General features: G+C 44.7%; 51 protein-coding genes and 1 pseudogene (1 of these 52 running past the window's edge). 36 read left to right on the top strand and 16 right to left on the bottom strand.

Going from position 1 to position 57671, the window contains the following annotated elements; genetic code table 11:
• Nucleotides 1-150: 150 nt before the first annotated feature.
• The 3 genes from AK965_RS14025 to AK965_RS14035 all read right to left on the bottom strand — a co-directional run bounded on the left by AK965_RS14025 (nt 151) and on the right by AK965_RS14035 (nt 4340).
• Nucleotides 151-1029, bottom strand: coding sequence for a U32 family peptidase (locus AK965_RS14025; protein ID WP_172438157.1), 879 nt, complete (start codon nt 1027-1029; stop codon nt 151-153).
• Nucleotides 1030-1049: 20 nt separating this feature from the next.
• Nucleotides 1050-2063: a peptidase U32 family protein gene (locus tag AK965_RS14030; RefSeq protein WP_099080191.1), complete on the bottom strand. Its 1014-nt coding sequence runs from the start codon at nt 2061-2063 to the stop codon at nt 1050-1052.
• A 237-nt stretch (nt 2064-2300) separates the two neighbouring features.
• Complete coding sequence (locus AK965_RS14035) at nt 2301-4340, bottom strand: bifunctional diguanylate cyclase/phosphodiesterase (RefSeq protein WP_099080192.1); 2040 nt, start codon at nt 4338-4340, stop codon at nt 2301-2303.
• Between the two features lie 417 nt (nt 4341-4757).
• On the opposite strand from AK965_RS14035, the gene AK965_RS14040 reads away from it, so the two are divergent.
• Together AK965_RS14040 and AK965_RS14045 are read left to right on the top strand one after the other, a co-directional pair.
• On the top strand, nt 4758-5285 hold the full coding sequence (locus AK965_RS14040) for an SCP2 domain-containing protein (RefSeq protein WP_172438153.1): 528 nt from the start codon (nt 4758-4760) through the stop codon (nt 5283-5285).
• The gene (locus AK965_RS14045) at nt 5269-5772 is read left to right on the top strand and encodes a GNAT family N-acetyltransferase (RefSeq protein WP_099080194.1); all 504 of its coding nucleotides are present in this window, start codon (nt 5269-5271) and stop codon (nt 5770-5772) included. Before AK965_RS14040 ends, AK965_RS14045 begins: the two co-directional genes overlap by 17 nt.
• Nucleotides 5773-5845: 73 nt before the next feature.
• Here the strand turns inward: AK965_RS14045 and AK965_RS20705 are convergent.
• Nucleotides 5846-6302: pseudogene (locus AK965_RS20705) on the bottom strand (hypothetical protein).
• A 63-nt stretch (nt 6303-6365) separates the two neighbouring features.
• On the opposite strand from AK965_RS20705, the gene AK965_RS14055 reads away from it, so the two are divergent.
• From AK965_RS14055 to deoD, 10 genes are all read left to right on the top strand, one after another.
• Entirely contained in the window at nt 6366-6764 is a 399-nt protein-coding gene (locus AK965_RS14055; RefSeq protein WP_099080195.1) for a DNA polymerase III subunit psi, read from the top strand.
• Nucleotides 6765-6776: 12 nt separating this feature from the next.
• Complete coding sequence (gene rimI, locus AK965_RS14060; protein ID WP_099080196.1) at nt 6777-7232, top strand: ribosomal protein S18-alanine N-acetyltransferase; 456 nt, start codon at nt 6777-6779, stop codon at nt 7230-7232.
• Between the two features lie 129 nt (nt 7233-7361).
• A complete protein-coding gene (prfC, locus tag AK965_RS14065) occupies nt 7362-8951 on the top strand; it encodes a peptide chain release factor 3 (RefSeq protein WP_099080197.1) in 1590 nt (529 codons plus the stop codon).
• Between the two features lie 102 nt (nt 8952-9053).
• Nucleotides 9054-9218, top strand: a complete 165-nt coding sequence (locus tag AK965_RS20465; RefSeq protein ID WP_172438154.1) for a DUF5363 family protein — start codon at nt 9054-9056, stop codon at nt 9216-9218.
• The gene (locus tag AK965_RS14070; RefSeq protein ID WP_099080198.1) at nt 9205-9978 is read left to right on the top strand and encodes a TatD family hydrolase; all 774 of its coding nucleotides are present in this window, start codon (nt 9205-9207) and stop codon (nt 9976-9978) included. The genes AK965_RS20465 and AK965_RS14070 overlap by 14 nt, the downstream gene beginning before the upstream one ends.
• 204 nt (nt 9979-10182) lie before the next feature.
• The gene (locus tag AK965_RS14075) at nt 10183-11466 is read left to right on the top strand and encodes a NupC/NupG family nucleoside CNT transporter (protein WP_099080199.1); all 1284 of its coding nucleotides are present in this window, start codon (nt 10183-10185) and stop codon (nt 11464-11466) included.
• A 580-nt stretch (nt 11467-12046) separates the two neighbouring features.
• Entirely contained in the window at nt 12047-12823 is a 777-nt protein-coding gene (deoC, locus tag AK965_RS14080; RefSeq protein ID WP_099080200.1) for a deoxyribose-phosphate aldolase, read from the top strand.
• A gap of 98 nt (nt 12824-12921) precedes the next feature.
• Nucleotides 12922-14250 (top strand): thymidine phosphorylase, encoded by a 1329-nt coding sequence (deoA, locus tag AK965_RS14085; RefSeq protein WP_099080201.1) that lies wholly within the window; start codon nt 12922-12924, stop codon nt 14248-14250.
• 68 nt (nt 14251-14318) lie between these two features.
• Nucleotides 14319-15539 carry a phosphopentomutase gene (locus AK965_RS14090; protein ID WP_099080202.1) on the top strand — a complete coding sequence of 407 codons (1221 nt, stop codon included), beginning with the start codon at nt 14319-14321 and terminating at the stop codon, nt 15537-15539.
• A gap of 187 nt (nt 15540-15726) precedes the next feature.
• Nucleotides 15727-16446, top strand: a complete 720-nt coding sequence (gene deoD, locus AK965_RS14095) for a purine-nucleoside phosphorylase (protein WP_099080203.1) — start codon at nt 15727-15729, stop codon at nt 16444-16446.
• A 110-nt stretch (nt 16447-16556) separates the two neighbouring features.
• Here the strand turns inward: deoD and AK965_RS14100 are convergent, their stop codons facing one another.
• On the bottom strand, nt 16557-17162 hold the full coding sequence (locus tag AK965_RS14100; protein ID WP_099080204.1) for a YtjB family periplasmic protein: 606 nt from the start codon (nt 17160-17162) through the stop codon (nt 16557-16559).
• 91 nt (nt 17163-17253) lie between these two features.
• Between AK965_RS14100 and serB the strand changes: the two genes are divergently transcribed.
• Nucleotides 17254-18234, top strand: coding sequence for a phosphoserine phosphatase (serB, locus tag AK965_RS14105; RefSeq protein ID WP_099080205.1), 981 nt, complete (start codon nt 17254-17256; stop codon nt 18232-18234).
• Between the two features lie 49 nt (nt 18235-18283).
• Here serB and AK965_RS14110 read toward each other — a convergent pair whose 3' ends face one another.
• Nucleotides 18284-20632: a PilZ domain-containing protein gene (locus AK965_RS14110; protein ID WP_099080206.1), complete on the bottom strand. Its 2349-nt coding sequence runs from the start codon at nt 20630-20632 to the stop codon at nt 18284-18286.
• A gap of 150 nt (nt 20633-20782) precedes the next feature.
• On the opposite strand from AK965_RS14110, the gene radA reads away from it, so the two are divergent.
• A complete protein-coding gene (gene radA, locus AK965_RS14115; RefSeq protein ID WP_099080207.1) occupies nt 20783-22162 on the top strand; it encodes a DNA repair protein RadA in 1380 nt (459 codons plus the stop codon).
• Nucleotides 22163-22364: 202 nt separating this feature from the next.
• Nucleotides 22365-24452: an elongation factor G gene (fusA, locus tag AK965_RS14120; RefSeq protein ID WP_099080208.1), complete on the top strand. Its 2088-nt coding sequence runs from the start codon at nt 22365-22367 to the stop codon at nt 24450-24452.
• 214 nt (nt 24453-24666) lie between these two features.
• Here the strand turns inward: fusA and AK965_RS14125 are convergent, their stop codons facing one another.
• Together AK965_RS14125 and AK965_RS14130 are read right to left on the bottom strand one after the other, a co-directional pair.
• Nucleotides 24667-26358: an AMP-binding protein gene (locus AK965_RS14125; RefSeq protein WP_172438155.1), complete on the bottom strand. Its 1692-nt coding sequence runs from the start codon at nt 26356-26358 to the stop codon at nt 24667-24669.
• Nucleotides 26359-26509: 151 nt separating this feature from the next.
• Nucleotides 26510-27244: an AraC family transcriptional regulator gene (locus AK965_RS14130; protein WP_099080210.1), complete on the bottom strand. Its 735-nt coding sequence runs from the start codon at nt 27242-27244 to the stop codon at nt 26510-26512.
• A gap of 360 nt (nt 27245-27604) precedes the next feature.
• On the opposite strand from AK965_RS14130, the gene AK965_RS20470 reads away from it, so the two are divergent.
• The 14 genes from AK965_RS20470 (at nt 27605) to AK965_RS14200 (ending at nt 40101) form a co-directional block, all read left to right on the top strand.
• A complete protein-coding gene (locus AK965_RS20470) occupies nt 27605-27772 on the top strand; it encodes a Flp family type IVb pilin (RefSeq protein WP_099080211.1) in 168 nt (55 codons plus the stop codon).
• 25 nt (nt 27773-27797) lie between these two features.
• Complete coding sequence (locus tag AK965_RS14140) at nt 27798-28280, top strand: prepilin peptidase (protein ID WP_099080212.1); 483 nt, start codon at nt 27798-27800, stop codon at nt 28278-28280.
• A gap of 69 nt (nt 28281-28349) precedes the next feature.
• Nucleotides 28350-29657 (top strand): AAA family ATPase, encoded by a 1308-nt coding sequence (locus AK965_RS14145; protein WP_099080213.1) that lies wholly within the window; start codon nt 28350-28352, stop codon nt 29655-29657.
• A 12-nt stretch (nt 29658-29669) separates the two neighbouring features.
• On the top strand, nt 29670-30404 hold the full coding sequence (cpaB, locus tag AK965_RS14150) for a Flp pilus assembly protein CpaB (RefSeq protein ID WP_099080214.1): 735 nt from the start codon (nt 29670-29672) through the stop codon (nt 30402-30404).
• A 7-nt stretch (nt 30405-30411) separates the two neighbouring features.
• Nucleotides 30412-31887, top strand: coding sequence for a type II and III secretion system protein family protein (locus AK965_RS14155; protein WP_099080215.1), 1476 nt, complete (start codon nt 30412-30414; stop codon nt 31885-31887).
• Nucleotides 31888-31899: 12 nt separating this feature from the next.
• On the top strand, nt 31900-32121 hold the full coding sequence (locus AK965_RS14160; RefSeq protein ID WP_253252700.1) for a hypothetical protein: 222 nt from the start codon (nt 31900-31902) through the stop codon (nt 32119-32121).
• 28 nt (nt 32122-32149) lie between these two features.
• Complete coding sequence (locus AK965_RS14165; RefSeq protein ID WP_099080216.1) at nt 32150-33451, top strand: pilus assembly protein TadG-related protein; 1302 nt, start codon at nt 32150-32152, stop codon at nt 33449-33451.
• 1 nt (nt 33452) lies between these two features.
• On the top strand, nt 33453-33926 hold the full coding sequence (locus tag AK965_RS14170; RefSeq protein ID WP_099080217.1) for a TadE/TadG family type IV pilus assembly protein: 474 nt from the start codon (nt 33453-33455) through the stop codon (nt 33924-33926).
• A complete protein-coding gene (locus tag AK965_RS14175) occupies nt 33923-34438 on the top strand; it encodes a TadE/TadG family type IV pilus assembly protein (RefSeq protein WP_099080218.1) in 516 nt (171 codons plus the stop codon). Before AK965_RS14170 ends, AK965_RS14175 begins: the two co-directional genes overlap by 4 nt.
• 10 nt (nt 34439-34448) lie before the next feature.
• Nucleotides 34449-35672 (top strand): AAA family ATPase, encoded by a 1224-nt coding sequence (locus AK965_RS14180; RefSeq protein WP_099080219.1) that lies wholly within the window; start codon nt 34449-34451, stop codon nt 35670-35672.
• 12 nt (nt 35673-35684) lie between these two features.
• On the top strand, nt 35685-37121 hold the full coding sequence (locus AK965_RS14185; RefSeq protein WP_099080220.1) for a CpaF family protein: 1437 nt from the start codon (nt 35685-35687) through the stop codon (nt 37119-37121).
• A gap of 8 nt (nt 37122-37129) precedes the next feature.
• Nucleotides 37130-38098, top strand: a complete 969-nt coding sequence (locus AK965_RS14190) for a type II secretion system F family protein (RefSeq protein ID WP_099080221.1) — start codon at nt 37130-37132, stop codon at nt 38096-38098.
• A 2-nt stretch (nt 38099-38100) separates the two neighbouring features.
• Nucleotides 38101-39036, top strand: a complete 936-nt coding sequence (locus AK965_RS14195; protein WP_099080268.1) for a type II secretion system F family protein — start codon at nt 38101-38103, stop codon at nt 39034-39036.
• Between the two features lie 33 nt (nt 39037-39069).
• Nucleotides 39070-40101, top strand: a complete 1032-nt coding sequence (locus tag AK965_RS14200) for a lipopolysaccharide assembly protein LapB (protein ID WP_099080222.1) — start codon at nt 39070-39072, stop codon at nt 40099-40101.
• Between the two features lie 409 nt (nt 40102-40510).
• Here the strand turns inward: AK965_RS14200 and AK965_RS14205 are convergent, their stop codons facing one another.
• Together AK965_RS14205 and chrA are read right to left on the bottom strand one after the other, a co-directional pair.
• Entirely contained in the window at nt 40511-41767 is a 1257-nt protein-coding gene (locus tag AK965_RS14205) for an O-antigen ligase (protein ID WP_099080223.1), read from the bottom strand.
• A 253-nt stretch (nt 41768-42020) separates the two neighbouring features.
• Nucleotides 42021-43160, bottom strand: coding sequence for a chromate efflux transporter (chrA, locus tag AK965_RS14210; RefSeq protein WP_099080224.1), 1140 nt, complete (start codon nt 43158-43160; stop codon nt 42021-42023).
• A gap of 111 nt (nt 43161-43271) precedes the next feature.
• On the opposite strand from chrA, the gene AK965_RS14215 reads away from it, so the two are divergent.
• The gene (locus tag AK965_RS14215) at nt 43272-44189 is read left to right on the top strand and encodes a LysR family transcriptional regulator (RefSeq protein ID WP_099080225.1); all 918 of its coding nucleotides are present in this window, start codon (nt 43272-43274) and stop codon (nt 44187-44189) included.
• Between the two features lie 165 nt (nt 44190-44354).
• Here the strand turns inward: AK965_RS14215 and ebgR are convergent, their stop codons facing one another.
• On the bottom strand, nt 44355-45347 hold the full coding sequence (gene ebgR / locus AK965_RS14220) for a transcriptional regulator EbgR (RefSeq protein WP_099080226.1): 993 nt from the start codon (nt 45345-45347) through the stop codon (nt 44355-44357).
• A gap of 371 nt (nt 45348-45718) precedes the next feature.
• Between ebgR and galE the strand changes: the two genes are divergently transcribed.
• From galE to galM, 4 genes are all read left to right on the top strand, one after another.
• Nucleotides 45719-46738, top strand: coding sequence for a UDP-glucose 4-epimerase GalE (galE, locus tag AK965_RS14225; protein WP_099080227.1), 1020 nt, complete (start codon nt 45719-45721; stop codon nt 46736-46738).
• A gap of 114 nt (nt 46739-46852) precedes the next feature.
• Entirely contained in the window at nt 46853-47905 is a 1053-nt protein-coding gene (locus tag AK965_RS14230; RefSeq protein ID WP_099080228.1) for a UDP-glucose--hexose-1-phosphate uridylyltransferase, read from the top strand.
• A gap of 210 nt (nt 47906-48115) precedes the next feature.
• A complete protein-coding gene (gene galK / locus AK965_RS14235) occupies nt 48116-49276 on the top strand; it encodes a galactokinase (RefSeq protein WP_099080229.1) in 1161 nt (386 codons plus the stop codon).
• A 47-nt stretch (nt 49277-49323) separates the two neighbouring features.
• Nucleotides 49324-50382: a galactose-1-epimerase gene (galM, locus tag AK965_RS14240; protein ID WP_099080230.1), complete on the top strand. Its 1059-nt coding sequence runs from the start codon at nt 49324-49326 to the stop codon at nt 50380-50382.
• A 183-nt stretch (nt 50383-50565) separates the two neighbouring features.
• Here the strand turns inward: galM and AK965_RS14245 are convergent, their stop codons facing one another.
• Nucleotides 50566-51564 (bottom strand): substrate-binding domain-containing protein, encoded by a 999-nt coding sequence (locus tag AK965_RS14245; protein WP_099080231.1) that lies wholly within the window; start codon nt 51562-51564, stop codon nt 50566-50568.
• Nucleotides 51565-51741: 177 nt separating this feature from the next.
• Here AK965_RS14245 and AK965_RS14250 point away from each other — a divergent pair, with 177 nt between their 5' ends.
• Nucleotides 51742-52053 (top strand): tRNA-binding protein, encoded by a 312-nt coding sequence (locus tag AK965_RS14250; RefSeq protein WP_099080269.1) that lies wholly within the window; start codon nt 51742-51744, stop codon nt 52051-52053.
• Between the two features lie 81 nt (nt 52054-52134).
• Here the strand turns inward: AK965_RS14250 and AK965_RS14255 are convergent, their stop codons facing one another.
• Nucleotides 52135-52686 carry a gamma-glutamylcyclotransferase family protein gene (locus AK965_RS14255; RefSeq protein WP_099080232.1) on the bottom strand — a complete coding sequence of 184 codons (552 nt, stop codon included), beginning with the start codon at nt 52684-52686 and terminating at the stop codon, nt 52135-52137.
• 187 nt (nt 52687-52873) lie between these two features.
• On the opposite strand from AK965_RS14255, the gene AK965_RS14260 reads away from it, so the two are divergent.
• On the top strand, nt 52874-54058 hold the full coding sequence (locus AK965_RS14260) for an NnrS family protein (RefSeq protein ID WP_099080233.1): 1185 nt from the start codon (nt 52874-52876) through the stop codon (nt 54056-54058).
• Nucleotides 54059-54103: 45 nt separating this feature from the next.
• On the opposite strand, the gene AK965_RS14265 is transcribed toward AK965_RS14260, so the two are convergent.
• The 3 genes from AK965_RS14265 to glpD all read right to left on the bottom strand — a co-directional run.
• Nucleotides 54104-55057 carry a CorA family divalent cation transporter gene (locus AK965_RS14265; protein WP_172438156.1) on the bottom strand — a complete coding sequence of 318 codons (954 nt, stop codon included), beginning with the start codon at nt 55055-55057 and terminating at the stop codon, nt 54104-54106.
• Nucleotides 55058-55269: 212 nt separating this feature from the next.
• The gene (gene mltC / locus AK965_RS14270) at nt 55270-56385 is read right to left on the bottom strand and encodes a membrane-bound lytic murein transglycosylase MltC (RefSeq protein ID WP_099080235.1); all 1116 of its coding nucleotides are present in this window, start codon (nt 56383-56385) and stop codon (nt 55270-55272) included.
• Nucleotides 56386-56532: 147 nt separating this feature from the next.
• Nucleotides 56533-57671: the 3' portion of a glycerol-3-phosphate dehydrogenase gene (gene glpD / locus AK965_RS14275; protein WP_099080236.1), read on the bottom strand. It continues 406 nt past the right edge of the window; 1139 of the gene's 1545 nt are visible here — the last part of the coding sequence; the start codon falls outside the window, past its right edge; the stop codon is at nt 56533-56535.

Consider the following 57671-nt stretch of genomic DNA (forward strand, 5'->3'; position numbering starts at 1 on the left):
TGCCCATTAAACGAGAAGATCGGATATATCCGAGAGCAATAAAAGCAAAGGCAAAGAAATACCCCAATAAAAAGAAAGCCAGTCAGCTTAACTGACTGGCATTAGGGTAGTGCCTCGCTTTTTAATTGCTTTGAAACTAGTGGAAAGTGTTTAGATGTTTTTCACTTCTAAACCAGCAAGTTGATGCCAGTAACCGTTACATTGGCGATCTTGGATCTTACCTGGATTAGTGCCTTTCTCATTTGAACGGAAATGGTCCAGTTCAGAGAAGGTGCTGATGCCCAGTGGACTTAGACGAACCACATCAACCAACCCTTCCATGCTTGGTAGATCGTTGATTAGGTTGTAGCAGTAACCAGATTGAGTTTGGATGCCGTTCAAGTTAAAGACCTCCTGACCCTCTTGGCTGCTTACTTGGATGCCCGTTGGGTATTTAATACAGCAGGTTTCGCAATCATCTTTGGCTTTGTTTTCTGCACGAGCGGTAAAGCAGCGAGCTGAGTAAGCCAGTGGCAAGTAACCGTGGCTGAACACTTCCACTTCAAACTTACTGCGAATACCTAACTCATCGCATTGTGTTAGCGTGTTGCTCAACCATTCACGTGATAGCTCAACTGGCATGCACCAGCGAGTCATGCCTTGCTTTAAGAACACATTCAGCGTATGCGCATTGTACGTGTTCACCGCAGGGCCAACGATAAAAGGCACTTTGTGCTCAGAAGCCAATTGAACCGCAGAGACGTCATTTGCTTCAATCGCGAAGTCACCGTTGTCGATGTACTTCTTCATGATGTTGACTTCACTTGGTGCTTCTAGCAGAGCCATGGTTGATAGCACCACTTGTTTACCGGAAGCAGACAGCTCCTTCGCGATATCAAACCAGTGTGTAGGTTTCATTTCACGGCGCTTTGAACACACCGTTTCACCAAGGTAGATGATGTCAGCTGAGCTTGATTTCGCTTGCTGGTAAAATGCTTCTACATCTTGTCTTGGCCAAAAGTACAACAGTGGGCCAAGTGCGTATTTCATTGAATTATCCATCTTAACCTCTATTGCCATTTACGGTGGTAAGCACCTAAGGTGGTTTGTGTACCTTCAGACACGTTTGCTAGTGCCGCATCCCAAGCCGCTTCTACTTGATAGGCTTCAGGGTTTGCTTGGTAACGATCAATCGCGGCTCGCCATGTGCGTGTTACTTGCTCTACATAAGCAGGGCTGCGCTGACGACCTTCGATTTTCACCGATGCAACATTGGCCGCAAACAGTTCAGGTAGCATAGAAAGGGTGTTCAAGCTGGTTGGCTCTTCTAGTGCATGATAGCGTTTTTTTTCGCCTTCAATTTCAGCATCAAAACGACCCTTACAAAGAGTAGGGTAGCCGGCATTTTCACCTGCGCTGTAGCGATCAATAAGAATATCATTCAAGCGCGACTCTAGACCTTGTTCTGTTTCTTGCCAGCGAACGTATTTCGCGGGAGAACAAGCGCCAACGGTGTTTGGTGATTCACCTGTCATGTATGACGATAGGTAACAGCGTCCCTCAGACATGATACAAAGGCTGCCAAAAGCGAATACCTCTAGCTCGACGTCACTAGTGATGTTACGCGATAGTTGTTTCACTTGGTGGATCGACAGTACACGAGGCAGTACGACTCGTTTAACGTTGAAGTTCTGTTTGTAGAAATCGATAGCCGCAACGTTGGTTGCTGATGCTTGTACCGAAAGGTGTAGTTCAAGCTCTGGATATTTGCGAGCAGCATACTCAAGTACCGCAATGTCAGCGACAATCAGTGCGTCTACACCAAGGGCTGCAGCGTTATCTACCGCATTTGTCCAACGCTCAAATCCATTTGGGTGAGCAAACGTATTGAGTGCAACATGGATCTTTTTGTTGCGGTCGTGGACGTATTGCACCGCTTTTTCAAGTTTTTTGCCGTTAAAGTTAAGACCAGCAAAGTGACGAGCGTTTGTATCGTCTTTGAAGCCGATGTATACAGCATCTGCACCGCAATCAATCGCGGTTTTTAACGCAGGCAAGTTACCCGCAGGGCACAAGAGTTCCATATGCTCACAATCATAGAGAATAAAAAGATGGTCGCATTTTATGAAGAATTATGAATAGCGAAATTGACCTAAGTTAGGTTTAGCTCAATAAAGTTGAGATTTATCTCTTAAGTAACGTCGAGAGGCTTAGCTTAGGGAGTCAGAGTTGGCATGTATGATAGGCAACACTTCGAATATTTAGTGGTTGTAGTTTTATCGATACGTTTCCCCCATGAGAGTCAGGGGGGAAAGTGCGCATTATTTTTTGTGGCGACGGTTTTGTACGAACAGTTCTTCGACTTCGTGCTTCGGTTGAGGACGATAGAAATGAAAGCCTTGAATCGAGTTACATTGCAAGTTGGATAACAGGGTCGCTTGCTGGTGTGTTTCTACGCCCTCTGCGACGACCGTTAAATCGAGCGATTTACCTAGGTTGATGATGTTTTCAATAACAGTCACCTGTTTTGACAAGATATCAATGTCGCTGATAAAGGCTCGGTCTATTTTTAGCTCATCGATTGGAAAGCGTGCCAAATAAGAGAGGGAAGAGTAGCCTGTACCAAAGTCGTCAATAGAAAGGTTGAAGCCGAGTTTCTTTATTGCGTTTAGCATTTGCAGTGTGTGTTGACTGTCACTCATCACCGCACTTTCGGTTAGCTCGAAAGTAATGCAGCTTGGATCGAGCTCGGTAGTGCGCAGTAGCTTTTCCATGTAGTCAATGAGCTGAGGATTGCCAAATTGTTCAGGAGAAAGGTTAATTGCCACACGTCCTGGCAGGATACCCTGTAGCTTCCAACGCTTGACAGTATTAAATACATCACGCATGACCACTTTACCAAGGTGCTCGATCAAGCCGGCACGTTCGGCTACAGGGATAAACGCCCCTGGACTGATGTAACCCTCGACAGGGTGCTTCCAGCGCACTAAGGCTTCCGCTCCGTTAATGCTGAAGTCGCGAGCATTTACTTTTGGTTGATACCAGACTTCCAATCCGTGTTGTTGCAATGCTTTTTGCAGCTCAATTTCCAACCACAAACGCATGCGCGCTTCTTTATTCATCTGATCGTTAAACTTGATCAGGCGGTTGCGGCCGCGATCCTTGGCTTCATACATTGCCGTATCGGCATTTTGCAGGAGGATTCGTGCGTCTTGGCCATCTTCTGGATAACGCACACTCCCAATTGAACAAGCAAGACGTTTACTGAAGTGGTGTAGATCAAATGGCTGGTTGATCAAAGAGATGATGCGCTCGGAAAGGCTCTCTGCCATACGGGTATTTTCTGGTTCTGGCAAAATAATACCGAATTCGTCTCCCCCAAGGTGGCCAATGATTACTTGGCTTGGTAATGAGTGCTTAAGACGAGCGGATACCTCCTGAATGACTTTATCACCAATGTGATGGCCAAGTGAGTCATTGATGTTTTTGAAGTTATCGATGTCAAGATAAAACACCAATAGTGGCGTGCGCCTGTTAATCAGTTGCTCAAGACGTTTGGTAAACCCAAAGCGGTTGTATAGCTTGGTCAGAGAGTCAATGTGAGCATCTTCAGCGGAGCCTGAAGAAAGCGTTTTAGGTGTGTCGTCGGCATCCTGGATAAGGATTATTTGGGATTCACTGCCAAGAACAGCGGTGGTGTCAGCATGCAGGCGTACCTTTCGCTCAAATCCACATCTTGCACTGGTTAAACAGGCAAACGGTTTTTCAGACAGGAGTGAACTGATGCGATGACTAAAAACTTTCTTGCTGTTTTCATCGATGAATAGACGAGACAGCTCTTCTCCGAGCAATTCATGTGGCGAGTTTAGACCAAGTAAGCGAGACGATGCGGGGTTGGCAGAAATGATGATGTCATTTTCAACCAATAACAAACCATCAGGTAAAAGCTGAGTAAGCTTGGAAAATTTGCTTTCTGACTCTTCTAAAGAACGAACAAGAATGTGTTTTTCAGAAGTATCAATGGCATGAAATACCACGAATCGGGTTTCATTCCCTTCTTTAATCGGAGAAAGACTAAAATGTAAGTTAGTCTCTAAGCCCGTTTCATCTAGGGTTATTTCTGCTTCTACATGATCGCCTTTGAAAGCGCGTTGATAGTAAGGAGCAAGCTTGTTATAGAATACGTCACCTAGAACTTGGCTATCGTTAAGACCAATGATTTCGCTATGGCCTAAGCCCGCAATGTCACAATAGCGCTCACTTACCATTCGATAACTGTGTTTCTTGTCAAGAATGGCAAAAAAGAAAGGACTATTTGAGGTTAGCGTTGCAAACCAATGTTGTAATTGCTGGGAAGGCATTAGGGGGTTACCGATCTCCAATGAGCCAGATTATTCGTCCGTGTAATAAAAACGCTATCGTGATAACTATAACTTTGAAGCTACCGTTATTAAAGAATTTATCAATGTCTTAGCATCGATAATACAGCAAAGGTCAAAAAAATGACGCATTTGTTTGAGACATGGCGGTTTTATGCCCAGATAACCACTTTTCACTTGATTCTGAAAGAATGTTCTTGTGTATATGTGCCATGGTGCGACGATTTGTCTTTTAAAATCAATACTACCCATTAAGCTAGCCAGTTAAGACAACGTTATGCATTTTGGGCTTGAAAGTCACGGAGTATAAACAAACTGTTTTCTTGATAAATGACAGGTACAGGTATTACTCTATTGCGTAAAATAGACAACCTTATGACAAAGTAACGGATAATTAGCGTGTTAAACAAGATTCGCAGTCAACTAGTAAACAACGCAGCATCAATTTTGCGATCTCCAGTCCAGTTATTACCACAAGCTGTTCAGAAAAAAGCCTTGTTAGAAGGGCTGAAAATGGTGTTCAAGGAAGCGTTAGAAGATGGCGACTTTGAATTCCTTGAAGATAAGTGGTTAAAAGTTGCGATTAAAGACTTGAACTTAGCATGGTACATCAGCTACCAGGACGGAAAGTTAGTGGTTGCGGAGAAATCAGTTCAGGAAGACGTTAGCTTTAGTGGTCACCTTAATGATTTGGTGTTGATTGCTGGCCGTAAAGAAGATCCTGACACGCTGTTCTTTCAACGCCGCCTTTCTATTGAAGGCGATACTGAGCTTGGTTTGGAAGTAAAAAACTTAATGGACAGTGTCGATTTAGAGCAGTTGCCAAAAGCGATGCAGGTTGCATTGAGTCAACTAGCGGACTTTGTTCAAAAAGGGGTTCAAGAGCTAGCACAAGAAACCGGAGTGACGAATGCTTATTCGAACTGAAGCGCCCGCAGACATTCTCAAGATTGACGGCCTATTGAAGCACGCATTTCCGACGGAGGCCGAAGCCAATTTGGTGATGCGTTTACGTGAAAATGGCAAGCTTACTCTGTCGCTCGTAGCGTGTACGGATGATGGTGAAGTGATCGGACATGCTCTATTTAGCCCAGTAACTTTGAACGGCGAAGATTTATCATGGCAAGGTCTAGCACCGTTAAGCGTACATGAAGATTACCGTCGCCAAGGCATTGCTTCTGAGTTAATTAAGGAAGGTTTTGAATTTTTGCGTGATTTCGGTTACCCAGTTTGTGTCGTATTGGGGGCGCCGGATTACTACGCGCGTCAAGGTTTTAAAGCCGGTGAAGAGATGGGCTTTGACTGCGCATGGGAAGTGCCCCAAGGAGCATTCCGCGTAGCAGAATTGGTGGAAGGTCAGTGCGATGGACGTTCTGGGCGCATCGATTATGCACCAGAATTTTCTGAGCTATAACCATTGAGATTGAATGACAAAGCCCGCTGTAAAAAGCGGGCTTTGTTTTTATGAAGTGACGAAGAAAAATGATTTAATCTTGTTCTTGGACGCGCTTTTTGCCCCAAATTTCGATTTTTGCTTTTTTACTTACACTGGCCACATGAGTACCATGTTGCCCTAACCATTGTATGCCATACCAAGACGTTTGAGTTTGACATTTTCAGAACCTGGTAGAGTCTAAGCTCGTGTTGACATGCCTTTGGTTAACGTACTCGTCATGGTCTTAAGTTCTTTCTCGCTACCATCGGTCATGGTGATTTTCATGTTTTTGAAGTTCACCTTGCCTGAGTGCACTTAATTTTAATTTTGATTTTGCTAAACTGGCGGTTTTTCAATAAACCGTTCGGTTCTACGGTATCAGTCTCGGGTTTGGAAGTTAACGGTTTTTGATCGATAAGTTGCCAGTTATCATGGCTGCTCTTAGCAAAGGTAACAAAGCTGGTGGCCGAGATTAGCAGTGCAATAGGGATTGATTGGAAAAGCTTCATAACACCTCTGACTTTACCTGCGATTATTTGGTAGCATTGCCTCGTTCAATTAGGTGACAAAAAATGTCAATAAACGAGAAACAGTATTTAAATGAAATGGGGATCAGCACATGGGAGTTGATCCATCCAGATAGGTTGGAAAACTATCAAGTGCCAATGTTACGTTTGCAAAGTTCTTGTAAACTCCTATTGGTTTCACCAATGTGTCCAGAAAATGAGACAGCATTGATGTTTGAGCGGGTGCTAAAAAGCATCAAGCTCACACTTGATGATGCGCTGCATCTAGAGCCAGAGCGTTTATCATCATTGGGTGAACATGAGTTGGATTGGGTGTGGTTTGCTGGCTGTGAAGCCGATACGAGTATTAATGCTAAGCAGCTGACTTCGCCGCTATTAAAAGACATTGATGGTAACAACGAACAGCGCCGCGCCTTATGGCAGCAGATTTGTTCATATTCTTAATGGAGCAAACGCGTGACGATTGAAATTACGCCGATGAGTGCAGAACACTTAGATCAAGTATGGCAAATTGAACAACAAGCCCATTCTCACCCTTGGGCAGAATCGATCGTTCGTGACTTGTCTAGCCGAGGTGCATGTCATCATGTGATGACCAACGCCGACGAGGTTGTGGGTTATTTCTATGGGCAGAACATTGTCGGTGAAGTGACGCTACTTAATATTGCCGTTGCACCGAGCCAGCAAGGCAAAGGATTGGGTCAAAAGTTGCTTGACGCATTTCTAGGTTACTGTGAGCAAGCCAAAGCAGAGAGTGCTTGGCTAGAAGTTCGTGAAAGTAATTTGCCAGCGATTCATATTTATGAGCAAGCCGGTTTTAATGAAGTGGATCGCCGTTACAACTATTACCCAGCTAAAACCGGTAATGGCAAAGAAGATGCAATCATCATGAGCTACCTGTTCTTTTATTAATTACTGTCGCTCAAACCTCAAGGAAAGTTGCCCCTAGCGCAATAATAGGGGACAATACCGCGTAATATTGAATCAAAAAAGCTTGTTCGAGATTCGGGTAAGCAATAGACATCAAAGAAGACGATTTTCATGTCAAATACACCTTTTCTAGGCGAAGTTTCTAAGCGTAGAACGTTCGCTATTATTTCTCACCCGGATGCGGGTAAAACCACCATTACAGAAAAAGTACTGTTATTCGGAAACGCAATCCAAAAAGCCGGCACGGTTAAAGGTCGTGGTAACGCACAACACGCAAAATCAGACTGGATGGAAATGGAAAAGGAACGTGGTATCTCGGTAACCACTTCTGTGATGCAGTTCCCTTACAATGATTGTCTGGTAAACCTACTGGATACGCCAGGACACGAAGATTTCTCGGAAGATACGTACCGTACACTAACGGCGGTTGACTCATGTCTGATGGTGATTGATGCAGCGAAAGGTGTCGAGGATCGTACTCGCAAACTGATGGAAGTGACGCGTCTACGTGATACACCAATCGTCACCTTCATGAACAAACTTGACCGTGATGTTCGTGATCCAATGGAAGTATTGGACGAAGTAGAAAACGAACTGGGCATGATGTGTGCACCAATTACATGGCCAATCGGTTGTGGTAAAGAGTTTAAAGGTGTTTACCACATTCACCGCGATGAGACGATTCTGTACGAATCTGGTCATGGTCATGAGATCCAAGAAGTTCGCATCATCAAAGGTCTGGACAACCCTGAACTTGATGAAAAAGTAGGTGAAAGCCTAGCGGCAAGTGTTCGTGAAGAACTTGAACTTGTGATGGGCGCTTGCCCTGAGTTTGATCACGAAGCATTCCTTGTCGGTGAGTTAACGCCAGTTTACTTCGGTACGGCTTTGGGCAACTTCGGTGTTGATCACATGCTAGATGGCCTGACTGAATGGGCGCCAGCGCCGAAAACTCGTCAAGCGGTTGAGCGTGATGTTGAAGCGACCGAAGAGAAATTCTCTGGTTTCGTATTCAAAATCCAGGCAAACATGGATCCAAAACACCGCGACCGTATTGCCTTCATGCGTATTGTATCAGGCACGTACACGCAAGGTATGAAGATGAACCACGTTCGTCTTGGCAAGCAAGTGAGCATTTCTGACGCGGTAACCTTTATGGCGGGTGACCGCTCACGTGCGGAAAATGCTTACGCGGGTGATATTATCGGTCTACATAACCACGGTACAATCCAAATTGGTGACACTTTCACTCAAGGTGAGTCGCTGAAGTTCTCTGGTATTCCAAACTTTGCTCCAGAGTTGTTCCGTCGTATTCGTCTAAAAGATCCATTGAAGCAGAAACAGCTGCTAAAAGGTCTGGTTCAGTTATCTGAAGAGGGGGCGGTACAGGTATTCCGTCCGCTACAAAATAACGATCTGATCGTTGGTGCGGTCGGTGTACTTCAGTTTGACGTGGTTGTGGCTCGTTTGAAGTCAGAATACAACGTTGAAGCGATCTATGAAGGGGTTAACGTTGCAACTGCGCGTTGGGTTGAGTGTGGTGATGCGAAGAAACTGGATGAGTTCCAACGTAAGAACCAAGCGAACCTAGCGCTAGATGGCGGTGATAACCTAACGTACATTGCCCCAACGATGGTTAACTTGAACCTTGCTCAAGAACGTTTTCCTGATGTCGATTTCCGTGCAACGCGTGAGCACTAATCGCATCTAAGCCGCTCTACATTGAGCACTGGATTATAGGCCGCCGTTAGCTATACACTTAGCTAACGGCGGCTTTTTATTTGGTGTACAGAAAGGTGTGAAATGAATTGGTTTAAGAAAGGACTCAAACGTTACGACGATTGGTGTAAAGAGATGGGACTAACACCAGATCAAAGGCGCAGTTGTGTACCGTATAAACCAGACCCTGCTCATGACGCTTCTTCTAATAAAGAAGAACAAGAGAAGCCGAATAATGAAACTGTTTGATACCCATTGTCACTTCGATTTTGATGTGTTCCAAGACGATTTTGCCCATCAGTTTGAGCTTGCTCGTGAGCAAGGTATAGAACGTATCTTGATCCCTTCAGTAGGACCAAGCAATTGGTCTCGCATTCAAACTATAGCCAGCCAATACCCGGGTCTTTACTACGCTTTGGGTTTTCATCCTTACTTTCTTCAGCCTGATTTTGATCAACACGTCGCTGAATTGGAACGGCAGTTGTCACAAGCGGGTAAGCACTGTGTGGCAATTGGTGAGTGTGGTTTAGATTTTTCCATCAATGTTCCTGTAGCACTTCAAGAACGAGCCCTTGAGTTGCAGTTTGAACTTGCGCGAAAATTCAAACTGCCCGTTATTCTTCACTGTCGTAAAGCGCACAATCGACTCGTTCAAATGGTCAAAACGGCAAAACTGCCTAAAGGTGGCGTGTTACATGCGTTTTCTGGTAGCTATCAACAAGCGATGGAATGGGTTCGATTAGGCTTTTTCATTGGGGTGGGCGGCACAATTACTTACCCAAGAGCGAACAAAACGCGCGACGCGATTCAAAGACTATCTCTTGAACATCTGGTTTTAGAAACGGACGCGCCGGATATGCCCATACTTGGATATCAAGGGAAGCCCAACCACCCAAGTAAACTTATTCATGTGTTGAATGAGCTTGCGCATTTGCATTCACAGCAATGGCAAACGATTGCGTGCCAGATGTGGGAAAATAGCAATTCAGTATTCTCAATATGTGAATAAAATCGAAATATGCTGTTTAAAATAGAAAACGTTTTCCTTCCTATTGTGATGTGTCTCACAAATGAGGGTGAATCCATGATGAATCTTATAGGAAAGTGTGAAGGTGGCATTACTTTAATTGATGCTGCATGAGTATAATTGCCCCCGCTTTATAGCTCCATTTTGTAACACGCCAATAAATAACTTATAAGGAAGTCATAAACTATGAGCCTGTTTATGAGCCTAGTCGGTATGGTAGTGCTTCTTGCTATTGCATTTGCATTTTCTAATAACCGTAAAGCTATCAATCTAAGAACTGTGGGTGGCGCATTTGCTATCCAATTCGCATTAGGTGCATTTGTTCTTTATGTACCTTGGGGCCGTGATCTACTAAACGGTTTCTCTACTGGTGTTTCTAACGTTATCAACTACGGTAACAATGGTTCATCATTCCTATTCGGTGGTCTTGTTTCTGACAAGATGTTCGAAGTGTTCGGTGGCGGCGGTTTCATCTTCGCATTCCGCGTTCTTCCTACTCTGATCTTCTTCTCAGCACTGATTTCTGTTCTTTACTACATTGGCGCAATGCAGTGGGTTATCAAGATTCTTGGTGGTGCACTACAGAAAGCGCTCGGTACTTCTCGTGCGGAATCAATGTCAGCGGCTGCTAACATTTTCGTAGGTCAAACTGAAGCACCGCTAGTTGTTCGCCCATTCGTTCCAAAAATGACTCAATCTGAGCTATTCGCAGTAATGTGTGGTGGTCTAGCCTCTGTTGCTGGTGGTGTACTAGCAGGTTACGCATCAATGGGTGTTCCACTAGAGTACCTAGTAGCAGCATCATTCATGGCAGCACCAGGTGGTCTACTGTTCGCTAAGATTCTTCACCCAGAGACTGACAAGCCTCGCGAAGATTTCGAAGAAGCAATGGACGGTGGCGATGATAAACCAGCTAACGTAATCGACGCAGCAGCAGGCGGTGCGGCTTCTGGTCTACAACTTGCGCTAAACGTAGGTGCAATGCTAATCGCTTTCGTTGGTCTGATTGCTCTTATCAACGGTATGCTAGGTGGCATTGGTGGTTGGTTCGGTATGCCTGAACTCACTCTAGAGCTAATCCTAGGTTACGCGTTCTCTCCACTAGCATTCCTAATCGGTGTTCCATGGGACGAAGCAGTTGTTGCTGGTTCATTCATCGGTCAGAAACTCGTTATCAACGAATTCGTTGCGTACTTGAACTTCACTCCTTACCTAGGTGAAGGCGCTCAAGTGGTTGCGGCAACGGGTGAAGTAATGTCTGAGAAGACAACGGCTATCATCTCATTCGCACTATGTGGCTTCGCGAACCTTTCTTCTATCGCGATCCTACTTGGTGGTCTAGGTAGCCTTGCACCAAACCGTCGCAGCGATATCGCTCGCATGGGTATTAAAGCCGTTCTTGCTGGTACGTTGTCTAACCTAATGGCAGCGACGATTGCAGGCTTCTGCCTTAGCCTTGCAGCACTTTAATTAGAATCGGTTCTTAATATATAGACGCCGTTTTAAATCATGCCCTGTAGCAAGAAATTGCTGCGGGGCATTTTTCGTTTTTGGCCCAAAAAAATTTAACCGCATGTAGGACGACGAGAGTCGCTTACGCAGTCGGTGGAATAGGGGTTGGAAAATTTTGAGATACAAACCGTTTGCGCTCTATTTGGTGCTACAGTTTTGCGGTGAAACTCTATAATGTAGTAATTACAAAGTCGTGGTTATGATTATCAAATAATCACTGAGTGAATAGTACATACTCAATGGGCAAATGAATTGCCCTTCATGTTACATCTTACAAGCGTTTTTCTTTGTGATGTGATATTAAAGACACCGCAATCATAGATTGTTGTGCCATAGGCCAAACTGGTACTGTGCGGTGACAAGGATAGCAATTGGCATATGAATTTTTCGCTGACTATGCCGAGTCTTCAGGGAACCAAGTCCGTTCATTAATAGACTGATTAGCCAAATTTTTACACACTGTCTTCTTCTTGATTATAGTTAGATAGTTGATATGAGGTTAAGCAGTGAATTTTTTGAATATTGATCGGAGATAGAAATGAGCGATTTAAAAGCAGCAGCACTACGTGCACTTAAACTAATGGACCTAACGACGCTGAATGATGATGACACTGATGCAAAAGTGATCGCATTATGTCATGATGCGAAATCAGCAGTAGGTAACACAGCTGCAATCTGTATTTACCCTCGCTTTATTCCTATTGCTAAGAAGACACTTCGTGAGCAAGGCACGCCAGACGTTCGCATTGCGACAGTAACCAACTTCCCACACGGTAACGACGATATTGAAATCGCAGTGGCTGAAACAAAAGCGGCAGTTGCTTACGGTGCAGACGAAGTAGACGTGGTTTTCCCATACCGCGCTCTAATGGCTGGTGATGAGAAAGTGGGCTTTGAACTTGTTAAGCAATGTAAAGAAGCTTGTGGTGACATCCTTCTTAAAGTGATCATCGAAACGGGTGAATTAAAAGAAGAAGCGCTAATCAAGAAAGCATCTCAAATCTGTATCGAAGCAGGTGCTGACTTCATTAAAACTTCAACGGGTAAAGTGCCAGTTAACGCAACACCAGAATACGCACGCATGATGCTTGAAGTTATTCGTGACATGGGTGTTGCTGAGACAGTTGGTTTCAAACCAGCAGGTGGTGTGCGTACGGCTGAAGATGCGGCTGCATACCTAGCAATGGCTGATGAAATCCTAGGTGACAATTGGGTTGATGCTCGTCACTACCGTTTTGGTGCGTCTAGCCTGCTAACAAATCTACTAAATACATTAGAAGTATCGGACCAAGTCGCTGATCCATCAGCGTACTAATTCCAAATAAAGCGTCTGAATGGTAGCACCAGTTTCGGTGCTACCAACCTCTTCTACCCTACTATTACCATGGCTCATAAAGAGCTTGGGAGGAACTAATGTATTTACCTCAAGAGATCATTCGTAAAAAACGTGATGGCGAAGTTCTTACTGCTGACGAAATCAATTTCTTTATTCAAGGCGTAGCAGATAACAGCGTATCTGAAGGTCAGATCGCGGCATTTGCTATGGCTATCTTCTTCAATGAAATGACGATGCCAGAGCGTATCGCACTGACTTGTGCAATGCGTGATTCGGGCATGGTCATCGACTGGAGCCACATGAACTTTGGTGGTCCAATTGTCGATAAACACTCAACTGGTGGCGTGGGTGACGTGACTTCTCTGATGCTTGGCCCTATGGTGGCAGCATGTGGCGGTTTCGTACCCATGATTTCTGGCCGTGGCCTTGGCCACACTGGCGGTACACTGGACAAGCTTGAGTCAATTCCTGGCTACAACATCACACCAACCAATGACGTCTTTGGTCAAGTAACCAAAGACGCAGGTGTGGCGATCATTGGTCAAACGGGTGATCTAGCGCCAGCGGATAAGCGCGTTTACGCAACTCGCGATATCACGGCAACGGTCGATAACATTTCACTGATCACGGCGTCGATTTTATCGAAGAAGCTTGCTGCAGGTCTTGAGTCTTTAGTGATGGATGTAAAAGTAGGTTCTGGTGCATTTATGCCAACTTACGAAGCGTCTGAAGAGCTAGCAAAATCTATCGTTGCGGTAGCAAATGGTGCTGGTACAACGACAACCGCTATCCTGACAGACATGAACCAAGTGCTGGCTTCTTCTGCGGGTAATGCAGTAGAGGTACGCGAGGCGGTTCGCTTCCTAACGGGTGAATACCGCAATCCACGTCTACTTGAAGTGACCATGGTATCATGTGCAGAAATGCTGGTACTTGGCAAGCTTGCTGAGAATACGGAAGATGCTCGTGCGAAACTGATGGAAGTACTTGATAACGGTAAAGCGGTTGAATGCTTTGGTAAGATGGTTGCTGGACTTGGCGGACCGGCAGACTTCGTAGAAAACTACGATAACTACCTAGAGAAAGCCGAAATCATCAAGCCTGTTTACGCCACAGAAACGGGCATCGTTTCAGCAATGGATACGCGTGCTATCGGTATGGCTGTGGTTTCTATGGGTGGTGGTCGCCGCGTTGCGACGGACGAAATCGACTATGCGGTTGGTTTCGACAATTTCATTCGTTTGGGTGAAGTCGCAGACGGTGATAAGCCTCTTGCTGTTATCCACGCTCGCACCGAAGTGCAGTGGGAAGAGGCCGCTAAAGCCCTTCGTAACGCCATTAAGGTGGGGGGGGAATACACACCAACGCCAGAGGTTTACCGCCAAATCCGTGCAGAAGACATCTAATCGATTAAGTAATTACGTAGGCCTGCTCAATTATAGCTAAGACACCGAGTGGGCCTAAGGAACGAGCAATGAAAAGAGCATTTATTTTAGTACTAGACTCATTCGGCATTGGTGCAAGCGCAGATGCTGAGCAATTTGGTGATGTAGGTTCAGACACGCTAGGTCATATCGCTGACCAGTGTGAGCAAGGCTTAGCGGATAACGAGCAGCGTCAAGGCGCACTTCGTCTTCCAAACCTATCGAAACTCGGTCTGGCAATGGCACACAAAGAGTCAACTGGTCGCTTCGCACCGGGCTTAGACGCAGAAGCTGAAATCATCGGTGCTTATGGTCATGCGGCTGAGCTTTCATCAGGTAAAGACACGCCTTCAGGCCACTGGGAAATCGCAGGTGTACCTGTTCTTTTTGATTGGGGTTACTTCACTGATAAAGCGAACAGCTTCCCGAAAGAGCTGACTGACCGCATCCTTGAGCGTGCTGGCCTAGACGGTTTCCTAGGTAACTGCCACGCATCTGGTACGCAAGTACTGAATGATCTGGGTGAAGAGCACATGAAGACGGGTAAGCCGATCTTCTACACCTCTGCAGATTCAGTATTCCAAATCGCGTGTCACGAAGAGACATTCGGTCTAGAGCGTCTACTTGAGCTGTGCCAAATTGCGCGTGAAGAGCTGGAAGATTACAACATCGGCCGTGTGATTGCGCGTCCATTTATTGGCCCGGGTAAAGGTCAGTTTGAGCGTACTGGTAACCGTCGTGATTTGTCTGTTGAGCCACCAGCGACAACGGTTCTCCAAAAGCTAGTAGAAGAGAAGCAAGGTAACGTCGTCTCTATCGGTAAGATCGCAGATATTTACGCAAACTGTGGTATCACTAAGAAAGTGAAAGCGACAGGTATTCCAGCATTGTTTGAAGCAACGCTAGAGCAAATCAAAGAGGCGGGTGATAACACCATCGTATTTACGAACTTCGTAGATTTCGACTCAGCTTATGGCCACCGCCGTGACGTGGCTGGTTATGCTGCGGCACTTGAATACTTTGATGGCCGTATCAACGAAGTTCTCGATATAATGGAAGAAGACGACGTACTTATCCTAACGGCGGACCACGGTTGTGACCCAACATGGCCAGGTACTGACCATACACGAGAGCACATTCCAGTGGTCGTTTACGGTAAGAAAGTGCCAGCAGGCTCATTAGGTCGTCGTGATAGCTTTGCAGATATCGGCCAAACATTGGCAACGTACTTCGGTACTTCTCCAATGGAATACGGTAAGAACTTTCTATAATAGATAAACTATTGAAAACAGGGAGCATGATAGCTCCTCGTTTTATGTTCGCAGTGCTAAACCTATCTAAATAATTGGACCATTTACTTATCTAGATAGGCATTAGAATACTGCTTGTCAAAATCATATCAATCTAGTCCATTCCTCCATCAGAGGTGAACGCTAGAGACAGGTTAAGGAATAAAACATGGCAACTCCACATATCAACGCAGAAATGGGTGCTTTCGCAGACGTCGTTCTAATGCCAGGTGACCCGCTACGTGCAAAATACATCGCTGAAACTTTCTTAGATGATGTTGTTCAAGTATGTGATGTTCGTAATATGTTTGGTTACACAGGTACTTACAAAGGCCGTAAGATCTCTGTAATGGGCCACGGTATGGGCATCCCATCATGTTCAATCTACGTGACTGAGCTGATCAAAGATTTCGGCGTGAAGAAAGTAATCCGTGTAGGTAGCTGTGGTGCAGTAAACGAAGACATTAAAGTACGTGATGTTGTGATCGGTATGGGCGCGTGTACGGACTCTAAAGTCAACCGTATCCGCTTCAAAGGTCATGATTTCGCAGCCATCGCTGACTACAAAATGGTTCGCGCAGCAGAAGAAGCAGCAAAAGCGCGCGGCGTAGACGTAAAAGTAGGTAACCTATTCTCAGCTGAACTGTTCTACACGCCAGATCCAGACATGTTCGACGTAATGGACAAGTACGGCATCGTTGGTGTGGAAATGGAAGCGGCGGGCATCTACGGCGTTGCAGCAGAGTACGGTGCAAAAGCACTGACGATCTGTACGGTTTCTGACCATATTAAAACAGGTGAGCAAACCACATCGGAAGAGCGTCAAAATACGTTCAACGACATGATGTTGATCGCACTAGATTCTGTACTGCTTGGTGACGAAGAATAAGCGACGTAGAGTCATCTTTTTAGTTAAAGCAATACGTAAATAAAACAGCCCGCACAAAGCGGGCTGTTTTTTTATTCGAAATAATGACCAGCTCTTTGTTACGATTGCTATTATTTGGTCAAAAGCAGGTTCTCACCTTTCTTACGGCGGATCGACTGTCTACGTAAAATCATAATAAACAACATGCCGCACACAAAGCTCATCAATACCATCATGTACATGTAACGATCGCTTTTGCGATAGTGATGATCGGAGATGGCGGTTACGCGACCAGTTTCAAACGTGACGCGGACAAAACCGATGATCGCGTCATCTGAAAATACTGGTTCAACCAATTGTTGGCGGCCAATTGATGCGGTAGCCAGTGGCGTATCTAGCCCTAAGACTTCTCGCACGGATAGTGCGCCTTCACTCGATGCTAATCTTACGCCCTGTGCATTATAAATGGTCGCATCGAATACTAAGCGATCTTGCGCGAGTTGGTTGGTCAGCTTAAGAAGCCGCTCTTGATCTTTATTCAAAATCATTTCGCTGGCAGACAACGAAGCCTGAGAGATCAACACTCGACTCAGAGTCTCAAGCTGCTGTGCTTGAATCTTTTCGTTGCCTTTACTTATCACTACGCTATTTTTAAATGTGAAAAATAGCATCAAACCCAGCAAGATTAACGCTAAAATTCGTAAGGCATTCTTTACTGAGAACAAAGATTCACTCATGCACTTTACTCGTCCATTCAAAATAAAACAAAGACTTGCCTTTTTAGTTTGTTGAGGTAACGTTTTAGCAAAGTCATAAGGGATTATATACATGGATGCGTCAAAAAGCTTGCCTATCAGAAGGCACACGACTCTTTTAAAACGACTACCTGAAACTCGATTTGCGACTCAGCGGGATAAAGCCAAAGCGAACTGGATTGTTTTTGCACCGTGCCTTACTCCCGGCCTGTTTGAAGATATCGACTTTTTTACAGGCCTTTACACTCCAGTTTTAGATACTTGGAAAGTGGGGCAGTATGAAGTGGCTCTGATGGGGGGAGAACTCACCACGGAGCATCAAACTATTCTGAAAAGCCTCAACCTTGATTATGCCTCGCTGAATGAAGTACCGGATCTCTCTGCTCCCGGGCTTATCGTATTTGATATGGATTCCACGGCGATTCAAATCGAATGTATTGATGAAATTGCCAAGCTAGCCGGTGTCGGAGAGGAAGTGGCTGAGGTGACAGAGCGCGCCATGCTAGGTGAGCTAGATTTTGAACAAAGTTTGCGTCAGCGCGTTGGGAAGTTGAAAGGGGCGGATGAAGTCATTCTCGAACAAGTGCGTAGTCAATTGCCATTCATGCCAGACTTTGAATCTTTGATCGCCACATTGAAAGCGTTAGGCTGGAAAACAGCGATTGCATCAGGTGGTTTTACTTATTTCTCTGACCATATAAAAGAGTGCGTAGGGCTGGATTTTGCGCGTTCGAATCAACTGGATATTGTTAAAGGCAAGCTCACCGGTGAAGTATTAGGCGATGTGGTGAATGCCCAGACTAAAGCGGATATTTTGGTCGAGTTGGCCCAAGAGTACGATATTGAATTGCACAATACCGTCGCTGTTGGCGATGGCGCAAATGACTTGCTGATGATGTCCGTTGCTGGGTTAGGTATTGCCTACCACGCGAAACCAAAGGTGGAGGAGCAGGCTCAAGCTTCGGTGCGATTCGCTGGGTTAGGTGGCGTGTTGTGTATTCTTTCGGGGGCGTTGGTGAAGCAGCAAAAAATCAGCTGGAAGTCGAAGCCATAATGGAATGGACAGTAAGATAATAAAACACCGCCAAGTTGGCGGTGTTTTGCTATTCGGTCAATTCTAATCTCACGATGACTTCTTCGGTGATGTCTTCAAACTCACTATAGCCGACTAATGCGGTTAACTCCTTTTCGAGTTTATTTGCTTGGTGGATACTAAATTGGGATAAGTCCTCTAAATCCTGACGCAACAAGCTAGTGATAGGATCAAAGATTGGTGCGGTTGATATCCTTGTGGCATAAAAATCGCCCATCATACGAGCTTTTTTGATGAAGAGGATACGCTCTTTCAAATTGGCAAACTCTTGCGGTAACTTTGACTCCACGGCGGTGATTGTCGTACCGATTTTTGTCACGCTCGTATAGATATCCTGATGTTTTGCTTCCGCTCCGTCAATACGCTTGATTGGATCTGCAATTAACGTGTTCGAGCGGCCTTTAAACAGAGGTTCCAATGAAAACATTTGGTTGTGACCTAAGCGAGCATAGAGTTCGAGGTGCTTTGGTAACGGAAAATTTACCCCAATGACTGGTGTACTCACGGAAGACGCGGCGCTCTTACCGATAAAGATAGGCGTACTCAACGTGCGTGATAGAAGCAGGCTATGCAACCTCTCTAAAAGATCATGGTTTGGCAGCACTTCTTTTTGTGGAATAAGCTTATCTTGGTTGTGCTCAATGATACTGTTAAGAAACGCAATGATTCGCATGGTTTTGCTATATTCGTCAATCACCAATTGAACATTGAGGCCGTCAGGGCTCACTCGGACTATGCGATAAGGTACAGCGCTTAAAGGTAACTTTTTGTCATAAAGCTGAAGCTCACGAAAGTTAATCAGTACTTCTTGTCCGGAGCGCAATAATGCGGGTTCATCTAACCTGATGTTTAGGCCGCGCTTAGAGATATCAGCAGTAAAACCAGCCGTTTTTATCGTGTCGTATTTGAACACCAATGGAGTTTTAAATCGGTAGCGGGGCTCCTTTCGACGTGACTTTGCGTCAAAATAGATCCCTTTTGGATTTCCGATGATTTTGCGAGGATGACGAAATACATTGAGTGTATTCGCCAGTAAGCGAGGCTTCTCGGTCAATAGGTAATCTTGCCCCGATTCCTGATCGGCTATTTCTTGTAAAATACCGATGTGAGTCAATGAGTGTGAACGGTCTGCCAGCTCTGCCGAGAATGTCGCGAGGTCATGCTTCTCTTGTTCGGATAATTCAAAAATGGAGAGGTAAAATGCCCGCCAACTTGGTCTTTTTGCGCCAAGATGCCAAAACAGCTGGCGTTGCTCTCTGCTTGCTTCAGGCCTCAACATCGAATAGAAATACGTTTTGTTTTCGTGCTCGTGCGTGAAAGAGTAAATGACATTGGTGGTGCCTTTTACACCAGGAGTAATCAGTGATGCCATTCTTTGTTCATGAAATAAGGAACCAAATACCTGTTGGTTACGTTCATCATGCCAGTATTGCCATAACTTTTGGTTATTTTCTGTCAACATGGCCAGCTTCAGCTCGCTGCCTTCAAAGAACAGCGGTAAATTACTGGTGTGTTTTAATGAAATGTTTTCGTAGCCGCGAGTGCGTAATCGAATGATTTTGTCCTGATTATCATGGCGAGCGCGCTTCGTCGCATTATTTAAAGCTTCATCAATGACTTGTGCAACAATGTTCGTTTTGGTTAAACGAATAGTGCGCAGATAACGGACAGCGTTATTTTCATAGCAATCGTCCACTGCGAGTACGTGGTACGCAAGCGCCTTCTCTATGCCGATGACTTGGGATTTATTGGCCAATTCAGTAAAGGTCACCTGAAGCACCTCGCCTAAACTGTAATTGAATGCGCTAGGAACTTTAAATTTGGCACCCGAACAGGAAAGGTCGATGCTTAGGGCATGGAGAGTTTGGCCATTTGAGCGAATAATTTCGACTTGAGACTGAACCTTGAGACGCTTTTCCTGACGCTTTAAATCGTAGCCTAGATGAATAGGCTCTGCCAAAAAGGGACTGTTGGGGTCGGTAAGTGATTTGGCGTCATCTATGTCGCCGTTCTGATTCAATGCGCGAAAGCTATTTCGTGTATTGATTAGCGCTTCCCACATACCTTCAGTGTAACCACCGAACTTCTCGATGTTTCTGTGATAGGCATTAAAGGCAACGTCATCTAGCCAATGCGAGATGCCATCTAAAAGATATTTACGACACTCACCATTCACGCGGCCTCGAAGGTCGATGCTTTTGGTGCACGGCGCCATCACACGATTGAGTTCCATTTTCACCAGTAACTTTGTTGATGGTGGTTCGCCTTCTGTCAGTTGGCTGAGAACGAAATCGAAGTCATCGGCACCGTAAGTGGGAATCAGTCGTTCAGCGAGCGAGAGTATTTCAGATTGCTGCATGATTTCTGTTAGAGTATGTCGTTATTTAATTTGTATCGGCTAAACCTAGCAAAGCTTGAGTATATCAATAGTTATCGTTAGGTAGGCACTGGCGTAACAGTGTTTGGTCACATTTGTTGAAAATATTGAGTGTTTAAAAATCGAGGCATCATGGCGAAAGCAAAACGGGCGTATGTTTGTAATGATTGTGGCGCAGACTTTCCACGTTGGCAGGGGCAATGTAATGCGTGTGGCGCGTGGAACACGATTACTGAAGTTCGAATTGCAGCGTCGCCAACCGTTGCTCGCAATGAGCGCTTGAGTGGTTACGCAGGTTCTGCAACCGAGTCAAAAGTACAGACGCTATCTGAGATTGACTTGCAAGAAGTGCCTAGATTTACCAGCGGCTTTAAAGAGTTAGATCGAGTACTTGGCGGCGGTGTTGTCCCAGGAGCGGCCATTTTGATTGGTGGTAGTCCGGGGGCCGGTAAGTCGACCTTACTATTACAAACCATGTGTTTATTATCGTCACAAATGCCGACGTTATATGTCACGGGTGAGGAATCATTGCAGCAGGTAGCGATGCGAGCGTCTCGTTTAGGGTTGCCAAAAGAGCATTTAAAAATGCTATCGGAAACCAATGTAGATAGCATTTGCCAAATCGCAGAGAAAGAACAGCCTCGCATTATGGTGATTGACTCGATTCAGGTTATGCATGTTTCTGACGTTCAATCCTCTCCAGGGAGTGTCGCGCAGGTCCGTGAATCCGCAACCGCGCTAACTCGTTACGCAAAGCAGAATAACGTTGCCGTCTTTATTGTTGGTCATGTAACGAAAGACGGTACGCTGGCGGGGCCTAAAGTACTTGAACACATCATTGACTGTTCCGTCTTATTAGATGGCGGAACAGACAGTCGATTCCGAACGCTACGCAGCCATAAAAACCGTTTTGGTGCGGTGAATGAGTTAGGCGTGTTTGCCATGACAGGACAAGGGCTAAAAGAAGTCAGTAACCCATCCGCTATTTTCCTATCACGTGGTGAAGAAGAAACGTCAGGCTCTTCGGTTATGGTGGTATGGGAAGGGACTCGCCCTCTACTCGTAGAAATTCAGGCGCTGGTGGATTATTCTCAATTAGCAAACCCACGTCGAGTTGCAGTAGGTCTGGAACAAAACCGCCTCTCTTTATTATTAGCGGTCCTGCATAAGCACGGCGGTTTACAAATGGCAGACCAAGATGTGTTTGTGAATGTGGTTGGTGGTGTGAAGGTGACAGAGACCAGTGCAGACCTTGCGTTGGTCATGGCGCTTTTATCCAGCTTCCGTGATCGCCCATTACCCAAAGATGTAGTGGTATTCGGTGAAGTTGGTTTGGCGGGTGAAATTCGTCCAGTACCAAGCGGTCAAGAACGTTTGAATGAAGCCTTTAAGCACGGTTTCAAGAAAGCCATCGTACCAGCCGCCAATATGCCGAAAGGTGGCATCCTAGGAATGCAAATCCACGGCGTGAAGAAGCTTTCAGAGGCGATAGAAGCGTTTGATGAGTTGTGAGTTGCTATCAAGTTGGGCACTCGTAACCGTTGGATGGCGAAAAACTGGGATTTTTCACCGCAAAATACTACACTTGGCTATTGTTTTGGGGTAGATTCCCCCGCTAAATATTTTTTATCCATAGCCGCACGCAAGGGTATCAGTCTTGACAGAATGTGATATACTCTGCGCGCACTTTATACCTTATTAACAGAGTAAGACAATGACTGATTTATCAAAATACAGAAACATTGGTATTTTTGCTCACGTAGACGCGGGTAAAACTACCTCTACAGAGCGTATCCTTAAGCTAACTGGTAAAATCCACAAGATCGGTGACACTCACGACGGTTCAACTACTACTGACTTCATGGAGCAGGAAGCTGAACGTGGTATCACAATCCAGTCTGCTGCTACTACTTGTTTCTGGAACGATCACCGCCTAAACATCATCGATACTCCTGGACACGTTGACTTCACAATCGAAGTTTACCGTTCTCTAAAAGTACTTGACGGTGGTATCGGTGTATTCTGTGGTTCAGGTGGTGTTGAGCCTCAGTCTGAAACTAACTGGCGTTACGCGGACGAGTCTCACGTATCTCGTCTAATCTTCGTTAACAAACTAGACCGTATGGGTGCTGACTTCTTCAAAGTTGTTGACCAAGTACAAAACGTTCTAGGTGCTACTCCACTAGTTATGACTCTACCAATCGGTATCGAAGATGACTTCTGTGGTGTTGTTGACGTACTAAGCCAAAAAGCTTACATCTGGGATGACTCAGGTCTTCCAGAGAACTACGAAGTTCAAGATATTCCAGCTGATCTAGTAGACCAAGCTGCTGAATACCGTGAAATGCTAATCGAAACTGCTGTTGAGCAAGACGATGACCTAATGATGGCTTACATGGACGGCGAAGAGCCTTCTCTAGAAGACATCAAACGTTGTATCCGTAAAGGTACACGTGACCTAGCATTCTTCCCAACTTACTGTGGTTCAGCGTACAAGAACAAAGGTATCCAACTTATTCTTGACGCAGTAGTTGACTACCTACCTTCTCCAACAGAAGTAGATCCTCAACCACTAACTAACCCAGAAACTGGTGAGCCAACTGGCGAAGTTGCAACAGTATCTGCAGACGAGTCACTAAAAGCGCTTGCGTTCAAGATCATGGACGACCGCTTCGGTGCACTAACGTTCATCCGTATCTACGCTGGTAAGATGAAGAAAGGTGACACGATCCTTAACTCTGCTACTGGTAAGACTGAGCGTATCGGCCGTATGGTTGAGATGCACGCGAACGAGCGTAACGAGATCGATTCAGCACAAGCTGGTGACATCATCGCAGTTGTTGGTATGAAGAACGTGAAGACTGGTCACACTCTATGTGATCCTAAGCACGAATGTACTCTTGAGCCAATGATCTTCCCAGAACCAGTAATCTCTATCGCTGTTAAGCCTAAAGATAAAAACGGTTCTGAGAAAATGGGTATCGCGATCGGTAAAATGGTTGCAGAAGATCCATCATTCCAAGTTGAAACTGACGAAGATTCAGGCGAAACCATCCTTAAAGGTATGGGCGAACTTCACCTAGACATCAAAGTAGACATCCTGAAGCGTACTTACGGCGTTGAGCTAGAAGTAGGTGCTCCACAGGTAGCTTACCGTGAAACTATCACTCAAGCAGTTGAAGATAGCTACACGCATAAGAAACAGTCTGGTGGTTCTGGTCAGTTCGGTAAGATCGACTACCGCATCCGCCCAGGGGAAGCTGGTTCTGGCTTCACGTTCAAATCAACAGTTGTTGGTGGTAACGTACCTAAAGAATTCTGGCCTGCAGTAGAGAAAGGCTTCGCTAGCATGATGGACAACGGTGTTCTAGCTGGCTTCCCAACTCTAGACGTAGAAGTTGAACTATTCGACGGTGGCTTCCACGCAGTTGACTCTTCAGCTATCGCTTACGAAATCGCGGCTAAAGGCGCATTCCGTCAGTCTATGCCTAAAGCTGGCGCGCAACTTCTTGAGCCAATCATGAAAGTTGACGTGTTCACTCCAGAAGACCACGTTGGTGACGTAATCGGTGACCTTAACCGTCGTCGCGGTATGATCAAAGATCAACAAGCGGGTACTACTGGCGTACGTATCAAGGGTGATGTACCTCTATCAGAAATGTTTGGTTACATCGGTACTCTACGTACTATGACTTCTGGCCGTGGTCAATTCTCTATGGAATTCTCTCACTACAACCCATGTCCAAACAACGTGGCAGAACAAGTGATTGCAGAAGTTAAAGAGCGTAACGCTAAGAAGTAATTCTTAAGTTAACTCTAAGACATTAAAGCCCCGCCTAGTGCGGGGCTTTTTAATATTTCGATAAAGAGAAATGGTGCACTAGTTCCAAGCTCTTATTCTGTGCTATTTCTGACCACTTAATCCCAACAATGGGTATCAAAGGAAATAAAAAACGCCCCTAAGTAGGAGCGTTATTTTTATTTTAAACTTTATCAATAATGCGAAAACAGGTCGGTTATAAATCTTCTTCCCACAGTACTAACTTCCCTTTCGGCCAATTGTGGCCAATATCATGGTATTTCTGCTCAAGCACGTGGCGCTTTATCTTCAACGTTGGCGTGAGCACTCCATTTTCAATACTCCAAGGATCTTGGATCATGAGCACTCCTTTGATCTGCTCATGTGATTCTAACTCCTGATTCATTTTTGCAATGACTTTGCTAGTCGTACGTGCATAGCGTTCTTTATCGAAGTTCGGGAAATTATGTGGAACCACCAAGAGAATCGGTGCAGGCAAACCTAAACCAATCAAACACATCATCTCAACACGGCTGTATTCGAAAAGCTTTTTCTCGATAGGTACTGGCGCAACAAATTTACCTTTGGCGGTTTTAAATGTGTCTTTTTTACGACCTTGGATCGTCAGGTAACCTTCTGCATCGATAGCTCCAATGTCGCCAGTATGCAGCCAGCCTTCGGAATCAAATGATTCTTGCGTTGCGATATCATTTTTATAATAGCCAGAGAACAACCCCTTGCCTTTAACCATGATTTCATCGTCGTCGGCGATCTTCAGTTCGATGCCTGGTCCTGCTTTACCAACCGACCCAATTTTTTCAGCGTTAAATGGATAATTGAGCGTGCTGTACGCGAAAGACTCGGTCATTCCCCACGCCTCGGTGATATTTAAGCCGACGGAATGATACCATTTGAGTAAAGCGGGAGAGACAGGGGCAGAACCACAGCCTAAAACACGCGCTTGATCTAAACCAAGTCCTTCTGCCAGTTTTTTCTTGATCAAGGTGTTCACAAATGGAATTTTCAGCAGAATATTGAGCCTTTTCTGTGGCAGTTTATCCTGAATGCGTTGTTGGAATAGGGTCCAAAGGCGAGGAACCGAGATAAACAACGTTGGGCGGTACATTTTTACATCTTCGATAAAGGTATCCAAAGACTCAGGAAATGCCGTCTGCACACCTCCCATGATAGAGGAACCAAAGATGTACACTCGTTCAGTAATGTGAGCGAGTGGGAGGTATGAGAACAGGCGATCACCTTCTTGAATACCGATGTGGTCAATGAGTTGCTGTGCAGACCAACTGAAGGCGCCGTAAGTGAGCATTGCCCCTTTTGGTAAACCGGATGTCCCAGAGGTATAGACAAGGGACATCAACTTGTCATCGTAATGCTGCGGGCGCTCTTCACTAGGTGCGGCGCTCGCAATCAATTGCTTGTATTGATATTGGCACTGTGGAGCGGAGTCATAAGGCAGTGAGATGCTGATAATATCGGCTAGCCCATCAATGACTTTTTGCGTGGCGGTAGGGTCATCTAATTTACCCCCAATCAGGGCCTTACTTTCGCTGTGTGTAATACAGTACTCAATGGTATCGGTACCTGCCGTCGGAAAGATTGGCACGCTGACATAATCACCCAACATCATGGCGAGATCACAGATAAACCATTCTGCACAGTTTTTCGATACCAACGCCACCTTATCGCCGGGTTTAAGCCCCAAACTGCGCAACGCACTGACGAGTCTGAGGGCTTGATCGGCCACCTCAGCAAAGGTGAATTCGACAAACTGTCGGTCGATAATTTGCTTTAAATAAACCTCATTTGGGCGCACTTCGGCCCACTTAAGAATCATTTCATTTGGCGGCGGGAGAGCGCAACCTGCAGTACTATTGATATTCGGCTGATTCATTGTCAGTGACTCCATGTGTTATCTTGCTGTACTTATAGTTGTTAACCTGTTGTAAAACTTAGCATGTTAATCCATTCGGTGTGAATGAATTTTGCACAATTCTGTGGCGAAGATAGCGTTCATGAAACAAATTTCGCACGGCGAGTACGACTTAAACTTGATGCCGATAAGTAGCAGGAGAAATACCGACTTTCTTTTTGAAGATCCGAGAAAAATAGGACACATCTTGATACCCACACTGATACGCGATGTAAGCAATTTTCGATTTCGGTTGCTCTTTGAGTAGACGTTGAGCTTGGGACAGCCGCTTGGATGTCAGATAGTTCCGAAACGATATCCCCATCTCCCGATGAAAGTATTTAGAAAAATAGTTCGGAGAGTAATGGCATAAACTTGCGACCTCTTCTTCTCTTACTTCTTGGTGAAAATTGTCGTCGATAAAGCGAATGACGCTTTTCAACTCGTCGGAAATAGAGGCTGAGGGCGAAGGCATCGTTAATGGGCGAGGAATAATAATCGCCTTGGAACTTGCTTTTGCTGAGATCAAATACCGTAACTTGAGGCGTTCCAGCCAAGCTGGAAAAAAGGATTCATCCAAAAGGCTTAATTCCAAGCTATCGCACGAAGCGGGTAAAGATTCTTGAAGTGGGCTTTGTAGAAGAACGAACAGCTTTTTCCCGAGGTTATCACAAAGCTTGCCCAACGTGCCTAAGTAGCGTGTTTCCCTATTGCCGAGAAATAATACGCACATATCCACATCAGGCTCACTGATAATTGAGATGTCTTCAAAACATTCCTGTACGTCGAATACGTCGGTGAGTTGCTTCGCGCAACTTACAGGCAAATCACTTACAGGCTTTCCTAGCCAAACCATCCTTGTCTTCATGATAATTCTTACCAGATTGCAGCGTTATAAAAGAGAAAGCTACGTCATCAAGCTTATAAGCACACATGTTGATATTTTTATTACTGCTTAGAACTCTAATCTAATAAATGAGTAGCACTTTTAGTTTAGATGACTGGTAAGAAATGAAAAGGAAAGTAACCATTTGATTTGTGAATGTAGTCACTGTTTTGATGATTGTTAATGTTATGTATATCAGTTTGTCAAAAAAGTCTCAATTAAAGGCAAAAAAGTCCTAACGAGTTGGCACTTTACTGACCTAAGTTAAAAAAGGAGCATCACTCTTTCGGGTGATGTAATTGGCATTATTAAACCTTTGTACAGGATTATAGGGGAATTCAAATGGAAAAGTTCACACAAGTACTCAAAGATTTTTGGAATGATGAAGAAGGCTTGACCTTGCTGGAGTACATCTTAGGGGCGTCGCTTATTGTATCTGCACTAATTGCTACAGGCTTTTGGCAGAATATTGCAACGAAATTTAAAGACATTACAGATAAAATTAGTTAAATCAGTAAAGAAACTTAGTTCGTTTATGACATTAGTGATTTGGAGTTTAATAGCGGCTATTGGTGTCTCTGATGCGCAGAAGCACCGTATCCCCAATCCACTCGTTCTCGCGCTGTTGTTGGTCGTGACGGCTGAGTTATTTCAACAACAAGAGGTGATGTGGTGGCTGCACCTAAAAGGCTTTTTAGCCACCTTTGCCATTGGCTTTGTTTTATACCTCACTCGAGCCATGGCAGGAGGAGATGTGAAATTACTTGCGGTGATCGGTTTGTGGCTGGGCGCGGATGTGATGTGGCAAGTGACGCCATATATCATCATCGCAGGTGGTGTGATCGGGGCGTTTTACCTGGCGTTACACTTGGCATCTTCAACGGAGCCCATTAACCAGCAAGTTAAGGCGTATGTGGTGCAAAAAGTGACGCCTGGCTGGAGAAGCCAGCAGCCATTGGTGATCCCTTTTGCTCCTGCGATTGTAATAGGGTTGGCGTATTACTTTTACATTCAATAGGTCGCGCCAACTCATTTTGGGCAAGGAATGCCCACAAAAGAAGTGCCAAATAATAGGAGGGCACCGTCTATGGCTACGGTCTTCAAAGACAATCTAGTGCCGCAAATCGAGCCACCTTCAGTCCCAGCATCAGAAGAGTATTTAGATGTTCCCGCTGCGGTGGTCGAAAGCTTACTGATTAAACATTTGTCAGCCCACCCTAAGTCGGACTTGATCGAACTTTCAAACCGAATGTGTGTGGTCTCTACTATTATTGAAACGGCACTGGCTCATCTGCGCAGTCGCAGCTGGGTGGAGGTCTATCAACCGTTAAATGCCACCAGTACTTATTCAAATGTTCGCTATGGCTTAACCGAATTAGGGTTAGCAGAAGCGGAGTTAGCCTTTCGAAAAGATGCTTATATTGGACCGGTGCCCGTTTCGCTAGAGCAATATTGGGATATTGTTCAGCGGCAGGATTTACGCAACCAACCCATTACGCGAGCGGATGTGGAGCGAGCGCTCTCGGGTGTGTATGGGGCGGAGCGATTAATCCCAGTCTTAGGGCCTGCCATTAATTCCGGCAGGGCATTGCTGCTTTATGGCCATGCAGGGACGGGGAAAAGTTATGTCGCCGCAAGGGTATTGAATGCGCTGAATACCTCAGTGTATATCCCACATGCGGTATTTGCTGATGGCAATATCATCAAAGTCTTTTCCGAGCATCACCACAAGCGAGTAGATAACTCTCATACCAAAGCCTTCGTAAAACTTAATAACCACTATGATAAACGTTGGGTGTTGTGTGAAAGGCCTAATATCCAAGTCGGTGGCGAACTCACCATGGAAATGTTGGAGGTGAACCACAGTGAACACAATCGTGTTTGGAATGCGCCACTTCAGATGATGGCCAATAACGGAATTCTGGTGATTGACGATCTCGGTCGTCAAACCATGCCCGTTGCGGCTTTGCTAAACCGCTGGATTGTCCCCATGGAGTATTTTGTCGATCACCTTGGGCTGCCCAATGGTCAACAAACGTCCGTCCCTTTTCTACTGACTCTGGCGTTTTCATCTAACCTGTCGCCTAGCTCAATTGCCGACCCAGCATTTTTGCGCCGTTTAGGCTACAAGATCGAATTTAAGCCACTTGAATTAGACGATTATTGCCAACTGTGGATGGAACTCGCTACGTCTTATGAGATGACCTTAGCTGAGGATTTCTTCCAACAGTTAGTTCAACTTCATGAAGAAACAAGTACTGGTTATTTCCCATGTTTACCAAAGGATATGTTGGGAATTAGCAGAGACATAATGTTATTTGAGCAAATTGGCAAACGGGTGTCCGCTGAGATTCTCTCGCGCGCTTGGGGGCTTTATTTTACCGTCGATGAGTAAAGGAAGAATACCATGAGCAAAACACAAATTACTTTACTTTTGTTGCTGTCAGTTGCTTTTGGGCTGGGCGCAGTCATGGTAGCAAAGCAGTGGATGGATAATCAAAAGTTGCCGACTGTCGAGTTGGAAAAAGTTGAACGCCATCCCGTACTGATTGCTGCAACAGAGCTAGAGCCAGGAACGATCATTGAAGAAAAGCACCTTGCTACAAAGTTAATGGAAGTGGATTGGATAGAGGAGAGTACTCTAAAGACACAAGCTCAGGCACTTGGTCAGATCGTTGCAACGACGATTTATAAAGGCGAGTTGGTCAACCCAAGTCGAATCACCTTGCCTGGCGAGGGAGCGACGCTGGCGGCAATGATCCCGGAAGACAAACGAGCGCTGACCATACGAGTGAACGATGTCATAGGCGTAGCGGGCTTCCTATTACCAGGTAATAAGGTAGATGTGCTCAATACAAGAAGTGGTTACACCAAAACGGTGTTAAAGAACCTTAAGGTTCTTGCTGTGGATCAAACCGCGCGAACCAAAGATAACAAGCCAGTCATCGTTCGAGCGGTGACATTGGAAGTGACGCCAAGAGAGGCGGAAAAACTACTCACTGAAAATAGTAAAGGTAGTATCCAATTGGCACTGCGTAACCCACATACGATTGATAAACCCTCGGTCGTTCGTTACACGCCAAGACCTAGCGTGACAATAATAAAAGGAACTCAAACGTCTAATGTTCGAGTAAGCAACTAGGTGAGTTATGAAAAAAATAATCCTTATTCTCTGGAGCGTACTGATTGCAAGTACGAGTGTTCCTGTTAGTGCAGCGGCACAGTCTGGACGCATTGTCAGTGTTCCACATCATCAATCGACTCAATTAATCATTTCAGGTAGTGCCAAAAAAGTAACCTTGGGTGACCCTAGTGTGTTAGATATCTTAATGCTCAAATCCAATGAACTATTTTTGATTGGCAAAAAATTGGGAACAACAAATGTCTCAGTCTGGGATAGAAAAGGTCGTATTATTGAGTCATTTAATGTTGAGGTCACTCACGACTTAAATACTCTTAAATCAAAACTTAATGACTTTTTGCCGGATGAAACGATTGAAGTTCATACCTCTCAGGACAAGATTGTTTTGAAAGGTTTAGTCAGTAATCAACAAAACATGGACGTGGCCCTTAAAGTTGCCGAAACCTTTGCCGCAGCGAAATCTGTTGATGAAAGCGAAGAAGAGCAAAATACCAGTCCGATTATAAACTTACTGTCTATTGGTGGCGCTCAACAAGTCACTTTAGAGGTTACCGTAGCAGAAGTTCAACGTTCACTGGTTCGCCGTTTTGATTCAAACTTCCACTTTTTCCAAAAGAGTGGTGATTGGACGTGGGGCGCAACATCCGTCGGCGGTGCGATGGAAAGTGTTAATGATGCGATCTTACCTGTACTTAACGCACCAGGTGTCAATGAATTTGGTTTTTTGGGATCATTTATTGATAGCAATACCTTGTTCACGTTTGCGCTTGATGTCGCTAAGCAAAATGGGGTGGCAAAAGTGCTGGCTGAGCCAAGCTTAACAGCACTGAGTGGGACAAAAGCCAACTTCGTCGCGGGTGGTGAGTTCCCTGTCCCTGTGCCTAACGAAGATGGAATTACCGTGGATTACAAGGAATATGGCGTAGAGTTAGCTTTTGTTCCTTACATCTTGAGCGATAAAAAAATCAACTTACAACTCAATGTGAGTGTGAGCGAGTTAACCGCATCAGGAGCATTAACCTTTAGCCCAGGTGGGACCAATGCTGCGTATTTTGTTCCAACATTATCCACTCGTCGCGCAGGTAGCACATTGGAACTTGCGGATGGGCAGACGATAGGGATAGCTGGCCTGTTGAGTGAAAATGCGCGAAATCTTGACTCTGGCTTACCGGGTGTTTCAGAACTCCCGGTGCTTGGGCGTTTGTTTAAAAGTGAGGAGTTTGTTTCTGGTGAAACAGAATTGGTGATTTTGGTCACTCCCCGATTAGCTAAACCGGTCGACCGACGAAATATCACGCTACCAACAGATGGCTTTATCAGTCCGAATGACGTTGAGTTCTATTTGCTTGGTAAAGGTGCGACGTTGGACTTTGATAAATACCGAGTTAACGGCACTACAGTGACCGATAGCAGTAATCATTCTAGCTACCAATACGCGACAGGCAAAGGTGGCACCGAAGGGCAGTTTGGTCACAGTTTATAGATGGAGAACAAAATGAAAAAGACAATGTATTTCGCTGTTTGTTTCACATCGTTAGGCTTATTGGGTTGTGCAAATGATCCTACTTTGGGCGTGTCGCTTAATCAGTTACAAACAGAGCAGACACTTAACCCTAATGCCTGGTATGAAAATGTCGATTACGTGCCTGAAGGAAGCGGTGAACGTACCCAAACCAGCTTGAAAGTGTACAACCGTAATGGCGCAGCCAAAAAGTAATCAGTGATGAGTCACTTCGGAGGCCGCGATGAGATATGGAAAGTCAATAGCAACTAAGCACTCCCAAAGAGGGATCACGTTAGTCTTAATCAGCTTGATCATGTTAATACTCATTGGTATGGGTGCTTTTGCGATCGATTTAAACCACCAAGTACTGAACAAAACGCGTTTACAAAATGCGGTTGATTCCGCCGCACTGGCGTCTGCGGTGGTGGCCGATGACACCGGTAATGCTCTATTGGCGAAATCTGCAGCCGTGGCGGCATTAACCAGCTTCGCAGCGGCTTCTGGTAATCAGGAGTTGGTGTATGGTGAGGAGAACATTAGCATCACCTTCTCAAATGACTTACAAACGTTTGTTGATGCTGACAGCTTCTCTCTTGGTAGTGATAGTGACATCTATATCCGAGTCGCCGTCAGCGACGTCTCTTTGACTCAATATTTAAGTTACATTTTTGGCGTGGGAAAAGATGTCTCTGCCAGCGCGGTAGCGGGGCCAAGTGCAGCTGCCACAATGTCTTGTAATATCGCCCCAATGGCTGTTTGTGGTGATAAAAATAGCACTGATGATGCGTGGGGCTATAACCCTAATGGGTACGATCCAAGTGTGACGAGAAACCCATCTACAATTCATGCCTTGAAAGTTGGAGATCAGAATAATACCGCGATGGGGCCAGGGAATTTTCAGTTATTAGACTTTAATCAGGGCGAATTTGAAGAGGACGAGGAAGATAATAATGGAAATGGAAATGGAAATGGAAATGATGGTGGAGGCGGCGGTGCTGCGATAGTACGCCAAGCATTAGCTGGTGGCTACAACGGTTGTGCAGCCATCGGGGATACGGTTATCACCAAACCGGGTAATAGCGTAGGACCAGTCGCTCAGGGACTCAACACGCGTTTAAATGATTTTTCCGGTCCAATACAAAATGATGGAACAGTACTTCCTGATGTGTATGTAAAAGAGGCAACACTAACAAAAACTAATGACGTTATTGAAACAAGTGATTTTTATTTTGCAGATTATGTAACCTGCAAAGACGGAGGGTGTGACGGTACTTACCCTACCAACGGGGTCGCTGAACGAAGGATTTTGCGTATACCTATCGTTGATTGCACTGCTGACTCTACGGGCAAAACAGAGTTTGATGTCCTAGGGTTAGGTTGCTTCTTCTTATTACAACGAGTTGATAACTCTGGACAAGCTGACGTTTATGGGCAGTTTTTAGAAGAGTGCATAATTAAGAATGGCTCAACTGGAATTAACCCAACAAACAACGGCCCGTATCGAATACAACTATATAAAGATCCACTAAGCGAGGCGTCTTAATATGAACGCGCTTAAACAAACACATCAGCTTTGTAAAAACAGACACAAACAAACGGGCCTAGCCGCGCTAGAGTTTATTATTTGCTTGCCCGTATTATTGATGTTAGCGGTGTTACTGATTGATGTGAGTCGAGCGTTTATTCAATACACGGAAATTAATAAAGCGCTGCAAAACGGCGTTCGCTATGCGGTGGTCGATACTTACGGCACGCTTGATTTCGGCAATATTGCCGATGGAGAAAAAATTCAGAATATGGTCGTGTATGGTAAGCCAACACCTACTGATCAAGATAAAAAAGTGCTGGGCTACCTAGAGCCAACGGACATTACCATCACTCAACCAACGAATGAAACGAAAGAAGTGATGTTGTCAGCCACTTATACCTATGTGCCTATTTTCAGTAGCCTGCCTTTTTCCGACAGCTCTTTAGCGTTCACGATTGGCGCATCGACCAAAATGAGGACGTCACCATGAGAACCTGGAAGAATCGACAAAAAGGTGTTACGCAAGTTGAATTTACTCTCATTGCTTTGGCAGTGTTGTTGGTGATTTTTTCCATTATTGAATTTGCTCTTTATTTTTATTCGATTCAGATGGCTAATGAAGTGACAAGAAGAACGGCTCGTTTAGCGACGGTGTGTTATATCGCTGATCGAGATGATATTCCGAATTTGCCCGCGGTTAAGGGCTTATACCCACCTGGGTTTTCTAGCGATAATTTATCCATCACTTACCTCGATGCTAATGGTGTCGAGGTGAACGTAAATGAGTTTTTTTCTGAAACGCCAGACACTGGTGTTTTGAATTCGATTTTTGCCAACATTCGTTTTGTTAAAGCAGAAGCCGATTACACATTTCAATTTATGATGTTGTCACTGCTGATAAACGCTGTAGGGGCAAGTCCTGAGTTTCAGACCATTTTGCCCGCAGAGAGCCTCGGTGTATTAAGGCCTGAAGACGGGCTAGGCAGTATAGAAGATTGTTAAGGGAGTATTTATGTTGAAACCAGTAGTGTTTGAAAAGGATCTCGACACACAAAGCGTCAATTCCCTTAAAACGAATGTTAATATTTGGGTGATTAATGCGACGTCTACATTTAAAGCACATATAGAAGCGGAGCTATCAAACTGCATCAATATTAACGTCGAGTGGTTAGATTTGAGTAAAGTTGTGACTACATCGTTGGCTAATATGAAAACGCCAGATGTTATTTATATTGAAGCAGGAGACGGATGGGCACAAAAAATCGCGCATATTTACTCGAGCGAAGGGAGCTTACAGCGAAATCAAACAGCCCTAGTCGTATTTGGTGATGAAAATGACACATCATCGCTTAAGTTAGCATTAAAACTTGGAGCATCAGACTATTTTTCTCGGGAAGTCGGCTTCAGTGAATTATTTCCGATTTTGCAAGATATAGCAGAAGAAAAAGTGTCGACTAAGACCATTGGAGCGTTGTCACTGTTCATCAATACTAAAGGGGGATCTGGCGCGACAACCGTTGCGTTAAATACCGCGATAGCATTGTCGGAATACTCTCAAGGAAAAGTCTTACTTATTGATTTGGATATGCAGTTTAGTGATGCAGCAGATTATCTGAACAGTAAACCGAAATACAGCATTAATGATGTGGTCGATAGCATCAATGATCTTGATGAAATGTCACTAGAGGGGCTGGTTTACCAACATGCTTCTGGCGTCAATTATTTGTGCTTTAACCAAGATAACATTAAGGATAATTATGAGCGTGCCACAGAAGTCAATGCTCTTATTCCACTTCTTCGTCAATATTACCAACATATAATAGTTGATATGTCTCATGGTGTAGAACATGTTTTTCAGCACTTGGTTGCACCTGCCACGTCTGTTTATCTGGTTATGCAGCAAAATGTCACTTCCATTAAGCACGCTGCAAATTACGTTAAGTCACTGCAATTTGACTACGGTTTATCAAGTAATCAAATCAAGTTAATTATTAATCGCTTTGAAAAAAAAGCCCCTATATCGATTAAAGATATTGAGGAAACATTTCCTAAACAAGCACGTTTCTTAGTACCGAATAATTTCGCTATCGCTATTGAATGTGCCAATCTAGGAAAGCCCATTGTTCAAGCCAAGAAGAAAAGTGCCATTAAGTCTTCACTTATTGAAATATCACATCAATTAGAACAACCAGCGAATGAAAAAAAGCAAAGTTGGTTGAGCAAGTTCTTTTCTTAGCAGGGAGTCGCTATGTTTTTTAAAAGAAAGAATGTCGGTAGTGCTTTTCCTGAAGCAGCTAAGATCTCTGTTGCCAAAGACAGTGAAAATAAAGAAACACCTGAACCAAACCGCAATGAAAAAACACTCTCATCAATAGAAGACAAAATTATTGCAATCGAGGCAGAAAGGAAACGGTTAGAGCATGATCAGACGATAAAGCATTATTATCACGGAAAATTACTAGATACACTTGATCTTGGTTTACTGTCTCATCTACAAGAAGACCGAGCAAAAGAAGAGTTACGAGAAGCCGTCGTACATTTGATTGCCGAAGATCAAACGCACCCTTTAAGCTCTGAAGCCAGAAATCGAATGATCCGCCAGATAGAGGATGAAATTTTTGGATTAGGCCCTTTAGAGCCGCTACTCGACGACTCAACGGTCTCGGATATCTTGGTGAATGGGCCCAAAAGTATTTATGTTGAACGTTTCGGCAAGTTAGAAAAGACGCCCCATACATTTCTCGATGATCGACATTTGCGTAGCATTATAGACCGTATCGTTAGCCAAGTAGGGCGACGTATTGATGAATCTTCTCCCATGGTGGATGCTCGCTTAAAAGATGGCTCGCGCTTTAATGCCATTATTCCTCCGCTCGCCATTGATGGTGCGTCTGTTTCTATACGTCGCTTTGCGGTTGAGCGCCTTAATATGAATAACTTATTGGAGCTAGGCTCACTGTCTCCCGAAATGGCTAAGTTTCTTAATGCTGCTGTGGTTGGAGAGATGAACATTCTTATTTCAGGTGGTACGGGTTCAGGTAAAACCACCACTCTGAATATTCTTTCTGGTTTTATTCCTGCCGATCAGCGTATCGTTACTATCGAAGACTCAGCTGAGTTGCAAATGCAACAACCCCACGTAGTTAGGCTTGAGACTAGGCCAGCAAATATCGAAGGAAAAGGGGAGATTTCTCAGCGAGAACTGGTGAAAAACTCTTTACGAATGAGACCCGATCGTATTGTACTTGGTGAGGTGAGGGGCAGCGAAGCCGTTGATATGCTATCTGCAATGAATACAGGCCATGACGGTTCTCTTGCTACCATTCATGCCAATACGCCACGTGATGCTTTAAGCCGAGTTGAAAATATGTTCTCCATGGCCGGATGGAATATTTCCACTAAAAATCTTCGCTCTCAAATTGCTTCAGCGATTCATCTTGTCGTCCAGATGGACAGGCAAGAAGATGGTAAGCGCCGTATGGTTAGCATTCAAGAAATCAACGGCATGGAGGGAGAAGTGATCACTATGTCAGAGATATTTAAGTTTCAAAGGCAAGGAGTGGATTCAGAAGGCAATGTGGTTGGCAGCTATATTGCCACGGGCATCGTACCAGCCTGCCATGATCAACTAGTTAAAAGAGGAATGGATATTCCTTTTGAAATCTTCAACGAGAAGTTACGTTAGGAGGCACTATGGAAGGTCAACTACCACTTTTTTTATTTTTATTGTTCCTCTCGGTATTTTTCATAAGCCAAGCGTTGATCATGCCATCTGCCGGTAAGAAGGTAAAACATCGCCATCTTGTACAACGAATTAGGCAGAGCCATAAGCATATCGATCAAGAAAGTATTTCTTTGCTACGAGAGAACTCAATTAAGAACTTATCTAAAGTTGAGCGGTTCTTAGTTCAGTTTACATTGTTTGAAACAATCAAAAAGAAGCTAGAGCTGGCAGGTATAGAAATGACATTTGGTAAGTTTCTATTGTTCTCGCTTGTGTTAGGGGGAGTCATTGGACTGCTTTTAGCTCTATTTGGGCAAGCTTGGTATATATGTGTTGGTGGTGGGCTTACGTTATGGTTAGTCGGGTACTTTTGTGTACAAAAAAAAATTGGTGATAGGTTAATGAAGTTCGAAGAACAGTTGCCAGAAGCGTTAGATATTATCAAACGTGTATTGCAAGCTGGTCAGCCAATCAACCAAGCATTTGGTGAGGTCGGGAGTGAGATGCCTGCGCCCATCGGACCAGAGTTTAAGCATACATTCAGCCTTCTTAATTATGGTTATGATATGCGTTTGGCGGTGATGCAAATGACTGAGCGAGTGCCAACGGTGTCAATGATGGCGTTTTCGAGTGCCGTTTTACTGCAAAAAGAAACCGGGGGGAACTTAATTGAGAACATCGAAAAGCTATCTCGAGTTCTTAGAGAACGGTTTAAGTTATCCCGTAAGATTAAAACCATTTCTGCTGAGTCTAGAGCATCCGCTTGGGTACTAGTGCTCGCACCCTTCGGCATGTACATCATAATGATGCTACTTAAGCCAGATTATGTTTCTTTGCTGCATACTCACCCAATGGGAGTAAAAATGGTCTTAGGCGGGATGGTGGCGCTATTTCTTGGCACAATGTGGATCCGTAAAATCGTTAATTTTGAGGTGTGATGATGGATACACTGTTATTTAAAATCGATATTAATCAAGAATTACTATTTATTCTGTTTGTTCTCATTACAACGGTGTTATTTGTCATGACTGTCGGTTACGTGATGATCGGTGTGAATTCTCCGCTCAAACGTAAACTTGCACAGATTACAACAGGTGAAAATGAGAAGTTAGCATCAACTAACAATAAAGTTATCAATACGCTTGAATCATTAGCACCTTTCACCTCTTCAGGTAATGAAAAAGAACAACAGTCTACGCGAGCGCTGCTGATGCACGCTGGCTTCCACCAAAGCAATGCTCTTACACTGTTTTATTCAGCGAAATCATTAACCACCATATTTGGAATGCTGGTTGCTGTTGGGTTATATGTGACATTACCTCAATCCAACAAACTGTACATATACATGGCGGGATGTGCATTTATAGGCCTGATTTTTCCTGACATTATTTTGAAAAAAATGGCCAAGAAAAGGCAAGAACGTTTTCGATCAGGCGTAGCAGATATGCTTGATCTTCTAGTTGTGTGTACGGAATCTGGGTTAGGCTTTAATGCATCATTACGCCGCGTTGCCGATGAGATGGTGATATCTCATCCTGATGTGGCAGATGAACTCGATACCGTTTGCATGAAAATACAAGCGGGAAAATCAATGCCTGATAGTTTGAGAGAAATGATTATTCGAACCGGACTTACTGAATTTATGGGATTAGTGAGTATGTTAAGCCATGCCTCTCGAGTCGGTGGCAGTCTTGTCGACTCATTGCGTGAGTATACTGAAGATTATCGAGATAAGAGGCAGCAAGCTGCGGAAGAAATAGCCGCAAAGATACCCGTGAAAATGATGTTCCCCATGGTACTTTTTATCTGGCCTTGCTTTTTCATTGTCGCAATAGGTCCATCATTAATCACGCTTTCAGAGGCATTTTCTAAGTAACAACTAAAATGGACAAAATAAAAGGGAATGATTATGTATAAAGGTCGCGTATTAGTCTTGGCAACCTTACTTTTGGCGGGGTGTGCCTCTAATGATAGTAAACAAAACAGTTTTGATCACAGCCTATATGCGGGTAAACCCGTTGAGTCATTAACGAATGATACCCCTCCGGAGAGTGAAGCAGAAGCGATTGCCAGAGGTGATCGTGCATTAAGTAATAAAAATATAGATCTAGCGCTATATGAGTACTTGAGATCGTTGACATTCGAAGAGACTAAACACAAAGATAAAACACTGTATACGATTGGCCGTATACACCAATCCAGAGGGAATATTGAGTTAGCAGACAAGGCATTCCGTGCGTCATTGGCCGAGAACCCCAATCATATTGGAGTGCTAGAGCAATTGGGTAAGGTGTACGTACAGCAAGGGCGCAAAGACATTGGTCTCGCTTACTACTTGAGGGCCGTGAATGCAGACCAAGTTCGTTTAGGACGAAATGCTGGAGTGACCAAAGAAAGTATTTCATCAGTTAGCGTTCAATCACTGGAATATGACGAGCACTCCCCGAGTCATGCTTATGTGGGTTTAGGGGTTATTTTTGATATAAATGGTAATCATGAGTTAGCTCAGCAATTGTTGCGCAAGGCATTAGATATCAAGCCATACAGTGAAAATGCATTGGTGAGCCTTGGGTATTCATATTACATGAGTGAAGACTTTGGAAAAGCAAGGCACTTTACGAATGCAGCGCTGCGCATAAATGGTGACAACAAAAAGGCGATAAACAATCTGGGTTTAATTGCTGTTGCCGATGGTCAGCCACGCCAAGCATTGAATATATTTGCTCAGCACATGACTCAATCAGAGGCACTAAATAGTGTCGGATACTTTCTCATTATTAAAGAAAAGCCTGATGAAGCCATCCCTTTCCTTCAACAAGCAATAGATAAAAGCCCATCATATTATGCGAAAGCTAATGAAAACTTAGAGAGAGCTCTGGCTATGGTGAGAAAGGGAAGAGATACCTCAGAACTGACGATTTCTGAACTTAATTTGAAGTAGTAGAAAACGGATATTAGTGGTCAGCAAGCCAACGTTAATAACATTTTTCAGAACTCAAGCATGCATTGCAGATAGATAATTTGCTTTACATGCTTGTTTTTTTGTCAAGTGCCATTACATTTTTCATTGTTAGTTACTTTGAAAATGAAATAACATAGACATATCAATTCAATAGTTACTTATCAATGGTTTTTGATTGTCTTTATGCGACATTTTATTACTACTTCAAGTTGTTTAATATTCGAGAAAGAAAACCGACTAAACAGTTCTTGGCAGCAATTAAAGGCTTGTTTACGCCATTTGATGAATTTCTAGTGTTCATCTTTTTAAATTTTATAACGAATAAATCATGGTGTTTTTTATGATGGTGTACCTGTTTAATATTAATTAATTTATTTGCAATGTACTATCATTGCTTTATCTGTTGGTGGGAGATATTGCAACTATCAGAGTTTTGTGTGTTTTTTGATATTATGTAAGAACTAATTAAGCAAAAAATAAATACAGGTGGCGAGTAATATAATGTCCCCGACACGAGAGCGTTAGAGAGTAACCCAGATAGGGCGACAATAGGGAAAATGTTTTCAAGTTTTTTTTCTTTAGTGGCACAGTTATACCCAGAAATAAAAATATAGATAATAAATGAAAGAAATAATAATGTACCTACCAAGCCAAAGTGAAGCAGCCATTGAAATATAAAGTTGTGTGGGTGCCTAAAAATAGTTCCCGAATATAATATAAATCCTTCTGCGCCATAACCAAATATTGGTTTTTCCTTTATTAATTCAAAAGTATCATGCCATATTTTAATTCTATTGCTTGATAAGGTATTTATGTCTTGGGTTTTATATTGCTGAGTTTCCGATAACCTGTTTAGTCCATTCCAAGAATAGATGTTTAATGGTGATGATACCATTAAGGATATAATGATTAAGGAGATTAGCCTAGTAACGCATTTTATATCTGGGTGATGATGTTTGAAGATTAGAAAAAGAGCAAGGAGTAAACTTATTGAATACGATAAAATCGCTCCTCTTCCACCAAGCCAAAATAGTAATGATATACTAACTAAAGAGGTGAAAAAGAAAAGTGGATTGTTTAATTTTTTACCAAGTAGTATTTTCATTGATACTAGCAAAGAGCTAATAATGACAATGTGCCCCAAGTGCCTGATGTTGCTTGATACAATAATCCGTAATCCTTCATTGTAATTAATTCCGGTTAAATTTAAGTTGATATCAACAAAAATGAAAAGTGCAGCAATTGAGATGGAATAAGGAAGAAGTTCAAATGGTAGTTTACTTCTGCGGTTAAAGTAACTAACCAGGCTCAATATAAAAAAGCAATTAGATAGCATAATAAGATATCTAAAGAATGAAATAATAGCCTCTGGGCTCCAGCCAAACGTTTTTGTAAGTAAAATATTTGACACGGAAATTGATATAATATACGCAATAAAAAAAAAGTATAACGGCTTAAATTTCTGCTGGTAACCTTCGCCTTTCATATTGTGAAGGATAGAGATTATAGATATCTGAAATGCAAGGATAACTACTTCACCAACAAATGGTAAATAAAAGTGCATAAAAGGGGTGAGGAATACAGCTAAGTTTAACCTGCTATTAATTAGATCTAGGTTTTCTTGCTTCTCTGCTGTGACTTCCATGTCTACTTCCAAGTAATGTTTATAATGATATCAAAGTAAATGCATAATTATTATTTTATTGTTTTGTTTTCTATTTTTCCATTTTTGGTTCTAGTAATTTCAATCTAATGTTTGTAACTGTGTGCTATGTCAAGTTTATATATAGCTTGCTTTCGGTATTTCATTTTTATAAAAAATAATGAGCAAAAAGCTATCCAGAATAAAAAAGCGCACAAGGGAATGCCCGTGTGCGCTTTTTTTGCTGCAAATCCTTTTACATCATGCCTTGAGCAATGCCTGCACCAACAAAGAAAACAATCATCCACAGCACAGACAAGTTGAGCTTCTTATGCAGATAGAAACCCGCAATGACTAGGGCGATGTCGATGGGGGCGATAACCGCGCTGCTGAATACGGGTTGGTAAAGTGCTGCTAGTAGCAGGCCCACCACCGATGCGTTGACGCCATTAATTGCGCCCGAGATGACCGGTTTACCCGCCAGTGCTTGCCAGTTCTTTAGTACGCCAAGCAGTAACAAGAAGCCTGGCAGGAAAACCCCTAACGTTGCCACTAATGCACCTAGAATTGGCGCATCGGAGAGTTCGTAACCAATGTAAGTGGCGAAGGTAAACATCGGCCCTGGTACCGCCTGCGCCGCTGCGTACCCCGTTAGAAAGGCATCTTGGCTGAGTTGGTCACCAACGATATTCTGCAGCAGCGGAAGCACCACATGACCGCCACCAAATACCAAACTGCCTGCCTGGAAGAAATCACTGAACAAACCGAGCATCGGCATGGTGTGCGCCACAAACGGCAGACCAATCAATAGGGCAGCGAACAGAGCGAGTGGGGCGATGGTTGGTTTAAACGGTTCAACTGGTGCTGCTGATTCATTCTTTAGGTATTGAGTACCAATCAAACCGGCCACAACCAACACGAGCATTTGCGTCATGATGCTTGGTGCCAGCAACAGGGCAATGGCGGTTGCCACACATAAACCAGCGGTCAGCTTGCTTTGGCAGAAGTTTTTGTACATCCCCCAAGTGGCATCAGCCACAACCACAACCGCAAGCAATTTCAAGCCGTGAACGATGTTTTGGAACAGTGCGGTATCGGTAATTTGGCTACTCACCATCGCAAGCGCCAGCATAATCATCACTGAAGGCAGCGTGAAACCAAGAAACGCCATGCACGCGCCACCCAGACCACCACGCTTGTAGCCTAGCGCAAAGCCAACTTGGCTTGAGCCAGGGCCTGGTAGAAATTGACTTAACGCCACGATTTGAGCGTATTCGCTGTCTTCGATCCATTTGAGTTTTTCAACGAACGTTTGGCGGAAGTAACCGATGTGCGCCGCAGGGCCACCGAAACTGATCCAACCAAGCCAAAAAAAGGTTTTAAAAATGGTAAACATGTTGAGCCTGATTATCTAAAAGCATTGTTGCTAATTTATCGAATGCTCTAAAATGATTCAAATTAATAGTTTTAATTTCATCTATGAATGAAATGGGATTAGGTGTGTTGAGTGAAAGATGATATCCAGTGGCGCAATATCGATTTAAATTTGTTGGTGACGTTCTCTTATCTTTATCGTTATCGCAGCGTCAGTTTAGCGGCAGAAAAGAGTTTCGTGAGTCAGTCGGCAATGAGCCATAGTTTATCGCGTTTGAGATTGTTGTTTGATGATCCGTTGTTTGAGCGCAAGGGCCACAAGATGGATCCGACCGAGCATGCGCATCACATTGCTCCGACCGTGCATCATTTGCTCGACTCGATTGCCAAAGACTTACTGACTAAGTCGGTATTTCAGCCAGAAAACTACACTGGAGTGTGTCGGGTTGGTCTGACGGATTACGCCGAGTTCATCTTCGCCCCACAGCTTTATGATGAGATCCGCAAACGCGCACCAGAAGCGCAAATCAGTTTTATCAATGTCAACCGCAGTAACTATGTCGCGATTACTGAGAACGATAAGTTGGACGTCATCATTGGCAGCATGCCAGTGCTTGATGACAACTTTGATAGCCAGTACCTGTACACAGAAAAGCATGTCTGCTTGTGTGACAAGCGGGTATTGAAAGGAGAAAGCGAGTTGTCGATTTCGGCTTTTGCCAATATTGAACAAGCCTTAGTGAGCCCTGACGGCAGTTTAAGTACACAAGTAGACAAAAAGCTCGCCGAACATGGTTTGAGCCGCAAGGTAACGGTTGCCTCGCGCAATTTTCTTACTATTCGAAATTTACTCAAACAGCGTGAACTGATTGCGATTGTTCCAGAGAAAATGGCGTTGTCGGATGGTTTTTCTGACGATTTAGTTACTGTGAAACCACCTATTGCTGTCGCTGATTTTGACATTGCGATGTTGTGGCACACCAGTCGAAATAATGAAGATAAAGGATTATGGCTGCGGGAATTAGTCGCAGAAATTGTGACCTCCAAATAGTTCGGATCGTAAATGCTTCTCTCATACAAATGTTGTGAAAACGTTTAACTTAAGCGTTTTCAAATTGTATATCGAGATAGCTGCGCGGAATAAATGAGACGTTGAAAATGAAATATTAAAAAGCACTGAAATTACAGTGCGTTAAAGAAATGAGTATTCCAGTCTTTATTGTGACTTGGTCGTGCCTCTCAGCTTTAATTTACTTGATACGTAAACTTTAAGTGGTACTTCTCTTTTGTCTCGATACTTTTCGACCAATAAGTTCACGCCCTGTGCGCCCATCATTTCAGAGTGAATACGGACCGTGGAAAGAGGAGGGAAAGTAAAGCGTGCTGTTGGAATGTCATTGAGACTGATCAACGCAATATCTTGTGGGATGTTTAAACCAAATTCATGAATAGCGCGCAACACGCCAATCGCGATTGGATCAGAAGCAATGAATAGCGCTTTCGGGAAATCACCTTTGGCGAGCATTGCTTTTGTTAAGTTGTAACCCGATAAACTGGATAAGTCACCACGATAAATATCGGTTTCAGATACCACACCTTTTAGTTTGCCATATTCAACAAATGCGTTTTCACGCATGTCTGTTGTGCCAGTCTCACGTTGACCACCGATAAAACCAATCCGTTCATAGCCTTGCTGGATATAAAATGTGATCACTTGCTTACTGATATGGTCAAGATCGACATCAATGCAGTCGTAAGTGCTGTTATCATCCGAGAAGTCGATGTAGCAAATGCTGTCAGCAAGACGCTTTGGCAGTTTGCTGATGATGGCATTTTCGATTTTGCCGACTAATAGGACCCCGGTGATCTTTTGTGTTTCAACGTCAATGTCACTGTTGTAGCAATTCGTTAGCGTGATCCCCAGTTTGTCACATTGGGTTTCAATTCCGTGGCGAATTGATAAGTAGTATGGGTCATTCACTTCCGCTTCTTGCTTGTAGTTGTACAAGGCCAAAAAGTGGTGGTTTTGCTTCGCCTCTTTGGTGGCTTTCTTGGAACTGCTGGTACGGTATTCGAGCTTTCTAGCAATTTCTAAGATTCGGTGTTTCGTTGCATCTTTTACGCTTAGCGTCGGGTCGTCATTCAACACGCGTGATACGGTTGCAAGGGAAACGCCCGCTTCGGTAGCGATATCTTTTAATGTTGCCATGTGTACTTCCCGTAGGCAGGCCTCACTGTCCCAGTGAGAAATTCAACTATTTTAAACAGCTAGTTACGAATGCACAAACGTTTAGTAAAACGGTTTACTCTGGTCCTTCGTCGAAATCTCATCGCCTTTCAAGAGCCGAGTTTGGTCTAACAGAAGGGGGTTTTACTAAACTCATTCCTTCTTGCTACGTTTCTTTATTATTTGGTGGAAACGTTTACACTATTTGAAACTGATCACGGAATTAGATCGGATTTGATTGGTAGACTTCTAGCCAGTTAAGAAATGGACGGTTTTGCTAGTGGTTGGTTAATTAGGCTTTGCTAACCATGGGCATCTAACTGAGCATAAGCAGCAATCGTGGAGAAGCAATAGTGAAAGTTCTTGTCACAGGCGGTATGGGGTACATCGGCAGTCACACATGTGTACAGATGATTGAAGCGGGTATGGAGCCAATCATTGTCGACAATTTGTGTAATGCCAAAGTGGAAGTGTTAAGCCGCATTGAAGCGCTAACCGGTAAGCAACCAACTTTCTACCAAGGCGACATTCGTGATGAAGCCTTTTTGGACTCAGTATTTGCCAAACATGACATTCAAGCTGTGATTCACTTTGCTGGCCTGAAAGCGGTGGGCGAATCCGTCGCGAAACCATTGGAGTACTACGACAACAACGTTAATGGATCACTGGTGTTGGCACGCAGCATGCGTAAAGCGGGCGTGAAAAGCATGGTATTCAGCTCATCGGCAACGGTTTACGGCGATCCTGACATTGTGCCTATCACTGAAGATTCTCCAACGGGCGAAACCACCAACCCATATGGTCGTAGCAAGTACATGGTGGAAGAGTGCTTGAGTGATCTGTTCTATGCCGAAAACGACTGGAGTATCACCTTGCTTCGCTACTTTAACCCAGTTGGCGCGCATCCATCGGGCACCATGGGTGAAGACCCTCAAGGTATTCCAAACAATTTAATGCCATTCATCGCCCAAGTCGCGGTGGGGCGTCGTGAAAAGCTGTCGGTATTCGGTAATGACTACCCAACGCCGGACGGCACAGGTGTGCGTGATTACATCCACGTGATGGACTTGGCTGATGGCCATATCGCAGCGCTGAAATCAGTGGGCGAGAAAGCGGGTCTGCACATTTACAACCTCGGTACTGGCCAAGGTTCTAGCGTGCTTGAGATGGTCGATGCCTTCGCAACGGCTTGCGGCCACCCAGTGCCTTACGAGCAGTGTCCTCGCCGTCCTGGTGATATCGCAGAATGCTGGGCAAGCACAGAGAAAGCGGAGCGAGACCTTGGTTGGAAAGCCACTCGCAGTGTCGCAGAAATGACGGCCGATACGTGGAGATGGCAATCGAATAACCCGCAAGGCTATTCTCCTTCGTAAACAAAGCCCCCCTGCGTAATTGAAGTTGTCGCGTTGTTGATTGGCCACCTAGCTGTAACTCCAATTTTATTGGGGAACGCAGAGACAAGAATGTTAAGAAGTTGAGTAAGTAAGATGTCGAAAGTTGAATTTAACCCAGTGGATCACCCACACCGTCGTTACAACCCACTAACGGGTCAGTGGATTTTGGTGTCGCCGCATCGTGCAAAACGCCCTTGGAGCGGTGCCGATGAAAAACCGGCTATTGATGAACTACCAAGTTACGACGAGAAGTGTTTTCTTTGCCCAACGAACGAGCGTATTTCTGGTGATGTAAACCCAGATTACCAAGGCACGTATGTGTTCCAAAATGACTTTGCAGCACTGATGGTGGACTCTCCAGATGCCCCGGAGTCAGACAATCCACTATTCAAAACCCAAGGTGTGCGCGGGTTGAGCCGAGTAATTTGTTTCTCGCCAGATCACAGCAAAACCTTGCCAGAACTGCCAGTCGACAAAATTCGTGGCGTGATTGATACCTGGAATGATCAAATCGAAGAGCTAGGTCAAGACTACGTTTGGGTTCAGGCGTTTGAGAACAAAGGTGAAACCATGGGCTGTTCTCAGCCTCACCCACACGGTCAAATCTGGGCGAATAGCTTCTTACCAAACGAAATCGAGCGCAAAGAGCACAACTTAAAAGCGTACTACCAAGAAAATGGCACCAACCTACTGGTGGACTACGTACAAGCTGAACGTAAAGACGGTTCTCGCATTGTGGTAGAAACCGAACATTGGCTAGCAGTCGTGCCTTACTGGGCGGCGTGGCCATTTGAAACCATGTTGCTTCCTAAAACGCACATTCGCCGCATGAGTGAGCTCAGCGAAGAGCAGCGAGACGATCTTGCTGTTGCAATCAAAAAGCTGACGAGCCGCTACGACAACCTATTCCAATGTTCTTTCCCTTACTCAATGGGTTGGCATTACGCCCCGTTCTTTGAAGAGGGGACAGACATAGACCACTGGCAACTGCATGCGCTGTTCTACCCGCCACTACTGCGTAGTGCATCGGTTCGCAAGTTCATGGTGGGTTATGAAATGCTGGCAGAAAGCCAACGTGATCTCACCGCAGAGCAAGCGGCCCAGCGTCTGCGTGATTTAAGCGATGTGCATTACAAAGAGCAGTAACTAACGATAAATACGAAATATGTCATTCCGTACAGCGAGGAACGAGCGTGATGCGGAATCTACCATCAGAGTGCGCTGAACGTAGATTCCAGATGCTCGCTAGGGCTCGTCCGGAATGACAAATGTTAGACAATCAAATAGGTCGTTTCTGATTGCGAGATATGAAAGCAGTCGAGAATTCAAACAAAAATTTTATGCTGAGATTCTACTATGCCTGATTTAATCCAAAACGTGAAAACTTCTTTTGAACAAGTGCTGGGCTACGTACCAAGCCACATTATCCAAGCACCAGGCCGTGTAAACCTGATTGGTGAGCACACGGACTACAACGATGGTTTTGTATTGCCATGTGCGATCAACTACCAAACAGTGGTGGCAGCAGCGAAGCGTGAAGACAACCTAGTGCGCGTGGTTTCGGTGGATTACGGCAATGCGGTTGATGAGTTCGATATCACTCAAGAAATCACTTTCCAACAAGATAAAATGTGGGCGAACTACATTCGCGGTGTGGTGAAGTGTCTTCTTGCTCGTGGCTACCAATTTTCTGGTGCGGACATTTCAGTCAGCGGTAACGTACCTCAAGGTGCGGGTTTGAGTTCATCAGCGGCATTGGAAGTGGTGATCGGGCAAACGTTCAAAGTGCTTTTCAATCTAGAAATCAGCCAAGCGGAAATCGCGCTAAATGGGCAGCAAGCAGAGAACGAATTCGTAGGCTGTAACTGCGGCATTATGGACCAGATGATTTCGGCGGAAGGGCAAGCGAATCATGCGATGCTTTTAGATTGCCGCAGTTTGGAAACGACGGCGGTATCCATGCCTGAAGATATGGCCGTTGTTATCATTAACTCGAACAAAAAACGCGGCTTGGTAGACAGTGAATACAACACGCGCCGTGAGCAGTGTGAAGAAGCGGCGCGCATCTTCGGTGTGAAAGCGCTGCGTGATGTGACCATTGAGCAGTTTAACGAGAAAGTTTCTGAACTAGATGAAATGGTGGCAAAACGCGCTCGTCACGTGATCACAGAAAACGATCGCACGGTAGAAGCCGCGCAAGCACTTCGTGCACATGACATGAAGCGTATGGGTGAACTGATGGCGGAGTCTCATGCTTCCATGCGTGACGATTTCGAAATCACAGTCAAAGAAATCGATACCTTGGTTGAGATGGTGAAAGAGGTGATCGGTGAGCAAGGCGGCGTGCGTATGACGGGCGGCGGCTTCGGTGGTTGTATCGTTGCACTTGTGCCACCAGCACTAGTGGATAAAGTGAAAGCAACGGTTGAAGCGAAATACCAAGCGGCAACGGGTTTGAAAGAGTCCATCTACGTGTGCCAAGCGAAAAACGGCGCAGGTTTAGTCGAAGTGCTTTAACCCAAGACTCTAGCAACAAAGACGTTAAGCCGCAGTAGGAGCAAGAGATGACTGAGCCATTAACTATCACGATGACGCAGCAGGCCGCCTTTGATGGTCGGCCTGCCAATGTGGTCGAACTGAAAAATAACACCGGCATGCGCGTGACCTTTATGGATATCGGTGCGACATGGTTGAGTTGTCGTTTACCTTTGGCGTGCGGGGAATTGCGCGAAGTACTGCTCGGGGTGGGGTCGATGGAAAGCTTTATGCGGCAGCAGAGCTACATGGGGGTCACGGTAGGACGTTACGCAAATCGCATCGCCAATGGTCTTTTTGATGTGAATGGCGAAACATTTCACGTTTCCACCAACCAAGCTGGTAACTGTTTGCATGGTGGGCAAGCCGGTTTCGATAAGCGTCGTTGGAAGATTGAAGCACAATCGGAGCAACAGGTGACGTTTGCTTTGTTGTCTGAAGATGGCGACCAAGGTTTCCCGGGGAACCTTGAAGTGCAAGTGACGTACACACTGACTGACGATAATCAGGTGAGCATTGCGTATGTCGCTAGAACAGATAAAGCAACACCGGTGAATCTGACTAACCATGCTTACTTTAATTTGTTGGGCGCTGAAGCGGACTTAGATTGTCGCTCTCACCGTTTAAGTATCGCGGCAAGCCAATATCTGCCAACCAACGAGGTCGGTATTCCGCTTGGTGCGCTGCAAGATGTGCAAGGTACAGGGTTTGACTTTAGAGGTGAAAAACCAGTTTCAGAGCACTTCTTACAAGATGAACAACAAATTATGGCAAAAGGCTACGATCACAGCTACCTGTTTGATGTAGTGCGTGACCAGTCTAAACCGGTTGCGTGGGTGATCTCTCCTGATGAAAAAGTAAAAATGTCAGTGGTGACGGATAAACCTGCGATGCAGCTTTATACAGGCAACTGGCTAGCGGGATCGCCGAATCGTCGCGGTGGTGAATACCAAGATTACGCGGGTTTAGCATTAGAAACGCAGTTCTTACCTGATTCACCAAACCATCCTGAGTGGGCGCAGCCAAGCTGTATTCTTGAGCCTGAACAAGAATACCGCTTCTGCACCACTTATCAGTTTGCTTTCTAGGCGACCAGTACCTTTTAGTGCTTTTGGGTTGCTGTGATTTTTTTGATCAAAGTAGGTCAAAAGCTCATCTAAAGGTCGCAAAAACAAGGCTCACTCAAAATACCCCAAAATGAAAAAGCTCTGCCACTTCGGTGGTAGAGCTTTTTCTTTATGTTCCGTCTGGTTTTTTGTTAGAACAGCACCTTAAAGGCGATCCACCGAGTTACGACGCACTAATGTTGGGCTAAAGATGATAGTGTCATCTTCCACTCGCTCATTACGCGATAATGCCAACGCTAAGCGTGCAGCGTGTTCTGCCATCATCTCTATTGGGTAGCGAATTGTGGTTAAACTTGGATTCACGAAGCGAGCAATTAAGCCGTCATCAAAGCCAACCATAGAGACTTGTTCTGGTACGTCAATGCCGTTTTGGTCTAATGCGGCCAGTGCACCTGCTGCCATGTAATCGTTGTAAGCCACCACACCAGTTATTTCGAGCGATTTAGTCAGAAGGTTAGTCATTGCCGTTTCGCCGCCATCACTGTTTGGCTCGCCATATTCGATATAGTTTTTTGCCAGTTCGATATCATGATCTTTCAGCGCGGCTTGGTAGCCTTGCAAACGCTCGTCGGTATCTTCGATGTCATGCGATGATGCGATACATGCGATTTTGGTGTGACCATGGCGAATCAGATATTCCGTGGCTAAGTAAGCACCTTTGCGGTTATCAAGAGAAATGCAACGCTCTGCCAACTCTGGGATATGGCGGTTGATCAGCACCATGCCTTTCACTTCTTTGGCGTAACCAATCAGCTCGTCATCAGACAGACCTTTAGAGTGAATCACAATCGCTTCACAGCGGCTATTGATCAGAAGCTCTAACGCTTGGCGCTCGTCATCTGGGCTGTGGTAACCATTCCCGATCAGAATGTGTTTGCCATTCTCACGCGCTACGTTATCAATGGATTTGACCATAGTGCCGAAGAAAGGATCGGATACATCACCCACAAGTACGCCCATGGTATTGGTGCTTTGGCTTACCAGTGCACGCGCAGCGGCATTCGGTCGGTATCCTAGCTTGCCCATTGCTAGTGTGACGGCATCAATAGAAGATTGGCTCGCTTTCGGCGATTTGTTGATCACGCGTGATACGGTTGCGACCGATACGCCTGCTTCTTTCGCGACATCCTTAATTGTTGCCATGAGGGACCTTTGTGTGGGCTAAAAATGATAACAAGAGTATTAAACACCCTTTGTGTAATAAGTGCAATTGGATGTGGGAATCACTTTCTAAAATGAGACCTTTACCGATTGTAACTATTAGGTTCACTGCTAGTGTAAACGTTATCTTTTTAGTAAAGCTTTACTGAAATTTTAATGATGGAAACTATCGCTTACTTCCGTACCGGAAACATCATCGAGGTTGCTCGCCATGAAAGCGCAGACACGTTGTACATTGTGCAGATTGATGTGGGTGAGAAAACGCTGAAAACCGTGACTAGCCTAGTACCGTACTACACAGAAGTAGAGTTAATGGGCAAACAAGTGGTGGTGCTGTGTAACCTAGCGAAAGCAAAAATGCGTGCTGAAACGTCAGAATGCATGTTGCTTTGTGCGGAAACGGATGACGAATCAGAAAGCGCATTGCGAACTCCGGAGCGTGCGATGCCTGAAGGGGTGAGAATCGTTTAGTCACTTGAGTATATAAGGCGACGATGAAAGAAGACAGCTCTCAACACTTTGAGAGCTGTTCTCGTCTTGGGGCAGAATACGTTAGGAATGTTCTGAAATCAGGTTATCTATCAATTCATAATGATGATCTTGCACCCCAGCGAGATTGCCATATTTCGGCTGATGGCGATCGTTCTCTTTAGTGTGATGCCAACCTACCGTGTGACGTACAAAGTGTTCAGCAAAGGCATGAGAAATCTCTAAGCAACCTGCTAAGACGGTATCTACATAGCTCTGCATGATCGGGCTAAGCGAGCAAGGTGGCTGGGGGTCGTCTTTCACATAGACCCAGATTGCCTTATTTGAGGTAAACTCAGCTTCGGCTTCAATCTGTTCTGGGCGAATTTGAATGCGGTAATAACCCCGTTCGCGCCGATCAAATTCTGCGAGTGCTTGCTTGTCCACTTTTAGTAAAACACCATTCACTTGGCCTTGGCCTTCATTGACCACCAAGGGAGACAAAACATAATTGTCATCGACTTTTCCCCAATAACGGACTAGTCCGTGGGCGACCACAGGGATGGCATTGCCAGTCTGCCCCGTTAACTGACGTGAGGCGGAGTTAATTAAGCTGCCATAGCCGAAAATATACATCTTTTTACTCCCTTTACTGATTTATTCAGTTATACCTAAACATAGATAGCCAATCAACGCGCAAACCACGGCTTTACCTCTAAAGGATAGTCTGAGTTTATAACATGTATTTTTTTTACATGTTTATGGTAAGATCGCTTTAGTTGAATTTTGGAACGGTATCTATTGGGTACTTAAGGGCATCGCAATGCTGAATATCACCGATAAAAAAGTGGAAGAAAAAATCCCCGCATGGCTGCGTTTAGGGTTTAGACCGTTTTTCTTGTTTGGCTCTATTTACGCCATCATCGCGATTGCGGTATGGGTATGGATGTTCCAAACCGGACAGCCAAGTGCGCTTGATGTACCTGCGTTGTGGTGGCATGTGCATGAAATGCTGTTTGGCTTTGCGATGGCGATCGTGGCGGGTTTTGTGTTGACGGCGGTACAAAACTGGACGGGCATTAACGGCACCAAGCATGACACCTTGTTGGCGTTGTTTGGTTTGTGGCTTGCACCTCGTATTTTGTTGTGGACGCCAGCGCCATTGTGGCTGATAAGCAGCATTGAAGCGTTGTTCCTGTTGTTTGTGGCATACGAAGTCGGTATACGTGTTTATCGTGCTAAAGGATGGAAAAATCTGTTTTTCGTTCCTCTATTCCTTCTGGCTATCTTTGCCAACTTCGCAAGTTACGCCACCATCAAAGGGCTGCCTCCGTTTAGTTCGTCAGCGGTATGGCAAGCCATGTTATGGTGGTTCACTTTATTACTGTCTGTGATGGGGGGGCGAGTTATTCCATTCTTCACTGCTCGCCGTTTTAACTTTGAAAAAGCGCAGCCGTTAGTATGGCTAGATTGGTTAGCGAATTTACCTTTGGTGATGTTGTTTGTTTTGAGTTTCTTCCCTGTGACCTTTGCTGAGATAGGCAAGCCTCTCATGCTATTTGCTGGTGTGGCTCAGTTGTTTCGATTCCTGCGTTGGAAGCCATGGCTGACGTTGAGCGAGCCACTGGTTTGGTCTTTACATGCGGCATACTTCTGTTTGCCATTAAGCTTGATTCTGCGTGGTGCTTGGGATAACGCCTTTGCCAGCCATAATCTCATTCACCTGTTTGCGATTGGAGGGTTAGGCGGTTTGATTTTGGCAATGATTGCACGCGTTACCATGGGGCATACTGGGCGCATGATTTACCAAGGACCGAATATGAGCGTCGCATTTTCTGCCATTATTTTGGCAGCCTTAGTACGTAGCTTGGGGGTCATCTTTGACCCGGCAAACTTGTTAATTTGGATTGATATCAGTGGTGCATTGTGGATTTTTGCCTTCGGAATGTTTGTGTGGCGATTTGGCGCGATGCTCATCAACCCACGAGCAGACGGGCATCCAGGTTAGCAGCGCGCGATTGATGGTGTGATGCCATGCATATCATCGCGATACTCAGCTATCGCGATCTTTGTTTTTATTGATGAAACCAAAGTGTTTGATTACCAGCCATTCAATGATGAAAATAATGATCAAAATGATGCTGAATAAGGCGAATGATAGACCGGATTTTAGCCCAGGCATCCCGCCAAGATTGACGCCAAATAGCCCGGTTAAAAATGTAGTCGGTAAAAATATCGCCGCTAGAATAGTAAACAAGTAGCTATTTTGATTAAGTTTCTGTTCCCTCAGATTTTTGTTTTCCTCTTGGTGTAAGCTGATTTCTTCTAAAAAATAGTCAATTTCCTCATTAAGACGAATAAGCGTATTTAAAGAGTAACGATATTGATGAGAGCGGAGTTTGATGAGTGATGGTTTCGCGGTCACCATGTCGTGAATAGCGTGCAGCTGAGGCTTAAGAAAGTGCCTGACAGACAGTAGACTATTTTTCGTCATTCTTAACTTATTATCGGAGTGCGGCAGATTGTCTTGTTGCTCCAAACTTGCCTCTATTGCGTCATTATAATCATCCGTTTTTTGGTTTAAATTATCAATGATTTGATTGACGAGTCCTGCTAGGTTCTCCGGCTCTCTATGCTTATTCAGGGAGTGGAGAAGCCTCTGCACAGCATCGTTTGAACCAGTTTGAGTGGTGATAAGCGCACCGTGATAAAACAGGATTCGAATACTGTTCACCTCTTTCGCGACCACACTATGATTGCGATTTATTCCACGTAGTAGTAAGAGAAAGTTATCGTCTCCAAGTGGATGAAAAGAAGGCCTGTTTTCGTTGGTAATGAACTGCTCGAGTGTCGCTTTAGGGACATGGTTTTTACGTAACCAAGCCTTGGTATCTGGATCGTTACGCTCGCAATGGTACCAATGATGGGCTTGAAGTTGCTCGGGGTAGGCGTCTATTCGTTTTGGTTGGCTTGAGGTAAATTGCCAGTGTTCAATTAAAAAACTCATTGCTGTGCGCGACCTTCTCATTCGTCATTCACTTATATCATGCTGCTCATTGTTAACTCGATTAACACGGTTTTGATTGTGGTGAGTAAAATGAGCAGCGGATGTTATTAGCTTAAACCAGTATTGCACTAAGAGAAGGATTAGTTTGAGGGAAGGGTTTGAATTTGAAGTGTTAATATGCCCCAACATGATGACATGTAGGGCATACACTCTTAGATATTGCCTTCGCTAAAGTCTTTTTGGAAGTAGAGCACTTTTTGTAGATAGCGTCTTGCTTCTCCTTTCGGATGCTGTGTTGTTAGCGCATCATAAACTTGAGTTGGATTGAGACTGTTTAGTTCATTCATCGCGCGCTTTCGGTCATTGTCAAAGGTTGAAAGGACACCACCAGTACCACCGTTATAAGCCGAAATCATACTGAAATGCTTAGAGGTTGGATGCTTCACATCGCGCAAGTAGCGGTTTTTCAGAATATAAAAATACGCGGCACCAGTATCGATGTTGTTAGCTGGATCAAATAGGTACTCTTTAGTTGGAATGCCAGGCTTGTTCTTCACCAAGTTAAACACATCAGCCCCTGCGGTTTTAGGGATCACTTGCATCAAACCGTATGCCCCTGCGTGGGATACCGCATAAGGGTTAAAGCTACTTTCCGTCTTAATCACCGCAAAGATGAGATCTTCTGATAAGCCATATCGCTTGGCGGCGTCGCGAACGAGTCCGGCGTAAAGGTATTCACGTTGCTCTAAGTGATCTTTCACCATAGTGATTTCGACATAGTAGGCGTTGCCACGTTTGATGGTTTTTGTTTGCAGCTTTTTGTCGATAAGGTAATTGGCATAACGGTTAGCACGCCACTCCCACTCAATTGGCTTACCATCATGATCCAATACTTGGCCTAATAAGAACGGCTTTCCTCGCAGTACCGCCTCTTTATCACTGAACAATTCAGCATGCGCTGGGTCGGCAGGCATGAGTAGGGTTTGTACGATGGCTTTTTGCAGCTTCTCTGTTGGTTGGTATTGAGAAATTGTCGAAACATAAATCTTGCCGGCTTCAAAATCGATATGTGCGCGAGTGGTGTAGCCATCAAGGTATTTTACGTAGCGGTGTTTGCCTGCTTCAACGAATTCATCTTCTCCCCAGCGATCTTTGGCTTTATCAGTAATATAAGCCAATAGCTGTTTGATATTATCGGCATCGGATGAGGTCGGTGGTTTAACATAGGGCGGGATATAACCATCACACGCACACGGTGCTGCAGGCTCTTCAGGCGCGAGGGAACATCCGCCAAGCAATAGCAGGCTGAGTAAAAGAGATTTCTTCATCGGATACCGATTTGGGTTGTGAATGACGGGCAAGGCCCAAGTAAGAAAAATAATAAGTAAGAGTGCTAACGGTCTGAAATAAAAACTTTTTATTATGACGATAGATGATGATGGTAGATGGGGGGCTTACCGCTCAATAACGCCCATTTAACTGACCTGTGAAAGGCGAATGACCCGCTGTTGCAACTTCTTCTGGAGGTATTGTGCCAACGCTTTTTTTTCATCTTTATTCAGGTAAAGGCCGAGTTTGGTACGGCGCCACAGGATGTCTTCTTCAGTGATTGCCATTTCTACGCCAATTAAATAGTCGATTTCTCGTTGGTATACGCCACCAGCCTGAGTGGAGAAAACACGGCCAAGTTCAGCTTCATTAGAAGTGCCTTCCAATAAATCCCAAGTATGCGTACCAAATTGGGTGACATATCGCAGGAGCAGCTCGATAGGAAGCCACGCGTGTTTAGCATGAATGTCTTGGGCTAATTGTTCACGACTGCCGTTGAAGTCACCACCTGGAAGCGCTTGGTTTGCTGTCGAGCCTTCGCCCATCTGTGGCAGAAACGGTGCGAGCTTTTTCATGGCAGCCTCGCCCAGTTTACGGTAAGTGGTCAGTTTGCCACCGAATACCGATAACAGTGGAGCATGGTTAGGTTTTGCATCAAGTTCTAAGGTGTAATCACGAGTGATTGCTTGGGGCGAGTCTGATTCATCATCACAGAGAGGGCGCACACCGCTGTATGTCCATACGATGTCTTCACGGTTGAGTTGGTGGACAAAGTGTTGGTTGACGATGTCGATGAGGTAGTCGATTTCATCATTAGAGATTGAGACGTCACGCGGTTCACCTGTGTATTCAACATCGGTGGTACCAATGATCGAGAACTTATCGAGATAAGGGATCATAAATACGATGCGATAGTCTTGGTTTTGCAGAATGTAGGCATGTGGTTCATCGTGAATCCGAGGAACCACAATGTGTGACCCTTTGATCAAACGGATGTTACGAGGAGAGGTTTGAGCTAACCCTTCATCAAAAAACTGTTTCACCCATGGTCCAGCTGCATTGACTAGCGCTTTCGATTTGCGCTCGAAGCGTTGTCCTGTGATGATATCATGAATCGTGACATGCCAAAGATCCCCTTTTCGGTGTGCTTTTTCCACTCGGCAGTAGTTACGCACCTCTGCATTGTTCTGTTTGGCTGCTAGCACATTGACAAGCACTAAACGGGCATCATCGACCCAGCAATCTGAGTATTCAAACCCTGTTCTTATTTCGGGTTTTAGTAAAC

Source organism: Vibrio sp. PID17_43 (assembly GCF_002608565.1).
Lineage (GTDB): Bacteria > Pseudomonadota > Gammaproteobacteria > Enterobacterales > Vibrionaceae > Vibrio.

Excerpts from the sequence above, each read along its gene's own strand:
- AK965_RS14025 (WP_172438157.1), bottom strand. The coding sequence starts at position 1,029 with ATGAAATACGCACTTGGCCCACTGTTGTACTTTTGGCCAAGACAAGAT.
- AK965_RS14030 (WP_099080191.1), bottom strand. The coding sequence starts at position 2,063 with ATGGAACTCTTGTGCCCTGCGGGTAACTTGCCTGCGTTAAAAACCGCG.
- AK965_RS14035 (WP_099080192.1), bottom strand. The coding sequence starts at position 4,340 with ATGCCTTCCCAGCAATTACAACATTGGTTTGCAACGCTAACCTCAAAT.
- AK965_RS14045 (WP_099080194.1), top strand. The coding sequence starts at position 5,269 with ATGCTTATTCGAACTGAAGCGCCCGCAGACATTCTCAAGATTGACGGC.
- AK965_RS14055 (WP_099080195.1), top strand. The coding sequence starts at position 6,366 with ATGTCAATAAACGAGAAACAGTATTTAAATGAAATGGGGATCAGCACA.
- prfC (WP_099080197.1), top strand. The coding sequence starts at position 7,362 with ATGTCAAATACACCTTTTCTAGGCGAAGTTTCTAAGCGTAGAACGTTC.
- AK965_RS20465 (WP_172438154.1), top strand. The coding sequence starts at position 9,054 with ATGAATTGGTTTAAGAAAGGACTCAAACGTTACGACGATTGGTGTAAA.
- AK965_RS14070 (WP_099080198.1), top strand. The coding sequence starts at position 9,205 with ATGAAACTGTTTGATACCCATTGTCACTTCGATTTTGATGTGTTCCAA.
- AK965_RS14075 (WP_099080199.1), top strand. The coding sequence starts at position 10,183 with ATGAGCCTGTTTATGAGCCTAGTCGGTATGGTAGTGCTTCTTGCTATT.
- deoC (WP_099080200.1), top strand. The coding sequence starts at position 12,047 with ATGAGCGATTTAAAAGCAGCAGCACTACGTGCACTTAAACTAATGGAC.
- deoA (WP_099080201.1), top strand. The coding sequence starts at position 12,922 with ATGTATTTACCTCAAGAGATCATTCGTAAAAAACGTGATGGCGAAGTT.
- AK965_RS14090 (WP_099080202.1), top strand. The coding sequence starts at position 14,319 with ATGAAAAGAGCATTTATTTTAGTACTAGACTCATTCGGCATTGGTGCA.
- deoD (WP_099080203.1), top strand. The coding sequence starts at position 15,727 with ATGGCAACTCCACATATCAACGCAGAAATGGGTGCTTTCGCAGACGTC.
- AK965_RS14100 (WP_099080204.1), bottom strand. The coding sequence starts at position 17,162 with ATGAGTGAATCTTTGTTCTCAGTAAAGAATGCCTTACGAATTTTAGCG.
- serB (WP_099080205.1), top strand. The coding sequence starts at position 17,254 with ATGGATGCGTCAAAAAGCTTGCCTATCAGAAGGCACACGACTCTTTTA.
- AK965_RS14110 (WP_099080206.1), bottom strand. The coding sequence starts at position 20,632 with ATGCAGCAATCTGAAATACTCTCGCTCGCTGAACGACTGATTCCCACT.
- radA (WP_099080207.1), top strand. The coding sequence starts at position 20,783 with ATGGCGAAAGCAAAACGGGCGTATGTTTGTAATGATTGTGGCGCAGAC.
- fusA (WP_099080208.1), top strand. The coding sequence starts at position 22,365 with ATGACTGATTTATCAAAATACAGAAACATTGGTATTTTTGCTCACGTA.
- AK965_RS14125 (WP_172438155.1), bottom strand. The coding sequence starts at position 26,358 with ATGAATCAGCCGAATATCAATAGTACTGCAGGTTGCGCTCTCCCGCCG.
- AK965_RS14130 (WP_099080210.1), bottom strand. The coding sequence starts at position 27,244 with ATGAAGACAAGGATGGTTTGGCTAGGAAAGCCTGTAAGTGATTTGCCT.
- AK965_RS20470 (WP_099080211.1), top strand. The coding sequence starts at position 27,605 with ATGGAAAAGTTCACACAAGTACTCAAAGATTTTTGGAATGATGAAGAA.
- AK965_RS14140 (WP_099080212.1), top strand. The coding sequence starts at position 27,798 with ATGACATTAGTGATTTGGAGTTTAATAGCGGCTATTGGTGTCTCTGAT.
- AK965_RS14145 (WP_099080213.1), top strand. The coding sequence starts at position 28,350 with ATGGCTACGGTCTTCAAAGACAATCTAGTGCCGCAAATCGAGCCACCT.
- cpaB (WP_099080214.1), top strand. The coding sequence starts at position 29,670 with ATGAGCAAAACACAAATTACTTTACTTTTGTTGCTGTCAGTTGCTTTT.
- AK965_RS14155 (WP_099080215.1), top strand. The coding sequence starts at position 30,412 with ATGAAAAAAATAATCCTTATTCTCTGGAGCGTACTGATTGCAAGTACG.
- AK965_RS14160 (WP_253252700.1), top strand. The coding sequence starts at position 31,900 with ATGAAAAAGACAATGTATTTCGCTGTTTGTTTCACATCGTTAGGCTTA.
- AK965_RS14165 (WP_099080216.1), top strand. The coding sequence starts at position 32,150 with ATGAGATATGGAAAGTCAATAGCAACTAAGCACTCCCAAAGAGGGATC.
- AK965_RS14170 (WP_099080217.1), top strand. The coding sequence starts at position 33,453 with ATGAACGCGCTTAAACAAACACATCAGCTTTGTAAAAACAGACACAAA.
- AK965_RS14175 (WP_099080218.1), top strand. The coding sequence starts at position 33,923 with ATGAGAACCTGGAAGAATCGACAAAAAGGTGTTACGCAAGTTGAATTT.
- AK965_RS14180 (WP_099080219.1), top strand. The coding sequence starts at position 34,449 with ATGTTGAAACCAGTAGTGTTTGAAAAGGATCTCGACACACAAAGCGTC.
- AK965_RS14185 (WP_099080220.1), top strand. The coding sequence starts at position 35,685 with ATGTTTTTTAAAAGAAAGAATGTCGGTAGTGCTTTTCCTGAAGCAGCT.
- AK965_RS14190 (WP_099080221.1), top strand. The coding sequence starts at position 37,130 with ATGGAAGGTCAACTACCACTTTTTTTATTTTTATTGTTCCTCTCGGTA.
- AK965_RS14195 (WP_099080268.1), top strand. The coding sequence starts at position 38,101 with ATGGATACACTGTTATTTAAAATCGATATTAATCAAGAATTACTATTT.
- AK965_RS14200 (WP_099080222.1), top strand. The coding sequence starts at position 39,070 with ATGTATAAAGGTCGCGTATTAGTCTTGGCAACCTTACTTTTGGCGGGG.
- AK965_RS14205 (WP_099080223.1), bottom strand. The coding sequence starts at position 41,767 with ATGGAAGTCACAGCAGAGAAGCAAGAAAACCTAGATCTAATTAATAGC.
- chrA (WP_099080224.1), bottom strand. The coding sequence starts at position 43,160 with ATGTTTACCATTTTTAAAACCTTTTTTTGGCTTGGTTGGATCAGTTTC.
- ebgR (WP_099080226.1), bottom strand. The coding sequence starts at position 45,347 with ATGGCAACATTAAAAGATATCGCTACCGAAGCGGGCGTTTCCCTTGCA.
- AK965_RS14230 (WP_099080228.1), top strand. The coding sequence starts at position 46,853 with ATGTCGAAAGTTGAATTTAACCCAGTGGATCACCCACACCGTCGTTAC.
- galK (WP_099080229.1), top strand. The coding sequence starts at position 48,116 with ATGCCTGATTTAATCCAAAACGTGAAAACTTCTTTTGAACAAGTGCTG.
- galM (WP_099080230.1), top strand. The coding sequence starts at position 49,324 with ATGACTGAGCCATTAACTATCACGATGACGCAGCAGGCCGCCTTTGAT.
- AK965_RS14245 (WP_099080231.1), bottom strand. The coding sequence starts at position 51,564 with ATGGCAACAATTAAGGATGTCGCGAAAGAAGCAGGCGTATCGGTCGCA.
- AK965_RS14250 (WP_099080269.1), top strand. The coding sequence starts at position 51,742 with ATGGAAACTATCGCTTACTTCCGTACCGGAAACATCATCGAGGTTGCT.
- AK965_RS14255 (WP_099080232.1), bottom strand. The coding sequence starts at position 52,686 with ATGTATATTTTCGGCTATGGCAGCTTAATTAACTCCGCCTCACGTCAG.
- AK965_RS14260 (WP_099080233.1), top strand. The coding sequence starts at position 52,874 with ATGCTGAATATCACCGATAAAAAAGTGGAAGAAAAAATCCCCGCATGG.
- AK965_RS14265 (WP_172438156.1), bottom strand. The coding sequence starts at position 55,057 with ATGAGTTTTTTAATTGAACACTGGCAATTTACCTCAAGCCAACCAAAA.
- mltC (WP_099080235.1), bottom strand. The coding sequence starts at position 56,385 with ATGAAGAAATCTCTTTTACTCAGCCTGCTATTGCTTGGCGGATGTTCC.